Annotated in this window: 58 protein-coding genes; 40 read left to right on the top strand and 18 right to left on the bottom strand. The window is 52.3% G+C overall.

The genetic code is table 11. The features are described from left to right. Positions 1-112: 112 nt before the first annotated feature. From mdtG to WCC56_RS09140, 3 genes are all read right to left on the bottom strand, one after another. Entirely contained in the window at positions 113-1,348 is a 1,236-nt protein-coding gene (gene mdtG, locus WCC56_RS09150; protein WP_424692072.1) for a multidrug efflux MFS transporter MdtG, read from the bottom strand. 156 nt (positions 1,349-1,504) lie between these two features. Further along, positions 1,505-2,425, bottom strand: coding sequence for a Kdo(2)-lipid IV(A) acyltransferase (locus tag WCC56_RS09145; protein WP_424692071.1), 921 nt, complete (start codon positions 2,423-2,425; stop codon positions 1,505-1,507). A 160-nt stretch (positions 2,426-2,585) separates the two neighbouring features. Continuing rightward, positions 2,586-3,680: an NADH:flavin oxidoreductase/NADH oxidase gene (locus WCC56_RS09140; protein WP_424692070.1), complete on the bottom strand. Its 1,095-nt coding sequence runs from the start codon at positions 3,678-3,680 to the stop codon at positions 2,586-2,588. Between the two features lie 216 nt (positions 3,681-3,896). Between WCC56_RS09140 and WCC56_RS09135 the strand changes: the two genes are divergently transcribed. After that, a complete protein-coding gene (locus WCC56_RS09135) occupies positions 3,897-4,946 on the top strand; it encodes a rhodanese-related sulfurtransferase (protein ID WP_424692069.1) in 1,050 nt (349 codons plus the stop codon). Between the two features lie 48 nt (positions 4,947-4,994). Here WCC56_RS09135 and WCC56_RS09130 read toward each other — a convergent pair whose 3' ends face one another. Both WCC56_RS09130 and WCC56_RS09125 read right to left on the bottom strand, forming a co-directional pair. Then, positions 4,995-5,567, bottom strand: a complete 573-nt coding sequence (locus WCC56_RS09130; protein ID WP_424692088.1) for a YceI family protein — start codon at positions 5,565-5,567, stop codon at positions 4,995-4,997. Positions 5,568-5,590: 23 nt separating this feature from the next. Further along, positions 5,591-6,145 (bottom strand): cytochrome b, encoded by a 555-nt coding sequence (locus WCC56_RS09125; RefSeq protein ID WP_424692068.1) that lies wholly within the window; start codon positions 6,143-6,145, stop codon positions 5,591-5,593. A 608-nt stretch (positions 6,146-6,753) separates the two neighbouring features. Here WCC56_RS09125 and proP point away from each other — a divergent pair. After that, positions 6,754-8,232, top strand: coding sequence for a glycine betaine/L-proline transporter ProP (gene proP / locus WCC56_RS09120; protein WP_424692067.1), 1,479 nt, complete (start codon positions 6,754-6,756; stop codon positions 8,230-8,232). Positions 8,233-8,298: 66 nt separating this feature from the next. Here proP and solA read toward each other — a convergent pair whose 3' ends face one another. The 6 genes from solA to grxB form a co-directional block, all read right to left on the bottom strand. Beyond that, positions 8,299-9,411: an N-methyl-L-tryptophan oxidase gene (solA, locus tag WCC56_RS09115; RefSeq protein ID WP_424692066.1), complete on the bottom strand. Its 1,113-nt coding sequence runs from the start codon at positions 9,409-9,411 to the stop codon at positions 8,299-8,301. A 106-nt stretch (positions 9,412-9,517) separates the two neighbouring features. Next, entirely contained in the window at positions 9,518-9,772 is a 255-nt protein-coding gene (gene bssS / locus WCC56_RS09110; RefSeq protein ID WP_424692065.1) for a biofilm formation regulator BssS, read from the bottom strand. Positions 9,773-10,033: 261 nt separating this feature from the next. Next, entirely contained in the window at positions 10,034-10,279 is a 246-nt protein-coding gene (gene dinI / locus WCC56_RS09105; protein ID WP_013201648.1) for a DNA damage-inducible protein I, read from the bottom strand. An 80-nt stretch (positions 10,280-10,359) separates the two neighbouring features. Then, the gene (pyrC, locus tag WCC56_RS09100) at positions 10,360-11,406 is read right to left on the bottom strand and encodes a dihydroorotase (RefSeq protein WP_424692064.1); all 1,047 of its coding nucleotides are present in this window, start codon (positions 11,404-11,406) and stop codon (positions 10,360-10,362) included. Between the two features lie 164 nt (positions 11,407-11,570). After that, a complete protein-coding gene (locus tag WCC56_RS09095; protein ID WP_424692063.1) occupies positions 11,571-12,137 on the bottom strand; it encodes a lipoprotein in 567 nt (188 codons plus the stop codon). A gap of 153 nt (positions 12,138-12,290) precedes the next feature. Further along, a complete protein-coding gene (grxB, locus tag WCC56_RS09090; protein ID WP_424692062.1) occupies positions 12,291-12,938 on the bottom strand; it encodes a glutaredoxin 2 in 648 nt (215 codons plus the stop codon). 284 nt (positions 12,939-13,222) lie between these two features. Between grxB and rimJ the strand changes: the two genes are divergently transcribed. The 4 genes from rimJ to murJ all read left to right on the top strand — a co-directional run bounded on the left by rimJ (position 13,223) and on the right by murJ (position 17,008). Continuing rightward, a complete protein-coding gene (rimJ, locus tag WCC56_RS09085; RefSeq protein ID WP_424692061.1) occupies positions 13,223-13,813 on the top strand; it encodes a ribosomal protein S5-alanine N-acetyltransferase in 591 nt (196 codons plus the stop codon). 4 nt (positions 13,814-13,817) lie between these two features. Continuing rightward, on the top strand, positions 13,818-14,459 hold the full coding sequence (locus tag WCC56_RS09080; protein WP_424692060.1) for a DUF480 domain-containing protein: 642 nt from the start codon (positions 13,818-13,820) through the stop codon (positions 14,457-14,459). A 1-nt stretch (position 14,460) separates the two neighbouring features. Then, positions 14,461-15,384 carry a Gfo/Idh/MocA family protein gene (locus WCC56_RS09075; RefSeq protein WP_424692059.1) on the top strand — a complete coding sequence of 308 codons (924 nt, stop codon included), beginning with the start codon at positions 14,461-14,463 and terminating at the stop codon, positions 15,382-15,384. Positions 15,385-15,469: 85 nt separating this feature from the next. Then, complete coding sequence (murJ, locus tag WCC56_RS09070; protein ID WP_424692058.1) at positions 15,470-17,008, top strand: murein biosynthesis integral membrane protein MurJ; 1,539 nt, start codon at positions 15,470-15,472, stop codon at positions 17,006-17,008. Between the two features lie 71 nt (positions 17,009-17,079). On the opposite strand, the gene flgN is transcribed toward murJ, so the two are convergent. The 3 genes from flgN to flgA form a co-directional block, all read right to left on the bottom strand. Further along, positions 17,080-17,511 carry a flagellar export chaperone FlgN gene (flgN, locus tag WCC56_RS09065; RefSeq protein ID WP_424692057.1) on the bottom strand — a complete coding sequence of 144 codons (432 nt, stop codon included), beginning with the start codon at positions 17,509-17,511 and terminating at the stop codon, positions 17,080-17,082. 13 nt (positions 17,512-17,524) lie between these two features. Continuing rightward, positions 17,525-17,815: a flagellar biosynthesis anti-sigma factor FlgM gene (flgM, locus tag WCC56_RS09060; protein ID WP_424692056.1), complete on the bottom strand. Its 291-nt coding sequence runs from the start codon at positions 17,813-17,815 to the stop codon at positions 17,525-17,527. 100 nt (positions 17,816-17,915) lie between these two features. Then, positions 17,916-18,584, bottom strand: coding sequence for a flagellar basal body P-ring formation chaperone FlgA (gene flgA, locus WCC56_RS09055; protein ID WP_424692055.1), 669 nt, complete (start codon positions 18,582-18,584; stop codon positions 17,916-17,918). A 157-nt stretch (positions 18,585-18,741) separates the two neighbouring features. Here flgA and flgB point away from each other — a divergent pair, with 157 nt between their 5' ends. From flgB to flgL, 11 genes are all read left to right on the top strand, one after another. Further along, positions 18,742-19,155: a flagellar basal body rod protein FlgB gene (gene flgB / locus WCC56_RS09050; RefSeq protein WP_424692054.1), complete on the top strand. Its 414-nt coding sequence runs from the start codon at positions 18,742-18,744 to the stop codon at positions 19,153-19,155. A gap of 3 nt (positions 19,156-19,158) precedes the next feature. Beyond that, the gene (gene flgC, locus WCC56_RS09045) at positions 19,159-19,563 is read left to right on the top strand and encodes a flagellar basal body rod protein FlgC (protein ID WP_424692053.1); all 405 of its coding nucleotides are present in this window, start codon (positions 19,159-19,161) and stop codon (positions 19,561-19,563) included. Positions 19,564-19,574: 11 nt separating this feature from the next. Continuing rightward, positions 19,575-20,246, top strand: a complete 672-nt coding sequence (flgD, locus tag WCC56_RS09040) for a flagellar hook assembly protein FlgD (RefSeq protein WP_424692052.1) — start codon at positions 19,575-19,577, stop codon at positions 20,244-20,246. A 29-nt stretch (positions 20,247-20,275) separates the two neighbouring features. Beyond that, positions 20,276-21,484, top strand: coding sequence for a flagellar hook protein FlgE (gene flgE / locus WCC56_RS09035; protein WP_424692051.1), 1,209 nt, complete (start codon positions 20,276-20,278; stop codon positions 21,482-21,484). Between the two features lie 21 nt (positions 21,485-21,505). Continuing rightward, positions 21,506-22,261, top strand: coding sequence for a flagellar basal body rod protein FlgF (locus tag WCC56_RS09030; RefSeq protein WP_424692050.1), 756 nt, complete (start codon positions 21,506-21,508; stop codon positions 22,259-22,261). A gap of 17 nt (positions 22,262-22,278) precedes the next feature. Continuing rightward, positions 22,279-23,061 (top strand): flagellar basal-body rod protein FlgG, encoded by a 783-nt coding sequence (gene flgG / locus WCC56_RS09025; protein WP_013201665.1) that lies wholly within the window; start codon positions 22,279-22,281, stop codon positions 23,059-23,061. A gap of 66 nt (positions 23,062-23,127) precedes the next feature. Then, positions 23,128-23,826 carry a flagellar basal body L-ring protein FlgH gene (locus WCC56_RS09020; protein ID WP_424692049.1) on the top strand — a complete coding sequence of 233 codons (699 nt, stop codon included), beginning with the start codon at positions 23,128-23,130 and terminating at the stop codon, positions 23,824-23,826. 11 nt (positions 23,827-23,837) lie between these two features. After that, the gene (locus WCC56_RS09015) at positions 23,838-24,944 is read left to right on the top strand and encodes a flagellar basal body P-ring protein FlgI (RefSeq protein WP_424692048.1); all 1,107 of its coding nucleotides are present in this window, start codon (positions 23,838-23,840) and stop codon (positions 24,942-24,944) included. Further along, a complete protein-coding gene (gene flgJ / locus WCC56_RS09010; RefSeq protein WP_424692047.1) occupies positions 24,944-25,882 on the top strand; it encodes a flagellar assembly peptidoglycan hydrolase FlgJ in 939 nt (312 codons plus the stop codon). Before WCC56_RS09015 ends, flgJ begins: the two co-directional genes overlap by 1 nt. A 119-nt stretch (positions 25,883-26,001) precedes the next feature. Further along, the gene (gene flgK, locus WCC56_RS09005) at positions 26,002-27,654 is read left to right on the top strand and encodes a flagellar hook-associated protein FlgK (RefSeq protein WP_424692046.1); all 1,653 of its coding nucleotides are present in this window, start codon (positions 26,002-26,004) and stop codon (positions 27,652-27,654) included. A 21-nt stretch (positions 27,655-27,675) separates the two neighbouring features. Continuing rightward, complete coding sequence (gene flgL / locus WCC56_RS09000; protein ID WP_424692087.1) at positions 27,676-28,635, top strand: flagellar hook-associated protein FlgL; 960 nt, start codon at positions 27,676-27,678, stop codon at positions 28,633-28,635. Between the two features lie 410 nt (positions 28,636-29,045). Here flgL and rne read toward each other — a convergent pair whose 3' ends face one another. After that, positions 29,046-32,660 (bottom strand): ribonuclease E, encoded by a 3,615-nt coding sequence (gene rne, locus WCC56_RS08995; RefSeq protein WP_424692045.1) that lies wholly within the window; start codon positions 32,658-32,660, stop codon positions 29,046-29,048. 571 nt (positions 32,661-33,231) lie between these two features. On the opposite strand from rne, the gene rluC reads away from it, so the two are divergent. Next, complete coding sequence (rluC, locus tag WCC56_RS08990; protein ID WP_424692044.1) at positions 33,232-34,194, top strand: 23S rRNA pseudouridine(955/2504/2580) synthase RluC; 963 nt, start codon at positions 33,232-33,234, stop codon at positions 34,192-34,194. Between the two features lie 410 nt (positions 34,195-34,604). On the opposite strand, the gene WCC56_RS08985 is transcribed toward rluC, so the two are convergent. Beyond that, positions 34,605-35,189: a Maf family protein gene (locus tag WCC56_RS08985; protein WP_424692043.1), complete on the bottom strand. Its 585-nt coding sequence runs from the start codon at positions 35,187-35,189 to the stop codon at positions 34,605-34,607. Between the two features lie 142 nt (positions 35,190-35,331). Here WCC56_RS08985 and yceD point away from each other — a divergent pair, with 142 nt between their 5' ends. The 22 genes from yceD (at position 35,332) to WCC56_RS08875 (ending at position 53,924) form a co-directional block, all read left to right on the top strand. Next, positions 35,332-35,853, top strand: a complete 522-nt coding sequence (gene yceD / locus WCC56_RS08980) for a 23S rRNA accumulation protein YceD (protein ID WP_424692042.1) — start codon at positions 35,332-35,334, stop codon at positions 35,851-35,853. 14 nt (positions 35,854-35,867) lie between these two features. Next, positions 35,868-36,038 carry a 50S ribosomal protein L32 gene (gene rpmF / locus WCC56_RS08975; RefSeq protein ID WP_013201675.1) on the top strand — a complete coding sequence of 57 codons (171 nt, stop codon included), beginning with the start codon at positions 35,868-35,870 and terminating at the stop codon, positions 36,036-36,038. 26 nt (positions 36,039-36,064) lie between these two features. Continuing rightward, positions 36,065-37,099 (top strand): phosphate acyltransferase PlsX, encoded by a 1,035-nt coding sequence (plsX, locus tag WCC56_RS08970; RefSeq protein WP_424692041.1) that lies wholly within the window; start codon positions 36,065-36,067, stop codon positions 37,097-37,099. A gap of 5 nt (positions 37,100-37,104) precedes the next feature. Further along, a complete protein-coding gene (locus WCC56_RS08965; protein ID WP_424692040.1) occupies positions 37,105-38,058 on the top strand; it encodes a beta-ketoacyl-ACP synthase III in 954 nt (317 codons plus the stop codon). Between the two features lie 14 nt (positions 38,059-38,072). Further along, positions 38,073-38,996 (top strand): ACP S-malonyltransferase, encoded by a 924-nt coding sequence (gene fabD, locus WCC56_RS08960; protein WP_424692039.1) that lies wholly within the window; start codon positions 38,073-38,075, stop codon positions 38,994-38,996. Between the two features lie 18 nt (positions 38,997-39,014). Further along, positions 39,015-39,749 carry a 3-oxoacyl-ACP reductase FabG gene (gene fabG, locus WCC56_RS08955; RefSeq protein WP_424692038.1) on the top strand — a complete coding sequence of 245 codons (735 nt, stop codon included), beginning with the start codon at positions 39,015-39,017 and terminating at the stop codon, positions 39,747-39,749. 153 nt (positions 39,750-39,902) lie between these two features. After that, on the top strand, positions 39,903-40,139 hold the full coding sequence (gene acpP / locus WCC56_RS08950) for an acyl carrier protein (RefSeq protein WP_004157115.1): 237 nt from the start codon (positions 39,903-39,905) through the stop codon (positions 40,137-40,139). Positions 40,140-40,233: 94 nt separating this feature from the next. Beyond that, positions 40,234-41,475, top strand: coding sequence for a beta-ketoacyl-ACP synthase II (gene fabF, locus WCC56_RS08945; RefSeq protein ID WP_424692037.1), 1,242 nt, complete (start codon positions 40,234-40,236; stop codon positions 41,473-41,475). 158 nt (positions 41,476-41,633) lie between these two features. Beyond that, positions 41,634-42,434, top strand: a complete 801-nt coding sequence (pabC, locus tag WCC56_RS08940) for an aminodeoxychorismate lyase (RefSeq protein WP_424692036.1) — start codon at positions 41,634-41,636, stop codon at positions 42,432-42,434. 12 nt (positions 42,435-42,446) lie between these two features. After that, positions 42,447-43,466 (top strand): cell division protein YceG, encoded by a 1,020-nt coding sequence (gene yceG, locus WCC56_RS08935; RefSeq protein WP_424692035.1) that lies wholly within the window; start codon positions 42,447-42,449, stop codon positions 43,464-43,466. Next, positions 43,456-44,088, top strand: a complete 633-nt coding sequence (tmk, locus tag WCC56_RS08930) for a dTMP kinase (RefSeq protein ID WP_424692034.1) — start codon at positions 43,456-43,458, stop codon at positions 44,086-44,088. The genes yceG and tmk overlap by 11 nt, the downstream gene beginning before the upstream one ends. After that, the gene (gene holB / locus WCC56_RS08925) at positions 44,085-45,083 is read left to right on the top strand and encodes a DNA polymerase III subunit delta' (protein WP_424692086.1); all 999 of its coding nucleotides are present in this window, start codon (positions 44,085-44,087) and stop codon (positions 45,081-45,083) included. Before tmk ends, holB begins: the two co-directional genes overlap by 4 nt. Before the next feature lie 9 nt (positions 45,084-45,092). Next, positions 45,093-45,887, top strand: coding sequence for a metal-dependent hydrolase (locus WCC56_RS08920; protein ID WP_424692033.1), 795 nt, complete (start codon positions 45,093-45,095; stop codon positions 45,885-45,887). Positions 45,888-46,176: 289 nt separating this feature from the next. Further along, entirely contained in the window at positions 46,177-47,610 is a 1,434-nt protein-coding gene (ptsG, locus tag WCC56_RS08915; protein WP_424692032.1) for a PTS glucose transporter subunit IIBC, read from the top strand. A 169-nt stretch (positions 47,611-47,779) separates the two neighbouring features. Continuing rightward, a complete protein-coding gene (hinT, locus tag WCC56_RS08910; RefSeq protein ID WP_424692031.1) occupies positions 47,780-48,130 on the top strand; it encodes a purine nucleoside phosphoramidase in 351 nt (116 codons plus the stop codon). Between the two features lie 25 nt (positions 48,131-48,155). Next, positions 48,156-48,524, top strand: coding sequence for a YcfL family protein (locus WCC56_RS08905; RefSeq protein ID WP_424692085.1), 369 nt, complete (start codon positions 48,156-48,158; stop codon positions 48,522-48,524). Between the two features lie 43 nt (positions 48,525-48,567). Next, on the top strand, positions 48,568-49,131 hold the full coding sequence (gene lpoB, locus WCC56_RS08900) for a penicillin-binding protein activator LpoB (RefSeq protein WP_424692084.1): 564 nt from the start codon (positions 48,568-48,570) through the stop codon (positions 49,129-49,131). Next, positions 49,091-49,960, top strand: a complete 870-nt coding sequence (thiK, locus tag WCC56_RS08895) for a thiamine kinase (RefSeq protein WP_424692030.1) — start codon at positions 49,091-49,093, stop codon at positions 49,958-49,960. Before lpoB ends, thiK begins: the two co-directional genes overlap by 41 nt. Positions 49,961-49,982: 22 nt before the next feature. Continuing rightward, positions 49,983-50,993 (top strand): beta-N-acetylhexosaminidase, encoded by a 1,011-nt coding sequence (gene nagZ / locus WCC56_RS08890; RefSeq protein WP_424692029.1) that lies wholly within the window; start codon positions 49,983-49,985, stop codon positions 50,991-50,993. Between the two features lie 24 nt (positions 50,994-51,017). Beyond that, positions 51,018-51,560, top strand: coding sequence for an alpha/beta hydrolase YcfP (gene ycfP, locus WCC56_RS08885; RefSeq protein WP_424692028.1), 543 nt, complete (start codon positions 51,018-51,020; stop codon positions 51,558-51,560). 221 nt (positions 51,561-51,781) lie between these two features. Further along, a complete protein-coding gene (locus WCC56_RS08880) occupies positions 51,782-53,086 on the top strand; it encodes an NAD(P)/FAD-dependent oxidoreductase (RefSeq protein ID WP_424692027.1) in 1,305 nt (434 codons plus the stop codon). Between the two features lie 298 nt (positions 53,087-53,384). After that, positions 53,385-53,924, top strand: coding sequence for a glycine zipper 2TM domain-containing protein (locus tag WCC56_RS08875; protein ID WP_424692026.1), 540 nt, complete (start codon positions 53,385-53,387; stop codon positions 53,922-53,924). A 62-nt stretch (positions 53,925-53,986) separates the two neighbouring features. On the opposite strand, the gene WCC56_RS08870 is transcribed toward WCC56_RS08875, so the two are convergent. Then, a complete protein-coding gene (locus WCC56_RS08870; protein WP_424692025.1) occupies positions 53,987-55,759 on the bottom strand; it encodes a response regulator receiver domain in 1,773 nt (590 codons plus the stop codon). A gap of 1 nt (position 55,760) precedes the next feature. After that, on the bottom strand, positions 55,761-56,736 hold a 976-nt coding region (locus WCC56_RS08865), incomplete at its 5' end, for a sensor histidine kinase (RefSeq protein ID WP_424692024.1).

The raw sequence follows: 56,736 nt of genomic DNA, 5'->3' as shown, positions 1-56,736 counted from the left end.
TTTGTATGAGTTGGCTGTTGTACCAGGCGCAGACTGACTCCCTTGGGCATTTCTTCAGGCAGGAGAGAGAGGGTCTTTACCCCAGGAGAGCCTGTTCAGCTTTCTGCCGGAACTACTCTTCAAGCATCGTACTGCGATCTACGCGGCGGCGAAGGGTAATCCACGAGTAAATGGCGTTAAACAAGACCACGCAGGCGGTGACTAAAAATACGGCACGGAATCCCCAGTGTGCGGACACGGCGGCCCCCATCAACGGGCCAGTCACATTGCCAATATCACGGAATGACTGGTTATAACTGAAAATCCGCCCCGCGACCTGATTGCTGGCGTTATAAATCAGCAGAGTTTGCACCGCAGGGAGTAACGCCCCGTCTGCGGCGCCGAGCAGGAAGCGCAAAATCCCCAACTGCAACGGGTTTTGTACCATCGACATGGGGATCAGCAATAGCACCGAAACTAAAAGCATTGCGACAATAATGCGTTCAGAACCAATTCTGTCACCTAACTTTCCAAGTCTTGGCGCACTGATCAGCGCTGCAACGCCTGGCACAGAAGCAATCAGCCCACTCACAAACGCCAGGTTCTGAATATCTCCAGCCAGATCCCGCACGTACAGCGTCAGGATGGGGGCTATTGAGCCGGTCGCGACCTGGATAATTAGCGTAGTGATAAACAGCGTCAGCACCAGCCTGGGATTCTTGAGGGTGGTAAAGACCTGATGCGCATGCAGCATGTCCTTTTTCTGTACCGGAATAAACTCTTCGCGGACGGCGAACAGGGTCATGATAAAGCAGACAAACAGCACGGCAGCAGTAATAAAGAACACTGGCCGCAGGCCGAAACTGTCCGCCAGTAAGCCGCCAATCAACGGACCAATTAACGCCCCGCTAACGGCACCGGTAGAGAGCCAGCCGAGCGCCCAGCCGCTTTTATTCCGCGGCACCTGAGTGGCTATCAGCGCGTTGGCATTGGGGACAAATCCCCCCAACAAGCCCAGCACCGCACGCAGTGCCAGAAATTGCCAGATGGAGGTCGCCATACCCATTAACACCATGACGATGGACATGCCTAAAGCAGAGCGCAGCAGCATGATTTTTCTGCCCTTACGGTCAGCCAGTCCGCCCCAGAAGGGAGAGGCAATCGCCGAAAACAGGAAGGTAATACTGAACACCAGCCCGGACCACATATTCAGAGACTGAGGATCGGAAACGCCAAGCAGTTCGACATAGAGTGGCAGGAAGGGCATGACCAGACTGAAGGCCGTGCCAGTCAGAAAGCAGCCGCACCAGGCGACAAACAAATTCTTTTGCCAGTTGATTGAGGAGGGCGGAACGTCAGCGGTAGCCATAGTGCAGTCGGGGACCTGTAGGGTAAGATTTTATTATTAGCAGGCTAATTATGCGCTTAAAAAAACTGACTGAACAGAGGGGGATAAGTAATCAGCAAAAATGAAAAACGGTTTTAGTATGGTAGCAGGGAGCGAAATACCGGCTACCAACCAGCATCAGTAAAGGGGAGGTTCACCAGCGGGGCGGGTTTTAAAGCGACGATGCAGCCACATATATTGCTCTGGCGCCATCAGCACGCCATGTTCGATAACCTGATTCATTCTCGCGGCCGTGGCGGCTTCATCATCCAGCGGCATGCCTTTTTCTTCCGGCAGGATCACCATTTCGTACCCTTTGCCATCAGGTAAACGGCGGGGGACAAAGGGGATGACCGCAGGTTGGCCAGTGCGAATGAGCAAATAACTGCCTTTGGTTGAGGCGGCTTTATCCACGCCAAAGAAGGGCACAAACACGCTGCTCTTCGGACCGTAATCATGATCCGGCGCGTACCAGATGATATCGCCGTTTTTTAAGGCGCGGATCATGCCTTTCAGATCTTTGCGATCGAGCATGCTTTTGTTGGAACGCATCCGGCCCCAGGTTTGGAGCCAGTCCAGCAGCGCATTGTCATTAGGACGATAGACGCCAATGCCAGGATTGTGCATGCCAAAAATACGCGCCCCCAGTTCCAGCGTTAAGAAGTGCATCCCAATCAGCAGGATCCCTTTGCCTTCCTCATGCGCTTTATCAATGTGCTCAAGCCCGCTGACGTGGAACCACTTGCTGATGCGCCAGTTTGGCCAGAACCAGGCCATGCCGGTTTCAATCAGCCCCATGCCAACCGATTCGAAATTGCGTACCACCATGGCTTCACGTTCTGCTTCCGGCATGGTGGGAAAACAGAGTTCCAGATTACGGTGGGCAATCGCCACGCGTTTGCGAAGAAAATGCATGGAAAGACGGCCAAGACCGCAGCCAATATGGTAGAGCACCGGGTAGGGCAATAGCACAAGCAGGTAAAGGAAGCCAATACCCAGCCAGGTAAGCCAATAACGAGGGTGCAACAATGCGCGCGTAAATTGAGGCAACTGAGTCATGAGTTTCCAGATCGCATAAAAGGGCAATATTATGCTGCCCGAGCACTTTTATTTATGGCCTATTGTGCCATTTGTTAACTGCATATTGAAAGAACCCGCTGTCTTGTCAAAGATAATGGTCGCCAGCAGCATAAACAGGCTGTGGCGACCGCAAACGGAATTATTGTTTAAACAGTCCTTTTACTTCATGAGGCTCGCAACGCCAATATTGTTCAGGTGCCCGAACTTTTGCACCGAGTTTTGCCGCCGCATGCCAAGGCCAGCGTGGGTCGTAGAGCATCCCGCGCGCCAGAGCGACCATATCCGCCTGCTGTTCAACTAATACGGCTTCGGCTTGTTCCGCATCGGTAATCATGCCAACCGCAATGACCGGAATAGTGACGGCTTTCTTGATAGCTTCTGCAAACGGCACCTGATAATTTGGCCCGACCTTAATCTGTTGCTCAGGTGAAAGCCCGCCGCTCGAAACGTGAATATAAGCGCAGCCTTCTGCGGCCAAAGCCTGACTTAATGCTATCGATTGTTCTATATCCCAACCGCCTTCCACCCAGTCCGTTGCGGATATTCTTACGCCGACCGGTTTATTCGCCGGGAACACACGGCGGACTTCGCGGAATATCTCCAGCGTCAGACGCAATCTGTTTTCCAGCGATCCGCCATAGATGTCGTCCCGCTGGTTGGAGAGCGGCGATAAAAACTGATGCAGCAGATACCCATGCGCCGCGTGGACTTCAATCAAATCCAGGCCCAGCCTGTCAGCGCGAAGGGCACTGTCGATAAAGGACTGTTTGATCTCCTCGATGCGCGCTTTGGTTAACGCCTGAGGTGTGCCATCCGTTTTATTGAAGGGCACACCGGAAGGCGCGGATGTCTGCCAGCCACCGCCTTCAGGCTGCAGGAAGCCGCCGCCCTGCCACGGCACATCGGTGGAGGCTTTACGGCCAGCGTGGGCAAGCTGGATGCCCATCGGCATAGCAGAGTACTGGCGGACGTCTTTCAACACCTCGCCCAGAGCCTGCTCCGTTTCATCATTCCACAACCCTAAGTCCTGCGGGGTAATGCGACCAGCCGCTTCGATAGCAGCGGCTTCAATGATCAATAAGCCCGCCCCGGAAAGCGCCAGATGGCCAAGATGGATACGATGCCAGGCTGTGGCTTTACCGTGGTCGGCGGAATACTGGCACATTGGCGCGATGGCAATACGGTTCTCAAGGGTTAACTTACCGAGGGTGATCGGGGTGAAAAGCTGGCTCATGCATGTTCTCCGGTGGGTTAACAATGTCAGGGACAAAGGCTAACTATAGGCGGATTTTTTTGCCGCGTTGAGCAAGGCATGCTTTTAGAAGGTGCGCAGGGAAGGCGGGGAAGTCTGACCTTTTCATCGGTTTTAAGGGAATCAGGTTTGATTTTCCCACTATTCAGGTATGATAGCGCCCGCAAAATTTCTCTCTTGAACGCAGGAACGTACACCATGCCAGTGTTACATAACCTTGTTTCCAATGAAGAGCTGCGTGCGCGGATGTTGGCCGAAACCGAACCGCGTACCACGGTCTCTTTCTATAAATATTTTACCCTTGATGATGCTAAAGCTTTCCGCGATGCGCTGTATGTTGCGCTGACTAAACTGAAGGTTTTCGGCCGTGTTTACGTCGCCAGCGAAGGGATTAACGCCCAGATCAGCGTGCCAGCCAGCCAGTATGAAACGATGAAAGCGATGCTTTATGCTTTCCATCCGGCGCTGGATAATCTGCGCATGAACATCGCGCTGGATGACGATGGAAAATCGTTTTGGGTACTGCGCCTGAAAGTGCGTGAGCGCATCGTGGCCGATGGCATCACCGATGACACCTTTGATGCCAGCGATATTGGCGGCTATCTGAAGGCGAATGATGTCAACGCAATGCTCGACGACCCGGATGCGGTATTCGTGGATATGCGTAACCACTACGAATACGAAGTGGGCCATTTTGATAACGCGATGGAGATCCCGGCAGATACCTTCCGCGATCAGCTGCCGATGGCGGTTGAGATGCTGAAAGACGATAAAGAGAAGAAAATCGTCATGTATTGCACCGGCGGGATCCGTTGTGAAAAAGCCAGTGCGTGGATGCGCCATAACGGTTTTGAAAATGTGTATCACGTTGAAGGGGGGATTATTGAATATGCCCGCCGTGCACGTGAGCAAGGCTTACCGGTTCGCTTCAAAGGTAAAAACTTTGTCTTTGACGAGCGGATGGGCGAACGCATTTCTGACGATGTGATTGCTAACTGCCACCAGTGCGGTGCAGCCTGTGATACGCACGTTAACTGCAAGAACGATGGCTGCCATTTGCTGTTTATTCAGTGCGCCAGTTGCGCAGAGCAATATCAGGCGTGCTGTAGCCCAATCTGTATGGAAGAGTTGGCATTAACACCAGAAGAGCAGCGCGCCCGCCGTGCTGGCCGTGAAAATGGCAACAAGGTGTTTAATAAGTCTCGTGGCAAGCTGACGATGACGCTGAAAATCCCTTCCGCAGAGTAGTCATATCAGGCCGGATAGCAGTCACCCGGCCTGATTTTCACCTGACGGTTACTGGCGAATACCTTCTACCGAGATCATCAGCTCAACGTCCTGAGACGCAGGCCCCAGATCGCTTTTGATATTAAAATCTTTCAGCGCAAGTTTGGTTTTTGCTTCAAAGCCTGCACGATACCCACCCCACGGATCCTTGCCTTCCCCGAGTTTTTTCGCTTCCAGCGTCACTGGTTTAGTCACGCCGTTCAGCGTCAGGTTGCCGGTAATATCCAGCTCATCGCCCTCTTTTTTCACCGCGGTGGAAACAAATGTCGCCTGGGCGAATTTTGCCACGTTGAGGAAATCAGCACTGCGCAAGTGCTTATCGCGTTCAGCATGGTTGGTGTCAATACTGTTAGTATTGATGGTCACATTGACCTTATCTTTGGCTGGATCGGCTTCATCAAAGGTAAAGCTGCCATCAAAATCCTTAAAAGTGCCGTACAGCCAGCTGTAGCCAAGGTGTTGGATACGGAACTGGACAAAGGCATGCTGCCCCTGTTTATCAATTTTATAGTCAGCGGCCGAGGCCGTGGCTGCACTCAGTAACAGAGCAGCAATGCTCAGTCCTGTCAGGCTTTTCTTCAACATTTTTCTGTTCCTTTCAGAGGTTAATCAACGCGGCTACCCAGCATCCGCTTCAACGTACTGTCTCGATCGACAAAATGGTGTTTCACTGCGGCCAGACCATGTAAAACCGAGAGGATAACCACGCACCACGCCAGCCAGAGGTGAATGTCTCCGGCCAGGTCAGCCTGCTCGCCAAACCCTTCCAGCGAAGCCGGTACGGAGAGCAAGCCAAAGACCTCTATCGGTTTTCCATCGGCGGTCGAGATTAAATAGCCGCTGATGAAAATGGCAAACAGGATGCCGTACAGCAAAAGATGAACCGCAACGGCACTGACCCTTGTCAGCGCTGAGTAACTGCTCAACGGTTTTGGCGGAGGGGAGAGGAATCGCCAAATGACGCGTAAGATCATCACTGCGAAGAGGGTCATACCGATGCTTTTGTGTAATTCAGGGGCAGGGTGATACCAGCTGTCGTAGTAGCCTAAAGTGACCATCCACAGGCCCAGCCCAAACATACTGTACAGGGCAATAGCCACTAGCCAGTGCAGCAGCACACTGACATGACCAAAACGAGTAGGGGTGTTTCTCCATTGCATACTTACATCCTGTAATCCATTTTTTGCTAAGACTGACCAACCAGAAACATAAAATCAACTACTAATTACCGCTGCTAAATAAATAGCTATAGTTATTCAAAAATATTGAATTAAATAACGAATGTTTGTCGTTATTTTTGGGTTTTGAGGCATTAATTCTATGCTTTTTGTTGATTTAAATGGATTGACAGTTTTTTTATATTGTCTGTTAATTTGATTATTAATTAAGGTAATGTCAGTTATTTGTCACTTAATGTCAGTATTTCCCTGTTGAATAGGTTATATTCGCTAATTAGTGTGGGCAAGCGGAAAGGTACTGAAAGGAATGAACCCCCTTTAACAACAGTAGGGGTTGGACGGTTAGGCTGAATAATGCCGTGCTGATGGCGTTCTGTTTCGATTTTCAGGGTAATAACAGCGATATCGGTCACAAACTTGAAAAAATCCGGTCTGTCGTATAAAGTCAGTTACCGTAAAGAGATGTTGTTTATGTGTAAATCACCGTCTAATCCTGCTGCTTTATAGCTTTCTTTCCCTTCATCACCCCTTTTATCCCGGCAACGAAAGCTATGACGCTGCGCTCTTCATTCAGTCATTTCGGAGACAGTATGAGCACTGCATCAGATTCAAATAACAAGCTGAAGAAGCTTTTCTCCCGGCATAAGAAGCCAAAAGAACTGACCGTTGACGACATCACCATCGTCGATGGCGATATGCTGAAACGCGCCGTGGGTGCTGCTGCCCTGGGTAATGCCATGGAGTGGTTCGATTTCGGGGTTTACAGCTACCTTGCCGTTACCCTGGGGAAAGTTTTCTTCCCCGGTGGCGATGCTTCCGCACAGTTGCTGGCAACCTTTGGTGCCTTTGCGGCCGCCTTCCTGGTCCGCCCGATTGGTGGCCTGGTCTTCGGGCCGCTGGGCGACAAAATTGGTCGTCAGAAGGTGCTGGCAATCACCATGATCATGATGTCCATCGGCACATTTTGTATTGGCATCATTCCCTCTTATGCCTCGATTGGCATTTTTGCGCCGATTCTGCTGTTGGCTGCCCGTCTGCTTCAGGGCTTCTCAACCGGTGGCGAATACGGCGGGGCCGCCACTTTTATCGCGGAATACTCAACCGACAACCGTCGCGGTTTTATGGGCAGCTTCCTTGAGTTCGGCACCTTAGGGGGGTATCTGCTGGGCGCAGGGCTGGTCACCATTCTGACCGTCGCTATGCCGCAACAAACGTTACTGGACTGGGGCTGGAGAATTCCGTTCTTCATCGCTGCGCCGTTGGGCCTGTTCGGCCTGTATATCCGCCTCAAGCTGGAAGAAACGCCAGCCTTCCAAAAGCATATGGAGAAGCAGGAAGCCCTTGAGCAGAGCAAACCTCGTCTGACACTGTTGCAGATGCTGAGCAAGTACCGTGCTCAGATGCTGAAGTGTATTGGCCTGGTGCTGCTGTTTAACGTGTCGAACTATATGCTGACCTCTTATATGCCAAGCTATCTGACCGGTATTCTGGGCCTGAGCGAAATCAGCAGCCTGTTGCTGATTCTGGTGGTGATGTTTGTGATGATGCCGCTGACGCTGTTCTGGGGACACTGGAATGACCGTCTGGGACGCCGTCCGGTCATCTGGGCTGGAGCAATCGGCCTGATTGTGATGGCCATTCCCTGCATGATGATGATTGGCACGGGAAATCTGTATCTGGTGTTCCTGGGGCTGATTATCCTCGGCGTGATCCATACCTGCTTTAGCGGCTCGATGCCGGCAACCTTACCGGCCTTGTTTGCGACAGATATCCGCTACAGCGCACTGGCAATCGGGTTTAACCTCTCCGTGTCCTTGTTCGGCGGAACCACGCCACTGATCACCACCTGGCTGGTGGAGAAAACGCATAACCTGATGATGCCAGCTTATTATCTGATGGGTGCCGGTGTGATTGGGGTGATCACCGTCTTCACGCTGCGTGAAACGGCCCGTAAACCGTTGTCAGGTTCTGCGCCTGCGGTGGCTACCGAAGCTGAAGCCCACTCGCTGGTGAAGAAGCTGCGCCTGCGTCAGCAGAAGAAAGACGCTGAAGCGAAAAACTCTGTTTAACAGAGAAGTCATAAACGATAAAAAAAACCGGGCAATGCCCGGTTTTTTTATTGCGAAAGGAAAGGATTAAAAGCGGGAAAGTGAGAAGGGGGATAAATCAAATTCCGCTTTTTTCCCTTGCGCAAAATCGGCGGCTATCTCACCTAATACACTGGCAAATTTAAACCCGTGGCCGCTTAATCCGCCAATAATAAGCCGATCTGGCGAACCGGGAAGCGTGTCGATAATAAAGTCTTCATCCGTTGTATTATCATAGGTACAGGCTTCACCATGCAGGCAAACGCCAACACCGGGCAGGAAATGACGAATGAAAGAAAACAGCTCGCTGCCATCTTCATTTACCGTGCCAAAGGGTTTGCGTTGTTCAGGGGAGCTAATGGGCTGGCCTCCATCATGGCGACCAATTTTAAGTGCGTTATTCTCCGCCGGGAAGCCGTAAAAATGGCTGCCGTCTGGCATTTCACAAGTAAATGCCGGGAACTTATTATTTTCACTGTAGCGGCCATCGGCCTGATGCCAGGCGAACACTTTTCTTACCGGCGTGATCGGCAACTCAGGCAGTAAGGACTTCACCCAGGTACCTGCGCTCAGCAGCAGTTTACGGCCACTGTAAGTGCCATCAGCAGTGTGGACCAGCTGCAATCCGTCGCGCTCTTCCAGTGCGTCCACGCCACAATTGAACAGCTGGGCACAGCCCGCCTCTCTTGCCAGCCGGATCAGCTGGCGGACAGCAACCTCAGATTTCAGATAGCCGGATTGCGGCTCAAAAATGCCGGTATAGCCAGCCGGAACCGTTAACTGTGGCCAGCGAGCCATCACCTGCTCACTGCTTAGTGTTTCAACGGTAAGGGAAAATTCTTCAGCGCTCTGGCTGACGTTGCGGATAAATTCCGAGGACTCCGGGGCCAGATTGATGATCCCGCTGCGGTGCATGATGCGTTCACCGCAGGCGGCTTCCAGCTCATCCCACAGCTGCTGGGCACGCAAAACCATCGGGACGTAACGGGCACCTTCACCGTAAGCATGGCGAATCAGACGAGATTCACCATGGTGGCTCCCTTCGCGGTGCGGCGGATGAGCGCGGTCAATCATCAGCACTTTCAGGCCCGCCTGCGTGGCGTACCAGCCAGCGGCAGCCCCAACGGAGCCACTTCCCACCACAATTAAATCGTAAACCATCTGCACCGGCTCCTAAGTTGATCAGGCAATCCGTGCAGGATAGCAAAATGTAGCGGGAATGAAAAAGGCACCCTTTGGGGTGCCTTCGAGAGTAAACCAACAGGATCTAATGCTTTTTATAATCGCGGTCTAAGTAATCTGTTGCTTCAATCTTCGCTATACCAGCTTCGAGAATGGAGATGAATTGCCTGGCAACATCGGTGGTTAACCAGTAAGTCTGACCTACTTCTGCGTCTTCATTCTGCTGTTCATTTGACGTAAGAGAATGGAGACGGATCATCATGGCATCGTAAGAATCTACAGTACTGATATCCCACCCAATGAGGGGATGTGTCTGGATTACGTCTTTGCTTCTGTCCATTATAACCCCCTTATTACTCGTGTTAATGATGACAACGAAGTGATTTATCGAGGTTCAATGCGGCTTTTTTTTCATAGAGCAAAGTAATTATAACAGGCTTTAAAATTCTCGCCGGAGGAAATTTTAGCGGGGAAGGAGAAGAGAGTTTGATTAAAGGTTTTATATAAGCGGACGTACAGTAAAAATGAATGGTTAAAAAAAAAACAAAAAAGCCGGATGGCGAAACCCGGCAAACAACGGCAAAAAAAGGAGAGAAAAGCGCTAGTCGGTAATAAACCAGTCGTCGGCACTTTCCCAGGTTTCCTGCAGAATTTCCGTGATACGGTCTTTGGCTTCTTTGCCGCCGCCCATCACCGTCAGATTATTTCCCCCAGCATAGCGAACGGATACGCTGTTGCTGGATTCGGGGAACTGCTTGTCGATACGTTTAACCAGCTCAGAAGAGAGCGCATCAATAGCGCCAGCAGGGAGCGAAGTGGTTTTTGCTACAGTGACTTCAATACGCATAAAAGCCTCCGGATAAGATACTGTAAATATATACAGTAATATCAGCGGAGGCAATCATTTACTGCACGAAAAGACAGGAATTACAGCTCTACGGTCCAGTTCAGCGTTTCACCGGCCAGGAATGGCACCAGCGAGTTCTCACCCAGTGCGATGCTGTCAGCGACTTTCCAGGGTTTACGAACCAGTGTAATCGTCCCTTCGTTTAGCGGCAGGCCGTAGAAACGCGGGCCGTTTTCAGAGCAGAAGGCTTCAAAATGCTGCAGAGCATCCATCTCTTCAAACACAGTGGCATAAGCGGGCAGTGAAGAAGGGGCGTTGAACACGCCAGCACACCCACAGCTTGCCTCCTTCAGATGACGCAGGTGTGGAGCGGTGTCGGTTCCCAGGAAGAAGCGATCGTTGCCCGTGGCCACGACTTTACGCAGGGCATCCTGGTGCACATTCCTTTTCAGGATTGGCAGGCAGTACAGATGCGGACGCACGCCGCCAACCAGCATATGGTTACGGTTGAACATCAGATGCTGTGGCGTAATGGTGGCGGCGATAAAACGATTGCCTTCTTCTACATAAGCCGCCGCTTCTTTGGTGGTGATGTGTTCAAACACCACTTTCAGCTCCGGGAACTGCTTACGCAGAGGATCCATCACCGTTTCAATAAAACGCGCTTCACGGTCGAAGATGTCAATCTCTGCAGCCGTCACTTCACCGTGGATCAGTAACGGCATGCCAATCTTCTGCATCCGCTCAAGAACGGTAGCGATGCTGGCGATATGGGTGACACCGTGGCTGGAGTTGGTGGTGGCATGGGCCGGATACAGCTTGGCGGCAGTAAACACGCCTTCAGTGAACCCTTTTTCTACTTCATCCGGATCCAGTGAATCGGTCAGGTAGCAGGTCATCAGCGGGGTGAAGTTATGTCCGGCAGGGATCGCTTCAAGAATACGGTTGCGGTATGCAATGGCAGCGGCAACGCTGGTGACCGGGGGAACCAGGTTCGGCATCACAATCGCCCGGCCATTCACCTCGCTGGTAAAGGGCAGCACGGTTTTCAGCATCTCATCGTCACGCAGATGAATATGCCAGTCGTCAGGACGGCGAATGATAAGTTGCTGAGGGTGTGAGGTCATTTTGCTGCTCCGGCAGAAGTGAAATCGGTTTGGCGATTTAGCCGGGTTCTAAGCATAGGGATAAAGAGGGGGGAATGCACCTGCTTTGTTTGCGGCTCGGGGAAATTAGCCTTGCAACACGCTCTTCACCAGCAACGGGCAGAGAGCGTGCTGAAACCAGCGGACTACTGACTAACGAAAGGAATAATCATCTCGCCAGGCTTCACTTCCAGCCCTTTGGCGAAGCGTTTGGCTAACGACTCGGCTTTACTGCGATCGCTGCTCAGCACATAGGCTGGTTTCTGATTGAAGTAATCTTTCAGCGACTGGTTCAGGTAAGGCGTCAGGGTTTTCAGGATCCCCTGCATCTTTTCAGGCTGGACCTGAACATCCACCAGTTCCATATCCTTCAGGAAGATCGCCCCTTGGTCCTTATCAAAGAACGGCTGGGCTTTCATCGTCAGCTTCATATCCGCCTGCTGGGGACCAAAGAGCGAACTGATGTTCACTTTAGCGTTGCCAGAAAGGGTAACTTTGTTCGGCTCTTCGCGGCCAATCTGGCTCTTCAGATCGGTCAGCACAATGTGGGCATCGACCAGGCCAGCCACGCCAATCTGCTTCTCGTAGTTATTGTGTTTTGCCAGCGCCTGATTCACTTCCTGTTCGCTAATGGTGTACTGCGTCAGTTGATTGCAGCCGGTCAGTAACCCGACCAGCAGCAGGGCGCACAGCCCGAAAAATGCTTTGTTCATCGTTTCCTCTGTCTACTTATCGTCAGCAACCCTTCTGACGTGAAGCGATAGAGTGCCCGACAATGGCAACGGAGTCACCAGGGCAAAGGGTAAACGGCAGGAAAATATTGTGTGAAGAAGTGCAGTAGGGCCACCGAAGTGGCCCTGAAAGAATCACGTTGCGATAGAGGACAACAGGGTGACCTGAGTCTGCTTGGCCATGTTGTCACGATAATCCGCCACGCGGCTTGGATACTCGACACCGGCAATCAGCGACAGCGAACGCAGCACCGGGAACAGATGAATGTCATCCATCGACAGCTCACCGCTCACCGCATTGGCTTTAACAATTAGCTTATCCAGCTTACGCAGATCGTCGTTCACGTTCTTAATATAGCCTTCGGCATGCAGCTTGAGCTCATCGAAGCTGCCCATGTTGGCTTCTTTCTTGTCTTTGAAATAGCGGCGGGCTTCCGGCGTGGCGAATTCCGCAAACGGGGCCTCAGCAATGCGTGGCAGCAACAGTTTATTTAGGTAGCCATTAATATGGCGCAGCCAGTTGGTGATGGCCGGGTTGGTTTTGCCGGTCAACAGCGGTTCACGATCCTTGTTATCGATGAAATGCACGATATCGAGGCTCTCTGGCATACAGCTGCCATCTTCTTTCATCAGAATGGGCGCCATCTTCTGCCCAATCAGTTTTTTCGGTGTGGCTTCGTCGTCGCTCAGCATCACCACCAGTTCTACTGGCAGATTTTTTAAGCCAAAAATCATGCGGGCTTTTACACAGAACGGGCAGTGATCGTAAATATAAAGTTTCAAGAACGCCTCCTGACAGCAGTGATGGCAGACTGGCCACCATCAATCATTTGAATGCATTAGGGAAGTATGGAAGAGATCCTACAGGAGGGCAAACTACGACCGGACATTCCTTGAGCAAAAGCGATTTTCGCAATTTTTATGCGCATTATTTTACCGGTCAGGGCCTGGGCGGTTATAGTGGTTTGTAAGCGCAGGAAATGTCGGCCATATGGCGTAAGTTGAGCTGTTGTGCTGGGCTGACTGTGCGCCTTTTTAATCCTTTATCGGCCGGATCAGGAGAGAAGATGTTTGGCTATCGTTCCGCTGCCCCGAAAGTGCGCCTGACTACAGACAGGCTGGTGGTTCGCCTTGTTCATGAACGCGATGCCTGGCGTCTGGCGGATTACTATGCCGAAAACAGAGCTTTTCTTAAACCCTGGGAACCGATCCGTGATGAAAGCCACTGCTATCCTTCTGGCTGGCAGGCACGGTTGGGGCTGATTGCAGAAATGCATAAACAGGGGACTGCCTTCTATTTTGCGGTGATGGATCCTGAAGAGAATGAAGTCCGTGGCGTGGCGAATTTCAGCAACGTGGTGCGCGGCTCTTTTCATGCCTGTTACCTTGGCTATTCTCTGGGCGAGAAGTGGCAAGGGCAGGGAATGATGTTTGAAGCTTTACAGTCAGCCATCCGTTACATGCAGCGGCAGCAACGTATTCACCGTATCATGGCGAACTACATGCCGCATAACCAGCGCAGCGGCGGTCTGCTTGCCCGGTTAGGGTTTGAAAAAGAAGGCTATGCCAAAGAGTATTTACTGATTGATGGACGCTGGCAGGATCATGTGCTGACGGCACTGACCGCCAAAGAATGGACACCCGAACGTCGCGGATAACCCAATGAAAATTCTTCTCTCGGCCTTAGAGGCCCGTACCCTTGGCTGCCTGCTGGAAAAGCAGGTCACCACCCCAGAGCAATATCCGATGTCACTGAACGGCGTGGTGACGGCCTGTAATCAAAAATCCAACCGTGAACCGGTGCTCTCGCTGAGTGAAGCCAGCGTGCAGGATACGCTGGATAGGCTGGTGAAAAAGCATCTGGCTACCCCACAGAGCGGCTTCGGCAATCGGGTGGTGAAGTACGAACACCGCTTTTGTAACACTGAGTTTGGTCAGCTGAAATTTACGCCTGGCGAGCTGGCGTTGATCACCACCTTATTACTGCGCGGCGCACAAACTCCCGGAGAGTTGCGCACTCGCAGCGCTCGCCTGCACGAATTTACGGATATGGCGGAAGTGGAACAGGCGCTTGAGGCACTGGCTTCACGTGAAGACGGTCCGTTTGTCGTCAGGTTAGCGCGTGAACCAGGCAAGCGTGAGAGCCGGTTTATGCACCTTTTCAGTGGAGAGGTTGATGAGGCTTCGCTGGCTACAAACGACCCCTCGCAGGAGAATGACGACCTGCGTGAACGTGTAGCGGAGTTGGAAAGAGAACTGGCAGAGATCAAACAGGTTCTGGCAAGACTAACCGGGGAAGTCTGATATGACGGTACTGAAAGTGGGCATTATTGGTCTTGGGGGCATCGCACAAAAGGCGTGGTTGCCGGTGGTCACACAGACCGCTGGCTGGCAGATTGCCGGCGCTTTCTCACCCAACCAACAAAAAGCCCGGATAGTCTGTGACAGCTATCGCATTCCGCTCTTGGGCAGCGTGGCTGAAGTGGCCGCTGCCAGTGATGCGGTCTTTGTGCACACCTCAACCGCCAGCCATTTTAGCATTGTCAAAGAACTGCTGATGGCGGATGTGGATGTCTGCGTGGATAAACCCCTGGCGGCAAAACTCAGTGAAGCCGAACAGTTGGTTGAACTTGCCCACAAGCGGGGACGAAAGCTGATGGTGGCTTTTAACCGCCGTTTCGCCCCTCGTTATCTGCAGTTAAAAGATCATCTCGCGAGCCTGGCCTCGCTCAGAATGGACAAACACCGCAGTGACAGTGTTGGCCCGCAGGATCTGTTCTTCACGCTGCTGGATGATTATCTGCATGTGGTGGATACCGCGCTGTGGCTGAGCGGCAGCAAAGGAAAGCTGCAAAGCGGCAGTTTGCTGACCACAGATGTCGGTGAAATGCTCTATGCCGAACACCACTTTTCGCAGGGCGACATTCAGATCACCACCAGTATGCACCGCCGGGCAGGGAGCCAGCGTGAGTCGGTTCGCGCCGTGACCGATGGCAGCCTGTTGCTGGTGGATGAGATGCGTGATTTTCAGCAGGAAACGGGCGGTAAGCTGATCGTTGATCCGATCCCTGGCTGGCAATCCACCCTTGAGCAGCGAGGTTTTGCCGGTGCGGCGCACCACTTCATTGCCTGCGCAGAAAATCAGACAATGCCGCAAACGTCCGGAGAGCAGGCGCTGATGGCGCAGCGGGTGGTGGAAAAACTCTGGAGAGAGATTGACCGGGAATAATCAGCTGTAACAAACGAGTGTGGTGATTTGCCGCAACATCAGTACACTGTGCCCGAGATATTTCAAGCAAAATACCCGGAAGAACATGAACCTGTTGAAATCGTTGGCAGCGGTCAGCTCAATGACCCTGTTTTCGCGCGTGCTGGGATTTGCCCGCGATGCCATTGTGGCAAGAGTTTTTGGTGCCGGAATGGCGACAGACGCCTTCTTTGTGGCGTTCAAACTGCCTAACCTGCTGCGGCGTATTTTTGCCGAAGGCGCTTTTTCCCAGGCCTTCGTTCCCATCCTTGCCGAGTACAAAAGCAAGCAGGGTGAAGAAGCCACTAAGGTCTTCGTAGCCTATGTTTCCGGGCTGTTGACGCTGGCGCTGGCGATTATCACTATATTAGGGATGCTGGCGGCACCCTGGGTAATTTTGGTTACCGCGCCTGGCTTTGCGGATACGGCCGATAAATTTGCCTTAACCTCAGCGCTGCTGCGCGTCACTTTCCCCTATATCTTCCTTATTTCTCTCGCCTCGCTGGCGGGAGCGATCCTCAATACCTGGAATCGCTTCTCCGTTCCGGCCTTCGCGCCAACCTTATTGAACGTCAGCATGATTGGGTTTGCCCTGTTTGCCGCCCCGCATTTCCATCCGCCGGTGATGGCGCTGGCCTGGGCCGTGGTGGCTGGCGGCGTGCTGCAATTGGGTTATCAGCTGCCGCACCTGAAAAAGATCGGTATGCTGGTACTGCCCCGTCTTAACCTGAAAGATGCCGGTGTCTGGCGAGTGATGCGCCAGATGGGGCCCGCTATCCTCGGGGTTTCCGTCAGCCAAATCTCGCTGATTATCAACACGATTTTTGCCTCGTTTCTGGTATCCGGTTCCGTTTCCTGGATGTACTATGCAGACCGCCTGATGGAGTTCCCTTCCGGCGTGCTGGGCGTGGCGTTGGGGACCATTCTGCTGCCTTCGCTGGCGAAAAGTTTCTCCAGCGGTAACCACGATGAGTATTCCCGCCTGATGGATTGGGGATTACGGCTCTGTTTCGTGCTGGCGTTGCCTTGTGCCGTGGCGCTGGGCATCCTGGCAAAACCGTTAACGGTCGCGCTGTTCCAGTACGGGAAATTCAGCGCTTTCGATGCGTCCATGACTCAGCGGGCGCTGGTGGCTTATTCCGTAGGCCTGATGGGGATCATTGTGGTTAAGGTGCTGGCTCCGGGCTTTTATTCCCGCCAGAACATCAAAACGCCGGTGAGAATCGCTATCGCGACTTTAATCATGACGCAGTTGATGAACCTGGCGTTTATCGGCCCGCTGAAACATGCCGGCCTGTCGCTGTCGATTGGCCTGGGTGCCTGCCTGAATGCGGCGCTGCTTTACTGGCAGTTACGCAAGCAGAAGATTTTCCATCCGCAGCCCGGCTGGGGGCAGTTCCTTGTGCGGTTGTTTATTGGTGTGGCGGTAATGGCTGCTGCGCTGGTGGGAATGCTGCATGTGATGCCGGAATGGGCGACAGGCAATATGTTGTCGCGATTACTGCGTCTGGCTGGCGTCTGTGCCGTTGGTGGGGCGGTGTTCTTTGCGGTACTGGCAATGCTGGGCTTCCGCGTGAAAGATTTTGCCCGTCAAACTCAGGCCTGATAAAAAGCAAAACCCCGATGCAGGTGACTGCATCGGGGCTGGGCCGGGTTTACTCTACAGTATGGAGCGGCCTACACTTTACGGCTGATAAAACTGCTGGTGGTCGCCTGGCCATCCGGGCCGTAAAACTTCTGAGTCTGGTGCGGCTTTAACACTTCCAGCGCCTGCTCGGTAAATCCAATCTGGTGATTCAGCAGCAATCCATTATGAAGATTGGTATCGCGCAGCTTCACGGTCTGCTCCTGAATGTCCGCCCAGCGGCGAGCCATATCAGGATTGAGGCTGTAAGGCGCATGCAGCCCTGCCTCTTTTTCAGCATCACGGCGCATCTGCTCAATAAAATTGAGCGTGGCCAGCAGAGAACTTTTATCTTCGGTAATGCGTTGCAATAAGCTGCTGTTGATCTGCCCGCCCGAGAGCTGTTGTTGCTCGGCGGTCATTATGTCGCCAAGACTGGTCAGGACTTCCAGCATTTTATCCAGCGCTTTCAGCAGCTTCTGCATTTACTTAGTTACCTTATAAAGAATCTTTTGCCTGCTGAATCAGGGCATCGGCGATTTTGCCGGTATCCATTTTCAGTTCGCCATTGCGAATAGCTGTTTTTAACTCTTCAACACGAGCGGTGTTGATGTCTTGTGAACTGGCCTTGGTCAGCTGGGACTGTGCGCCGCTCAGAACGACCTGAGTGCCGGCTTCAGTGGTTTTGCTGCTTTCTGCCGGACGAGCTTTAGGTGCTGCGGTTTCGCTGGTATCGCGAGGTTGCACGGTTGCTGCCGGTTTCATCGGTTGAGTTCTGTCGATGCTCATTATCTGACTCCTGTATTCTCAGGCGGTATACGGCCTGATAGCTAAGTGTACAATGTCTGTTAATAACACTATCGGCAGAACTGAACCCTACTTTAGTGCTTTATAGCGTTATAAGAATAATCCCATCCGCCCCGACTTTTCCACTGACTATCTGGCCTGAACTCATCCTCACCCGAACCAACTGTGCAGTGGTGGCATTGTTCATTGCGCGCCCCTCGCTGCTGATACTAAACCCGCCGCCATTGGCCGTTACCGTTACGTTCTGACCGGCCTTCACTCGCCACGGTTGCCTGACCATCATCAGCGTCAAAGGCTGGCCTGGAATGATATCGCGCAGCGCTACCGCGTCGGTCACTGCATCGGCAGACATCACCGTTCTGGCTGGCAGGGTATCCAGTCTGCCGCGCTGAATTTTCACATCGTCAGCCGTCAGCGTTCCCCCGCGAATGACCTGGCGAGCCGCAACCAGGTAATCGCCCGTGACCTGCACCTGAACCTGAATATACCGACGGTTCTGATCGCAGTTGGCTGCCACGCTCATATTGCCCCACATCCGGCTGTTGCCTGGCAGGGAGAACTGCGGCGCCGCACAGTCTGGCCACTGAGACTGAGGCGTTTTCACCACCACGCTCAGAGTATCGGCATTCTGGCCGGTTTCCCCATAGCGGGATTTAAAAAATTGATTGAGCTGAGCCGTTAAGTCGCCAGCGCTGGCCGACAGGGTCACCAGACCCAGCAGACTCACTAACAAGGTTGTCATTCCCCGCATTCTCATTTCTCCCATAAATCAAACTGGCACTGATTCTACTCCTGGTGCGTTCAGGTCAAGGCGCAAAATAGCAACATAATTTAGCGCTATTCAGACGATGACTATTGCGGACCCCGTTTATTCTGTCAGCTCTGAATTTTCATTTTGCGGAGGAAGCATGCTCGACAAACTGGACGCGGCACTACGGTTTAACACCGAAGCTTTAAACCTGCGTGCCCAGCGGCAGGAGATCCTGGCATCCAACATCGCCAATGCTGATACGCCAGGCTATCAGGCTCGTGATATCGATTTCGCCAGTCAGATGAATAAGGTGATGGAGCAGGGGCGTGCGTCAGGGTCTGGACTGTCGCTGGCGGTGACGTCAGCACGCCATATTCCCGCAGAAACGCTGCAGCCAGCCTCTATCGATCTGATGTACCGGGTTCCGGACCAGCCATCGATGGATGGCAACACGGTTGATATGGATCGCGAACGTACTCAGTTCGCGGACAACAGCCTTAAATACCAAACCGATTTGACCGTTATCAGTAGTCAAATCAAGGGCATGATGTCCGTGCTACAGGGGCAATAATTAATGGCTTTACTGAATATATTTGATATCGCCGGGTCCGCCATGAACGCCCAGTCACAGCGTCTGAACGTCAGTGCCAGTAACCTGGCTAACGCCGACAGTGTGACCGGGCCGGATGGGCAGCCTTATGTCGCCAAGCAGGTTGTTTTCCAGACCAATGCTGTTCCTGGCTCACCGACCGGTGGCGTACGCGTAGCTCAGGTGATTGACGATCCTACCCCAGCCAAACTGGTGTATGAGCCGGGCAACCCAATGGCCGATGCCAAAGGCTACGTGAAAATGCCTAACGTCGATGTAGTAGGGGAAACGGTCAACACCATGTCCGCGTCGCGCAGCTATCAGGCCAACGTGGAAGTGTTGAACACCGTTAAACAGATGATGATGAAAACCCTGACGATGGGTCAATAAGGAGCAAGCAGATGGGCATAGCAGTAGGCGTCAATGAGAAACTTGATAATTCCTCCATTGCGGCTTCGTCGTCTACGACGGACACCTCGGCAGCGGACCTGCAGAGTAACTTCCTGACGCTGTTGGTCACCCAGTTACAGAACCAGGATCCTACCAATCCAATGGATAACAGCCAGCTGACCACTCAGCTGGCGCAGATCAATACCCTCAGCGGCATTGAAAAACTGAATACCACGCTGGGATCTATCTCCGGCCAGATCAACAGCGGACAGTCTTTACAGGCTACCACGCTGATTGGTCATGGTGTGATGGTAGATGGCTCTCAGGTGCTGGTCGGCAGCGGGCAGACAACGCCGTTTGGCGTCAGCCTTGAGCAGGCTTCAACCTCGACTACCGCAACAATTACTGACGCTTCCGGCAAGGTGGTGCAAACCATCAATCTGGGCGGTCTGAGCGCCGGTGTGCATACCTTCTCATGGGATGGCAGTACCGCAGATGGCACCACCGCAGCAGACGGTAAATACAGCGTTTCACTTAGCGCCAGCAACGCAACCGGGCAACTGGTTACGCAGCCGCTGAATTATGCGCTGGTTAATGGGGTGACTAACGACACTAGCGGTGCCGTTTTAGACCTCGGCACGATGGGTACCACTACCATCGCAAATGTTCGTCAGATTATTTAACAACTTAACCCTCTTTCAGGAGTGAACACATGGCATTTTCACAGGCAGTCAGTGGCTTAAACGCCGCGTCCAGTAACCTTGATGTAATCGGCAACAACATCGCCAACTCCGCTACGGTCGGCTTTAAATCCGCTACCGTTTCTTTTGCCGACATGTTTGCAGATTCTAAAGTGGGCCTGGGCGTTAAAGTGGCTGCGGTAACTCAGGACTTTAACGACGGTACCACCACCTCTACCAGCCGTGGCCTGGACGTGGCTATCAGCCAGTCTGGCTTCTTCCGCATGGCGGATACCAGCGGCGCGGTGTACTACAGCCGTAACGGTCAGTTTACTCTGGATGCTAACCGTAACATCGTTAACGCCGATGGCCTGCAGCTGACGGGCTACCCAGTATCCGGTACGCCGCCAACCGTGCAGACCGGTGCTAACCCCGTTGCGCTGAACGTCCCTACCACCGCGATGTCAGCAAAATCAACCAGCACGGCGGCAATCGTAGCTAACCTGAACTCGACGGACAGCGTACCGACCACCACCCCGCTGGATATCAACAATACCGATAGTTACAACAGCAAAGCGTCGATGACGACTTATGACTCGCTGGGTAACGAACACAACCTGAACCTGTATTTCACCAAAACAGGCGACGGTGCCTGGACTGTTAACGTGAAGGATGGTAGCGCCGCCGATCCAACGGCTGATGTGGGGACCTTCAACATGGCCTTTAACACCAGCGGTCAGATGACCTCCACTACCGATCAGGCGATTACATTGCAGCCTCTGAACGGTTCCGCTGTAACCAACTTTAATCTGAGCGTGCTGAACAGCCAGCAGCAGAACACCGGGACCAGCACCTTTGGTAACCCTACTCAGGATGGTTACAAGCCAGGTGAATTGACCAGCTACCAGATCAACAACGACGGCACCGTAGTCGGCACCTACTCGAATGAGAAGACGCAGACTCTGGGGCAGATTGCGCTGGCTAACTTTGCTAACCCGGAAGGCCTGAAGTCTGAAGGTAACAACGTCTGGTCTGCCACTAACTCTTCTGGCCAGGCGCTGGTGGGGATTGCCGGTACCGGTAACCTCGGCACCCTGACTGCAGGCGCGCTGGAGTCTTCCAACGTTGACCTGAGTAAAGAGCTGGTGAACATGATTGTGGCACAGCGTAACTATCAGTCTAACGCCCAGACCATCAAAACTCAGGACCAGATCCTCAACACCCTGGTCAACTTGCGTTAATCCGGCTAACAGGATCGTCTTATGGATCACGCGATATATACAGCAATGGGGGCTGCCAGTCAGACCCTCGATCAGCAGGCAGTGACGGCGAGCAACCTCGCCAATGCCTCCACACCTGGCTTTCGTGCGCAGCTGAACGCGCTGCGCGCTGTGCCGGTGGAAGGTCTTTCACTGCCAACCCGTACGCTGGTGACGGCTTCAACGCCTGGGGCCGATATGTCCCAGGGCACGCTTGACTACACCGAGCGCCCACTGGATGTTGCGGTTCGTGAGAACGGCTGGCTGGCAGTGCGCGCACCGGATGGGGCTGAAGCCTATACCCGTAACGGGAATATGGAACTTAACCCGGCCGGTCAGCTCACCATCCAGGGCAACCTGGTGATGGGCGACGGCGGACCGATTGCCGTGCCGCAGGGTTCGGAAGTGACCATCGCTGCTGACGGCTCTATTACCGCGCTGAACCCAGGCGATCCGCCAAATGCCACAGTCCAGTTGGGCCGTCTGAAACTGGTGAAGGCTGTCGGTTCAGAGGTGACTCGCGGCGATGACGGTTTATTCCGTCTCAACGCGACCGCTCAGGCACAGCGTGGTGCCGTCCTGCAAACCGATCCCACCATTCAGGTGATGCCCGGTGTGCTGGAAGGCAGCAACGTCAAACCGGTCGAAACCATGGTCGATATGATCGCCAACGCACGCCGCTTCGAGATGCAGATGAAAGTGATCTCAAGCGTCGATGAGAATGAACAACGCGCTAACCAGCTGCTGTCGATGAGCTAAGTGCAGAGGAAATTACTATGATCCGTTCCCTATGGATTGCCAAAACCGGTCTTGACGCTCAGCAAACCAACATGGACGTCATCTCGAACAACCTGGCCAACGTTAGCACCAACGGCTTTAAGCGCCAGCGCGCCGTGTTCGAAGACCTGATGTACCAGACTATTCGCCAGCCAGGCGCTCAGTCCTCAGAGCAGACAACCTTGCCTTCAGGTATGCAGTTAGGTACCGGTGTTCGTCCTGTGGCGACTGAACGTCTGCACACTCAGGGCAACCTGAATAAAACCGACTCGTCTAAAGACGTGGCGATCAGCGGTCAGGGTTATTTCCAGGTACAGATGCCAGACGGCACCCTGGCCTATACCCGTGACGGCTCTTTCCAGACTGACCAGAATGGCCAGCTGGTGACGAACGGCGGTTTCCCGGTTCAGCCAGCGATCACCGTACCGGCAAATGCCCTGAGCATGACCATCGGGCGTGACGGTGTGGTCAGCGTAACGCAGCAGGGGCAGACTCAGCCAGTGCAGGTAGGGCAGTTAACGCTCAGCACCTTTATTAACGATGCGGGCCTGGAAAGTAAGGGTGAGAACCTTTATCAGGAAACGCAGGCTTCCGGTGCCCCAACAGACAGCACGCCAGGTAACAACGGCGCCGGTCTGCTGTACCAGGGCTATGTGGAAACCTCCAACGTGAACGTAGCCGAAGAGCTGGTCAGCATGATCCAGACTCAGCGTGCTTACGAGATCAACAGTAAAGCAATCAGCACATCCGATCAGATGCTGGCCAAACTGACGCAGTTGTAATGCCATTGTGGTCGGGTTCGCCCGACCCTGAATAAAAGAACTCTCATTATTAAAGGTAGTGATTCCATGGCGAAGCAAATCTCAATGCCTGGACGTTTGTTAGTAGCCTCGCTGCTGCTGACACTTAACGGTTGTGCTCTTGTACCCCGTACGCCACTGGTCGAAGGTTCGACAACGGCCCAGCCGCTGCCTGCTTCGCCGCCGGTTGTAAACGGCTCCATTTTTCAGGGTCTGATGCCGATGAACTACGGCTATCAACCGCTGTTTGAAGATCGTCGCCCACGTAACATTGGCGATACGCTGACCATTACCCTGCAAGAGAACGTCAGTGCGAGCAAAAGCTCCACGGCAAGCGCAGGACGTGACGGCAGCACCTCGCTCGGTCTGACCGTGCCAAGTTCACTGACCGGTTTGTTAGGCGGGGATAAAACCAATATTGATGCCTCCGGCAAAACTGATTTCGCTGGCAAAGGCGGCGCAACAGCCAACAACACCTTTACCGGCACCATCACCGTTACGGTTAATCAGGTGCTGCCGAACGGCAACCTGAAAGTCGTGGGTGAAAAACAGATTGAAATTAACCAGGGAACGGAATTTATCCGCTTCTCGGGCGTGGTTAACCCGCGCACCATCAGCGGCAGCAATGCCGTGGTGTCGACTCAGGTTGCGGATGCCCGCATTGAATACGTCGGTAACGGCTATATCAATGAAGCGCAGACGATGGGCTGGCTACAAAGGTTCTTCCTGAACCTGTCACCGTATTAAGAGGTTCCACCATGCGTAAGATGATTTTTCGTTTCACCCTGCTGCTGTTAGCTGGTTTTAGCACTTTCGCCAACGCAGATCGTATCCGCGACCTGACCACCGTCGGCGGCGTGCGTGAAAACCAGCTGATTGGATATGGCCTGGTTGTTGGACTGGATGGCTCTGGTGACCAGACGACCCAGACTCCCTTTACCACTCAGAGTCTGAATAACATGTTGTCTCAGTTAGGCATTACGGTGCCTGCGGGCACTAACATGCAGCTGAAAAACGTGGCGGCGGTGATGGTGACCGGCAAGCTTCCTGCTTTTGGTCGTCAGGGACAGAACATTGATGTCGTGGTTTCCTCAATGGGTAACGCCAAAAGCCTGCGCGGCGGCACACTGCTGATGACCCCCATGAAAGGCGTGGATAATCAAGTTTACGCGCTGGCACAGGGTAACATTCTTGTTGGTGGTGCTGGGGCTTCCGCTGGCGGTAGCAGCGTTACCGTTAACCAGGTCAACGGCGGGCGTATCACCGGTGGGGCGACGATTGAGCGTGAATTGCCGAATAACTTCGGCACGTCCAGCGTGATCAACCTGTTCCTGAATGAAGAAGACTTCAGCATGGCGCAGCGCATCACCGATGCCATCAATGCCCGCAGTGGTTACGGTTCAGCGCAGGCGCTGGACGGACGCACCGTGCAGGTTCAGGTTTCCGCGAACGGCACTTCACAGGTTCGCCTGCTGGCCGATATTCAGAACATTGATGTCTCCGTACCGATTATGGATGCCAAAGTGATCATCAACTCACGTACTGGCTCTGTGGTGATGAACCGCGAAGTTCAGCTAAGCAGTTGTGCCATTGCTCAGGGTAACCTTTCGGTCACCGTGAACCAGTCGCAGAACGTCAGTCAGCCAAATACACCGTTTGGGGGTGGCCAGACAGTCGTTACCCCACAAACACAGATTGATTTACGCCAGAGCGGCGGCGCATTGCAAAGCGTGAATGCCAGCGCCAACCTCAATAGCGTGGTTCGTGCCCTGAATGCGCTGGGTGCCACGCCAATTGACCTGATGTCCATCCTGCAATCCATGCAGAGTGCCGGTTGTCTGCACGCAAAACTGGAAATTATCTGATGAGCGATTCTCAATCTCTGATGGGAGCGGCGTACGACAGCCGCTCACTGAACAACCTTAAGCGCCAGGCCAGCGGCGATCCTAAAGCTCATGCAAAGGAAGTCGCGAAGCAGGTAGAAGGGATGTTTGTGCAGATGATGTTGAAAAGTATGCGCCAGGCACTGCCGCAGGATGGTCTGTTGAGCACGGAACAAACGCGTCTTTATACCTCTATGTACGATCAGCAGATTGGGCAGCAGATTGCCTCAAAAGGATTGGGTCTTGCCGACATGATGGTCAAGCAGATGGAGCAAGCTGCGCCGCTGGATGAAAAAGCGGGTACGGTGCCGATGTTGCTGGATAAAAGCTTTATCAACACCTTACCGCCGCTGGCGATGGAACAGATTGTCCGTAGGGCGGTTCCGCGCCTGCCCTCTTCAGACACGCCGTTGAGCGGTGACAGCAGCGACTTTATTGCCCAGCTTTCTCAACCAGCCAAAATGGCCAGTGCGGAAAGCGGGATCCCTCATCACCTGATCCTCGCTCAGGCCGCGCTTGAATCGGGCTGGGGACAACGGCAGATCATGACCTCTGAGGGCAAGCCAAGCTACAACGTGTTTGGCATTAAAGCCTCGGCAAACTGGCAGGGCAAAACCACCGAAATTACGACCACCGAATATGAGAACGGCGAAGCGAAAAAGGTGAAGGCCAAATTCCGCGTGTACGACTCCTATTTCGATGCGTTAAACGATTACGTCAAACTGATTGGTAATAACCCTCGCTACAGCGCAGTGACCACCGCCGCCACGCCAGAGCAGGGCGCTAAAGCCTTGCAGGAAGCGGGTTACGCCACCGATCCGAAATATGCGCAGAAACTGGTAGGCATGATCCAGCAGTTCAAGAATATGGGCGAAAAAGTGGTGAAAGCGTATACCCAGGATATCGGTGATTTATTCTGATTTTTACTCAAGTTTGTGCTGGTTTTACCGATAACCTTTTCAGGCCGGATTTGCGTTAAAGCATACCGGCGACTTTTTAATGCCGGCCCGTGCTGTGTCAGGGTAAACAAGGAACCGACATGTCTAACTTAATTAATACCGCGTTAAGCGGGATAAACGCGGCTTCGGCAGCGTTGAATACCACCAGTAACAACATCAGTAATTACAGCGTTGCTGGCTATTCACGTCAGACGACTATCCTTGCTCAGGCCAACAGCACGCTAAGCGGGACAAACTATTACGGCAACGGTGTTTCTGTTGCCAGCGTTAACCGTGAATATGATGCGTTCATCACCAATCAGCTGCGCTCGGCCAGCACGCAATCCAGCGCACTGACCACGCAATATAATCAGCTGTCGAACATTGACGATATGTTCTCCAGCACCACCAATACGCTGTCGAGCAATATCCAGGACTTCTTCTCCTCGATTCAGACGCTGGTCAGCAATGCTGATGACGCCTCTGCGCGTCAGGTGGTATTGGGCAAAGCTGATGGTCTTGTCAACCAGTTGCAGGTATCAGATACCTACCTGCGCAACCTCGACAGCAGCCTGAACACCTCCGTTACCTCGACCGTGGATCAGATCAATGGCTATGCCAAGCAGATCGCCAACGTTAACCAGCAGATAGCGAAGCTGAAGGGCGCAGGTGGCGGTAACGAACCTAACGATCTGCTGGATCAGCGTGATCAGCTGGTCAGCAACCTGAACTCACTGGTCGGCGTGACGGTCAGTCAGCAGGATGGCGGTAGCTACAACATTAGTATTGGCAACGGCATCTCTCTGGTCACCGGCAACAGTTACAACTCGCTGGCTGCCGTCCCTTCCAGCAGCGATCCAAGCCGGACCACGATTGCCATGGTCAACCCAGCCACTGGTGTCAAAAGTGAGATTCCAGAAAAACTGGTCACTACCGGCTCGCTCGGGGGGTTGCTTGCGTTTCGTACCGACCTGGATAATACCCGCAACCAGTTAGGCCAGCTGGCTATGGCGCTGGGATCCAGCTTCAACACCCAACACGAAGCGGGTTTTGACAGCAACGGTGATGCCGGTGAAGCTTTCTTCAATCTGGGGAGTCCTTCGGTTATCTCGAATACCAAAAACACCAGCACCACATCAGTGAGTGCTGAATGGACGGATACCAACAAGGTTCAGGCCTCAAATTACAAAGTCAGTTACGACGGCACTAACTGGAACGTCACCCGCAACTCAGATAATGCCAGCATCACGGCAACAATGGGCACCGACACCAATGGCAAGTCAACGCTGAGTTTTGATGGATTACAGCTGACAGTGAGCGGCACGCCGGCCAAAAATGACAGTTTCCTGGTGAAGCCGGTTTCTGATGTCGTCGTGAATATGGACGTCAATATTACCGACGAGTCTAAAGTTGCTGCAGCCGGTGCCGATGATGGTGTAAGTGATAACACTAACGCCCAGTCGTTGCTGGACCTGCAAACGAAAAACGTGATTACCGGTTCTAAAACGCTGACCCAGAGCTACGCCAGCATGGTCGCGGATATCGGTAACAAGGCCAGCAACCTGAAAACGACCAGTACCACTCAAGGTAACGTAGTGACGCAGCTGACCAATCAGCAGCAGTCAATCTCAGGGGTAAACCTGGATGAAGAATACGGCAACCTGACGCGCTATCAGCAGTATTACACTGCGAATGCGCAGGTCATTCAAACCGCCAGCACCATTTTTAACGCGCTGATCGGCGCTGTTAGCTGATGACAGAATAAGGAGTTCATGATGCGACTCAGTACTGCCCAGATCTACGATCAACAGATGCGCGGGATCTCAACTTCTCAGGCCAGCTGGTTGAAAGTAGGCGAGCAACTCTCTTCAGGTAAGCGGGTGGTGAACCCGTCTGATGATCCTGTCGCTGCCGCGCAAGCGGTAGTGCTTTCACAGGCTCAGGCGCAAACCAGCCAGTATTCAACGGCCAGGGGCTTTGCTACCAATAACGTGTCGCAGGAAGAAACTAACCTGGGGCAGGTGACCGATGTGATTGTGGCGGCACAAACGATTGTGGTTGCAGCCGCAAACGGCACCTTATCTGATGATGACCGTGCGTCTTATGCACAGCAGTTGACCGGTATCCGCGACCAGTTACTGAACCTGGCGAACACCACTGACGGCAACGGCCGTTACATGTTTGCCGGTTATCAGACGGATAAAGCCCCGTTCACTCAGGATGCTAACGGTGACGTTAGCTATGTGGGTGGCACTACGCCAATCAGTCAGAAAGTGGATTCCAACCGTACCATGGTCACCAACCACACGGGCGCGCAGGTCTTTACTTCACTGACCAGCAACCCAACGGCTGAGCCGGACGGTAGCGCCAGTGAAAGCAACATCTTCACCACGCTGAACACCGCCATTAACGCGCTGAACACACCGCTGCAAGACGCCGATCAGGCGACTTCAGACGCCGCTTCTGCAGCGTTGGACAAGACCAACCGTGGGTTGAAGAACTCACTGAATAACGTGCTTTCGGTGCGTTCAGTGTTAGGGACTCAGCTGACTGAGCTGGATAACCTGGATTCAAAAGGGGCTGACACCAAGTTGAACCAGTCCACGCAGATGAGCAATCTGGTGGATGTTGACTATACCAGTGCTATTTCCTCTTACACCATGCAGCAGACTGCGTTACAGGCCTCTTATAAAGTTTTCACCGACATGTCCAGCCTGTCACTGTTCAAAATGTAATACCTGTTTCACCATTTTGAGCGTGCTTAAACCGGGTACGTTCAGTTTCTCCCGCTATCAGCGTTAACCTTCTGATAGCGGGTTTTTTTTGTCCGGAATTTGCCGATTTACGGCGGCTGGTACACAAATATTTACGGCGGTATTTTTGCTAACTTGATTCACAGTGTTGCTGTTGCTGTTGCTGTTGCTGTTGCTGTTGTTCTTTATGTTACTGATGCGAGGGGGGCTGGGGATGAAGGCAGGAACAGCGAACGGGCTCAAAAGGCAGGCGTGGAGCGGGTGGAGGAGTGGCTGGTTAAAGGTGAAAAGTGCCAGAGCGGCTGGCATCACGGACAGAGGAGTAAAGCGGGTGGCTTCAGGTAAAAAAAAGCCCCGGTCATAAGACCAGGGCTTTTTCAGTCAGGTTCTACTTACTCTGGGCGGGTTGCCGGAGCAGTAGCCTGATGGGTAGCAGCGTGACCGCCTGCAGACCCTTGACCGTCGAAGTTATAGCCTGGACGCACCCAGTCACTTTGACGGGCTGGTTCTGGCTGATACTCAGGCGCAGGAGCTTTGGTCATCGGCGCAGTTGAATGGTGCTTGTAAGCAGCCTGAGCAGCTTGCGCTTCAGCCGGGGCAGCAACAGGAGCCTGAGCAACTGGCGCTTCAGCCGGAGCAGCTACAGGAGCCTGAGCAGCTTGCGCTTCAACCGGAGTAGCAACAGGAGCCTGAGCAACGGGTTCGTCACGGGCAGGCACTGGTGCATGTGGCTCAGTGGCAATAACCGGCTCTGCAACAGCTTCTGGCGCTGCCAGCACTTCTTGTACCTGCTGTTCAATTGCTGGGGTGACATCTGAGGCAGCTTCAGCAGCCTGGTGGCTGGCTTCTTCTGTCACACGCTGCTCTTCAGCCTGTTTAGCTTCAGCAACAATCTCTTCTACAGCATCAACCGCCTGAACCGCTGGCTGAGTCTCTTCTGCTGCAACCGCTTGTTGCGCTACGGCATCAGCAATCACTTCATCAGCAGCAGAGACAACAGTTGGTTCTTCGTTTACGGCTGTTTCGATAGCGGCAGTTTCATCAGTGTTCACCAGCGTCACTTCCGGGGTGTTTTCCGGCTGTGGCTCTGAGAAATGCACTGGCTGCGCTTCAGCAATCACTTCTGCTGGCTGCGCAACGACTTCTGCAGCAACGGCAACGGCTGCTTCGGTGTCCTGATGACCATACTCAGGCACAACAGACTGCTCGTGTTCGTGCTCATCAGTAGTCTGTGCAACAGGGTAGGTGATCCACACTTTGCCGGAAGCCATTTCTGGAGAAGCTGCAGCGAAGGTCAGCGGCATTGGCGACTGGTTCGGGTAGCGCTCATCACGGTAGCGACGACGGCGTTGACCGCTGACGCGCAGATGACGAGGAGAGCGACGCGAACGACGTGGCATGCTGTTGCTGTCACGATCATCGCCTTCTTCCGTTTCAGTGTGGGTTTCCACAGCAGCAGGGAAGTCCGCAGCCTGTTCCTGTACCGGTGCCTCTTCTTCTGCCGGAGCAAAAGAGCGAGCGGCAGTCTGTTCAGCCGTTTCGATACGCACTTTCTGATCAAGCTGACGCGGCTTACGGCGCGGCATCACCTGAACATGCTCATCGCTTTCAACTGATTCGTCGACCACAGTTTCTGGAAGCTCAACGATTTCCGCTGCTTTCTCTTCCATCACTGGCGCGCGTTTTTCGTCCTGACGACGACGTGGCTGGCGCTCACGACGCGGCTGCTGCTGTGCCTCTTCGGCGGCTACAGCCTGAAGAAGTTCTTCTGCTGCATCTACCGCTGGCGCAGTGCGCTTGTTACGACGGTTCTCTTCACGGCTTTCAGCAGCAGGATCGCGGTCGCGAGTCATGCGCTCATTGCGGTTAGAGTTACGGTCGTTACGAGGGGTGCGCTCGTTACGGTCAGTGCGTTCTGGACGGTCAGAATTCCGCTCATTGCGATCCGCATTACGGTCAACGTTACGATCTGCATTGCGTTCGTTACGATCGCTGCCGTTGCGATCGGTACGGTCATTGCGTTCGTTACGATCGCTTCCGTTACGATCGTTACGGTCATTACCATTACGGTCCGCGTTGCGTTCGTTACGGTCGCCGTAGCGCTCATTGCGATCGCCATTATTATTGCGGTCACGGCGGTTATTCTGGCGACGGTTGTTACGACGCTCACCGCGCGGTGCTGCCGCTTCTGGTTCTTTCTCTTCTACCACTACGGCTGGTTGAGGCTGTTCTGCTGGTTTCTCTTCACCGGCAAACATTTTCTTCAGACCACGGAAGAAGCGACCCATCAAACTGGTTCCAGCTTCAGCAGGCGCTTTCGCAACCGCTGCTGGTGCCTGAGTGACTGGAGCAACCTGTGGCGCTTCAGCAACAACAGGTTCCTGAGGAGCCGGTGGAGCATCAGGCATCACAAACGCAGCCAGAGCCGGTTGCTCAGGACGTTTACGCTCAGCATGTTCTTCTTCAGAAGGCAGCGCCATTTCGGCTTCATGCAGCTTCGGCAAGTGGTAGCTGAGAGTCTGAGTCTCTTCACCCGTACGCACACGCAGAACGGAATAGTGTGGGGTTTCCATCTGATCGTTTGGCACGATGATGGCCCGCACGCCGCCCTGGCGTTTTTCAATCGCGCTTACCGCTTCACGTTTTTCGTTCAACAGGTAAGAGGCAATCTGCACAGGAACGATAGCGTGAACTTCTTTGGTGTTCTCTTTCAGCGCTTCTTCTTCAATCAAACGCAGAATTGAGAGCGACAGCGATTCGTTATCACGGATGGTGCCGGTACCGCTACAGCGCGGGCAGACGTGATGGCTGGACTCACCCAGTGAAGGGCTGAGGCGCTGACGGGACATCTCCAGCAGGCCGAAACGAGAGATATGGCTGATCTGGATGCGGGCGCGGTCCTGACGAACGGCTTCACGCAGACGGTTCTCAACAGCACGCTGGTGGCGAACCGGGGTCATATCGATGTAATCGATAACGATCAGGCCACCAAGGTCACGCAGGCGCAGCTGACGGGCAATTTCGTCTGCCGCTTCAAGGTTGGTGTTGAAAGCCGTTTCTTCGATATCGCCACCGCGAGTTGCGCGAGCGGAGTTGATATCAATCGCAGTCAGCGCTTCGGTAGTGTCGATAACAATCGATCCGCCAGACGGCAGACGCACTTCACGCTGGAAGGCTGATTCGATTTGCGATTCGATCTGATAGTGGCTGAACAGCGGAATTTCACCGGTGTAGAGCTTAATTTTGCTGCTGAAATCCGGGCGGCCCAGCGCAGCGATATGCTGACGAGCGAGCTCCAGAACTTTCGGGTTATCGATAAGGATTTCACCGATATCCTGACGCAGGTAGTCGCGGAAGGCGCGGACAATCACGTTGCTTTCCTGGTGGATCAGGAACGGAGCAGGGCGGCTGTCAGCGGCTTTTTTAATGGCGTCCCAGTGCTTCATGCGGAAGCTTAAGTCCCACTGCAGCGCTTCGGCAGATTTGCCAACGCCTGCGGTACGAACGATCAGACCCATACCTTCTGGCAGCTCAAGTGCGGAGAGCGCTTCTTTCAGCTCGGTACGATCATCCCCTTCGATGCGACGGGAAATACCGCCAGCACGCGGGTTATTAGGCATCAGCACCAGATAGCTGCCGGCCAGACTGATAAAGGTGGTTAAGGCTGCGCCTTTATTGCCACGTTCTTCTTTATCGATCTGAACAATAACTTCCTGACCTTCACGCAGTACGTCCTTGATATTAGGGCGACCATGGGAATTGTAATTACCTGGGAAGTATTCGCGGGAGATTTCTTTCAGAGGGAGAAAACCGTGTCTTTCAGCACCGTAATCGACAAATGCTGCTTCAAGACTGGGTTCAATGCGGGTGATCTTGCCTTTATAGATGTTGGCTTTTTTCTGTTCGTGTCCTGGGCTTTCAATATCCAGGTCGTACAGGCGCTGTCCATCCACCAGGGCGACACGCAACTCCTCCTGCTGAGTCGCGTTTATCAACATTCTTTTCATCGTAACTTACTCATTATTCTTACATTAGTGACAAAGCTACGGGCAATAGTAACGCTGGACGCGAGTAACCGATGGCCCCGAGTCTCATCGCAAAAACGTCAACCTCACGGTTGTGGTCTGCTAAGGGGCGCAAAATCTCGGCAGCCTGTTTTTCATTTGGAAAAACAGCGCTTTTAAAAAGGGGGGAACCGCCAGTGAATAACCAGAGTGAACCAATCCCGTCTTGTCGTCCAGGCTGCAACCCGCAGCCCGCTAAATGCCTGATTGCTCAATACGTCTTACGCCATTGCTGCGTGTATGGGCTATCCGGCAAACTTTCTTATTACGCTTTACGCTTGTTTCACAAGGTTTAGCGAGGAAAAACAGTAGCATTATTCCATTGCTAACCTTGTTATAGCAAGGTGACTTTAGTGGCTCTGTGAAGTTTATTCCGGCTTTTATGGCGATTTGCCTCTCATTTCCACAAATTGCCCAAAAACTGGCCATAAATCATCATCCACGAGGGCCACTGTCAGTTAAGCACAGAAAAAGAGGTGGCGCTATCCTGGCGCTCTATTTAGAATCGCCGACCATGAAAACCAATACTCCAGCAGTACGAATGGTGACAATTTCTGCCGATGAGGCAGGACAGCGCATCGATAACTTTTTACGCACGCAGCTCAAAGGCGTGCCGAAAAGCATGATTTATCGCATTTTGCGTAAAGGCGAAGTGCGGGTCAACAAAGGCCGTATCAAGCCAGAATACAAGCTCGTAGCCGGAGATGAGATACGTATCCCGCCGGTTCGTGTCGCAGAACGAGAGGATGCGGCGATCTCGCCGAAGCTGGACAAAGTGGCTGCCTTAGCCAATGCGATCATTTATGAAGATGATTACATCATGGTGATGAACAAGCCGTCCGGCACTGCGGTGCACGGTGGCAGCGGCTTAAGCTTTGGGGTAATCGAAGGGCTAAGAGCGCTACGACCAGAAGCCCGATTCCTTGAACTGGTGCACCGTCTTGACCGTGATACCTCGGGCATTTTGCTGGTCGCGAAAAAGCGTTCAGCTCTGCGCTCGCTGCATGAGCAGTTAAGAGAGAAGGGGATGCAGAAGGATTATCTGGCACTGGTTCGTGGCGCGTGGCCTTCGCATATCAAAGCCGTGCAGGCTCCTTTGTTGAAAAACATTCTGCAAAGCGGTGAGCGCATTGTCCGGGTAAACAGCGAAGGCAAGCCTTCAGAAACGCGATTCAAGGTTGAAGAGCGTTACGCTCATGCTACGTTGGTCAAAGCCAGCCCGATCACTGGTCGTACTCACCAGATCCGTGTTCACACGCTGCATGCGGGCCATCCGATTGCTTTTGACGATCGCTACGGCGAACGCGATTTCGATGCACAGTTGGCGGGCACAGGGCTGAAAAGGCTGTTCCTGCATGCCGCCGCGTTGAAATTCACCCACCCAAATACGGGGGAAGTGATGCGGGTTGAAGCACCGCTCGACAACGAGCTGAAGCATTGCCTGGAAGTCCTGCGTAAAACAGCACCGGCTAAATAGCTTCAACTTGCTGGCTTGAGGTCAAGGTAAGGTCAACGGCTGCTCCAGTGGTAAGGCTTCAGAAATGATGTTTAGGTTAGTGGGCGCACAGGTCAAATGCGGCCGCTGGTTTGATTTTGAGGCGTGTTGCCCAATTGAGCAGGCAACGCTGAAGTCTACGGGAAGGGAGAGCAGGTTGATAAGCAAAGTATCTGCGACATGGACGTCGCAGTTAAGCCCCCACGTATGGGTTCACAGCGTCTTTGTATTCAACCTGCTCTCCCTGACCTTGCACCAGACCCATCAGACGACTCACTCGACTACAGCAGCAAACATTCCCTGACCTGCCACCAAAGCCTCCAGACGACTTGCAGTACAGCAGCAGCAACAATCCTTCCCTGACCTGCCCCCAGAACATCCTCACGACTTACTCAATCTTTAAGCGGATCAATCCCAGCAGTGCGAAGCATCTCGCAGAGCGCAATCAAGGGAAGCCCCACCAAGGTATTCGGATCCCGACCTGAAAGACGGTCAAACAGTGTGATCCCCAGCCCTTCACTTTTGAAACTTCCTGCGCAGTTCAGGGGCTGCTCTTTCTCCACATAATTAACAATTTCCTCGTCGCTTAACGTCCGGAAATCGACGTTGAACGGCTCACATATCACCTGTAACTGCTGAGAATGGCTGTCATACAAAGCGAGACCGGTATAAAAAATAACGCTATGGCCGCTGGCTCGCTTTAATTGCTGGTGAGCATTCTCGGCGGTGTGCGGTTTTCCGGTTATTTTACCGTCAATCACACAGACCTGATCCGAGCCAATAATCAGATGATTTGGGTAGTTTTCTGCCAGCGCCTGAGCCTTAGCAGCGGCAAGGCGAACAACAAGATCAGTAGCTGATTCATTGAGTTGCGCGGCCTCATCCACCTCGGGCGCGGCAGTGATAAAGGGTATTCCCAGTTTCTCCAGCAAAGATTTTCTAAAGGGGGAAGTGGAAGCTAGCACCAGTCGTGTCATATTTTTTTCCAGAATAGATAGCGAATCAGTTCAAGGCATTTTAAACTGTGCGCCGCATTGGATGCGAATATTGGGTGAAAGATGCTGTGAAACGGCCTTTTTCTTTGACTCTATCTCGTTACAAAGTTAATATGCGCGCCCTATGCAAAAAGTAAAATTACCCCTGACTCTCGATCCGGTTCGTACCGCTCAAAAGCGCCTTGATTATCAGGGCGTTTACACCCCTGAACAGGTGGAGCGAATTACCGAATCGGTAGTGAGTGTGGACAGTGATGTAGAGTGCTCGATGTCGTTCGCCATCGACAATCAGCGGTTAGCAGTACTTAACGGTACTGCGGCGGTCTCCGTTACGCTGTGTTGTCAACGCTGCAACAAGACATTCCCGCATCAGGTCCACGTGACGTATTGTTTTAGCCCGGTCGTCACTGACGAACAGGCTGAAGCACTGCCGGAAGCGTACGAGCCGGTCGAGGTCAACGAGTTTGGCGAAATCGATCTGCTGGCGGTGGTTGAAGATGAAATTATCCTCGCCCTGCCTGTCGTTCCGGTGCATGATTCTGAACACTGTGAAGTGTCCGAGGCGGACATGGTCTTTGGCAAGCTGCCTGCAGAGGCAGAAAAACCAAACCCATTTGCCGTATTAGCCAGTTTAAAGCGTAAGTAATAGGAGTAAGGTCCATGGCCGTACAACAGAATAAACCAACCCGTTCCAAGCGTGGCATGCGTCGTTCACACGATGCCCTGACCACAGCATCTCTTTCCGTAGATAAAGTTTCTGGCGAAACGCATCTGCGTCACCACATCACTGCGGATGGTTACTACCGCGGTCGCAAGGTCATCGTTAAGTAGTTCTTGCAGATACGCAAGGCGATACTTTGCCACGTCTGACCCTGGCGATAGATGCCATGGGCGGGGACTTCGGTCCCTGCGTGACAGTGCCTGCTGCAATGCAGGCACTGGCCTCTAACACACAGCTGCATCTTCTTCTGGTCGGTAATCCCGACAACATCTCGTCATTTCTCGCAAAAGCTGATTCTGCCCTGTTGGCACGTCTGCAGGTGATCCCTGCTGAGTCGGTTATTGCCAGTGATGCCAAACCCTCACAGGCCATTCGCCATAGCCGTGGCTCGTCCATGCGCGTGGCGCTTGAACTGGTGAAAGAAGGGCGGGCGCAGGCCTGTATCAGTGCCGGAAATACCGGTGCGCTGATGGGCCTGGCCAAATTGTTGCTCAAACCGCTGGACGGGATTGAGCGCCCGGCACTGATGACGGTATTACCGAATCAGATCAAGGGCAAAACCGTGGTGTTGGATCTGGGCGCAAACGTCGAGTCCGACAGCGCGATGCTGGTACAATTTGCCGTAATGGGCGCGGTGATGGCGGAAGAAGTTCTGTCAGTGAAATCTCCCCGCGTAGCCTTGCTGAATATTGGTCAGGAAGAGACCAAAGGGTTAAGCAGTATTCGCGATGCCGCAGTAATCCTGCGTGAATCGCCAGATATTAACTATATTGGATACCTCGAAGGCAACGATCTTCTTACCGGGAAAACGGACGTGTTGGTCTGCGATGGTTTTGTGGGCAACGTCACCCTGAAAACCATGGAAGGCGTGGTAAGAATGTTTCTTTCGCTGTTGAAATCACAGGGCGAAGGTAAAAAAAGGGCCTGGTGGATGACGCTTTTGGCGCGTTTAGTCAAAAAACGTCTGGAAAAGCGCTTCGGCCACCTCAATCCCGACCAGTACAATGGCGCCTGTCTGTTAGGATTACGCGGCACCGTGATTAAGAGTCATGGTGCCGCTAATCAACGCGCATTCGCTGCTGCGATCGAACAGGCAGAGCAGGCGGTGGCGCGGCAAGTCCCAGAGCGGATTGCTGCCCGCCTTCAAGCTGTATTACCTAAGAGTGAATGACGTACATGTATACGAAGATTATCGGTACAGGCAGCTATTTGCCTGAACAGGTGCGGACTAACGCCGATCTGGAAAAAATGGTGGATACATCGGACGAGTGGATTGTCACCCGTACCGGTATCCGTGAGCGTCGCATTGCCGGGCCGGATGAAACCGTTGCCTCAATGGGCTTCCATGCCGCAGAACGCGCGCTGGAAATGGCCGGTGTTGATAAAAATGACATCGGGCTGATTGTGGTGGCCACCACCTCATCCAGCCACGCTTTCCCAAGCTCAGCCTGCATGATCCAGCAAATGCTGGAAATTGATGACGCCGCGTCTTTTGACCTTGCAGCAGCCTGTGCAGGCTTCACCTATGCCTTGAGCGTAGCTGACCAGTACATCAAAAACGGCGCGGTTAAAAATGCGCTGGTGATTGGTGCTGACGTGTTGGCTCGTATGCTGGATCCTGAAGATCGCGGCACCATCATCCTGTTTGGTGATGGCGCAGGCGCGGTAGTGTTAGGCGCAAGCGAAGAACCAGGCATCATCTCTACTCATCTCCACGCTGACGGCCGCTTCGGCCAGTTGTTGACCCTGCCTAATCAGGATCGTCAGAACCAGCAGCAGCCTTCCTACGTTACTATGGCTGGTAACGAAGTGTTTAAAGTGGCTGTGACTGAGCTTGCCCATATCGTTGAAGAGACGCTGCAAGCCAATAACCTCGAACGTGAAGCCATTGACTGGCTGGTTCCGCATCAGGCTAACCTGCGCATTATCAGTGCTACCGCCCGCAAACTGGGTATGGGCATGGAAAAAGTGGTGGTAACGCTTGATCGTCACGGCAACACCTCCGCCGCCTCCGTGCCTTGCGCACTGGATGAAGCCGTGCGTGATGGTCGCATTCAGCGTGGTCAGCTCATTCTGCTCGAAGCCTTCGGCGGTGGATTCACCTGGGGCTCGGCGCTGGTTCGTTTTTGATTAAGGATTTCACAATGACGCAATTTGCTATGGTTTTTCCGGGACAGGGATCCCAGACGGTAGGCATGCTGGCTGAGCTGGCTGCTGAAAATCCGCTGATTGAGAAAACCTTTGCTGAAGCCTCAGCGGCACTGGGTTACGACCTTTGGGCGCTGGTGCAGCAAGGTCCTGTTGAAGAACTGAACAAAACCTGGCAGACCCAACCGGCGTTGCTGGCCGCATCTGTTGCTATTTTCCGCGTTTGGCAGGAAAAAGGCGGTAAGATGCCTGCAATGCTGGCGGGACACAGCCTGGGCGAGTATAGTGCGCTGGTTTGTGCAGGCGTGATCGAGTTCAGTGAAGCGATCAAGCTGGTTGAATTGCGTGGCAAACTGATGCAGGAAGCGGTGCCGGAAGGCACAGGCGCTATGCAGGCCATTATTGGCCTGGATGATGCTTCCATCGCGAAAGCTTGTGAAGAGTCGGCCCAGGGACAAGTGGTTTCCCCGGTCAACTTCAACTCGCCTGGTCAGGTTGTGATTGCTGGAAATAAAGAAGCGGTAGAACGCGCTGGCGCAGCTTGTAAAGCTGCCGGTGCCAAACGTGCTCTGCCGTTGCCTGTGAGCGTACCTTCTCACTGTGCACTGATGAAACCAGCAGCCGATAAACTGGCTGTTGCGCTGGAAAAACTGACCTTCAACGCCCCGGTATTCCCGGTGGTTAACAACGTTGATGTGCAGTGCGAAACCTCAGCAGAGGCCATTCGTAGCGCGCTGGTTCGTCAGCTGTACAACCCGGTCCGCTGGACTGAGTGTGTGGAGTTTATGGCGCAGGAAGGCGTAACGTCACTGCTGGAAGTTGGCCCTGGTAAGGTGCTGACTGGCCTGACGAAACGTATTGTTGACACCCTGACCGCGGCTCCGGTGAACGATCCGGCCAGCCTGTCAGCGGCGCTTTAACAGTAGACGAGGATGAACATGAGCTTTGAAGGAAAAATCGCACTGGTTACCGGTGCAAGTCGCGGCATTGGCCGTGCTATCGCAGAAACTCTGGTAGCACGCGGCGCGAAAGTAGTCGGTACAGCGACCAGCCAAAGTGGGGCGGACGCCATCAGTGCTTATCTGGGCACCAATGGCAAAGGCCTGCTGCTGAATGTGACTGACAGCGCGTCAATCGACAGCGTGTTAGAAAATATTCGTGCTGAATTTGGCGAAGTGGACATTTTAGTCAATAATGCTGGCATTACGCGTGATAATCTTCTGATGCGTATGAAGGAGGATGAGTGGCAGGATATCCTGGACACAAACCTGACTTCCGTATTCCGCCTGTCAAAAGCGGTAATGCGCGCTATGATGAAGAAACGCGTAGGCCGAATCATTACCATTGGTTCTGTAGTAGGAACGATGGGTAATGCGGGCCAGGCAAACTACGCAGCAGCAAAAGCGGGTTTGATCGGCTTCAGCAAGTCACTGGCGCGTGAAATCGCGTCACGTGGTATTACCGTTAACGTCGTGGCGCCAGGTTTCATTGAAACCGACATGACGCGCGCGCTGACTGAAGATCAGCGTGCGGGCATTTTAGCGGAAGTCCCAGCGGGTCGCCTCGGCGGCGCGCAGGAAATCGCTAATGCCGTAGCATTTTTAGCCTCCGACGAGGCTGCGTACATCACTGGTGAGACGCTGCACGTCAACGGCGGAATGTATATGGTCTGATAATCACGAAATCATTTGCGTTATTTGCGGTAAAACCCGCAAAATAGCGTAAATTCGTGGTCAGACCAGCCGGGATTTAGTTGCATCTTTTTCACCATTTAATACACTACGAAAACCATCGCGAAAGCGAGTTTTGATAGGAAATTTAATAGTATGAGCACTATCGAAGAACGCGTTAAGAAAATCATTGGCGAGCAGCTGGGCGTTAAGCAGGAAGAAGTTGTTAACACTGCCTCTTTTGTAGAAGATCTGGGCGCTGATTCTCTTGATACCGTTGAGCTGGTAATGGCTCTGGAAGAAGAGTTTGATACCGAGATTCCGGACGAAGAAGCTGAGAAAATCACGACTGTTCAGGCTGCTATTGATTACATCAATGGTCACCAGGCATAAGTGAGCATCTCCAGGCGGTCATTCGACCGCCTGAGTTTTATCTGTACTCCCCACACTGTCTCATTGTCATTTTTTCCCTCCCTGGAGGACGAACGTGTCTAAGCGTCGTGTAGTTGTGACCGGTCTTGGCATGTTGTCTCCTGTCGGCAATACCGTAGAGTCCACCTGGAATGCTCTTGTTGCCGGTCAGAGTGGCATCAGCCTGATCGACCATTTTGATACTAGTGCCTACGCAACGCGTTTTGCTGGCTTAGTAAAAGATTTTAACTGTGAAGAATTTATCTCGCGCAAAGATCAGCGCAAGATGGATGCCTTCATTCAGTACGGCGTTGTCGCTGGCATTCAAGCCATGCAGGATTCTGGTCTGGTCATTACTGATGAAAATGCCGATCGTATTGGTGCCGCTATTGGCTCCGGTATCGGTGGTCTCGGTCTGATTGAAGAAAACCACGATTCGCTGATCAACGGCGGCCCGCGTAAAATCAGTCCTTTCTTCGTTCCCTCCACGATTGTAAACATGATAGCGGGTCACCTGACTATTATGTTCGGCATGAAAGGTCCAAGCATCGCCATTTCCACGGCCTGTACTACCGGTGTGCATAACATTGGTCAGGCTGCGCGTATCATTGCTTACAATGATGCCGATGTGATGCTGGCAGGCGGTGCAGAGAAGGGCAGTACGCCTTTGGGTATGGGAGGTTTTGGCGCAGCTCGCGCGCTTTCAACCCGCAATGACAATCCTCAGGCGGCAAGCCGTCCGTGGGATCGCGATCGTGATGGCTTCGTGCTGGGCGATGGTGCGGGTCTGGTGGTGCTGGAAGAGTATGAACACGCGAAAAAGCGTGGCGCAAAAATTTATGCTGAGCTGGTTGGTTTCGGCATGAGCAGCGATGCTTACCATATGACCTCGCCACCAGAAGATGGTGCCGGTGCCGCTCTGGCAATGAAAAATGCGTTGAAAGATGCACAGTTGTCACCAGAGCAGATTGGCTATATCAACGCGCACGGCACGTCCACGCCTGCCGGTGATAAAGCAGAAACGCAGGCAGTGAAGACTATCTTCGGTGCCAGTGCAGGCAGCGTGATGGTCAGTTCCACGAAATCCATGACCGGTCACCTTTTAGGGGCAGCAGGCGCCGTAGAGTCAATTTTCTCTATTCTTGCCCTGCGTGACCAGGTTATTCCGCCAACCATCAATCTGGATAATCCGGATGTGGGTTGCGACCTGGATTTTGTGCCACACACAGCTCGTCAGGTAAAAGGTCTGGAGTATGCTTTGTGTAACTCCTTCGGCTTCGGTGGAACCAACGGTTCGTTGATTTTCCGCAAAATTTAAGTGACGACCTCCCTTGCAGAAGGCCCGCTATGCGGGCCTTTTTTTGTTTTCAGGGAGGCCAGCGCTCTCTTTATACAATTATGCACAGACAATCGGATGATTCTGCCAGGGCATAAAGGTACTCTTTAGCGCAGTGCGATGTTGACTCAGGGGAAGTAATGGTTTGGATTAACGGTGAGCTTCAGGACAGCCTGCTGGCTCGCGATCGTGCCGTTCAGTTCGGCGATGGTTGTTTCACTACCGCCCGCATTTTGCAGGGCAAAATCGCCGCGCTTGAAGCCCATCTGGAAAGACTCAACGCCGGCTGTGAACGTCTGATGATCCGCAACGTCGACTGGTCAGCGTTGCATGACGAAATGCTTTTCGCAGCATCCACCCGTGCAACTGGCGTGCTGAAAGTGATCCTTTCAAGAGGAGCTGGCGGACGAGGCTACAGTGCCGCAGGCTGCGAACGGCCTTCTCGTTTGATTTTCCTCTCTGACTATCCTGCCCATTATCATCAATGGCGACAAACCGGCGTAAGGCTGGCATTAAGTTCGATCCGCCTGGGGAAAAATCCGCTGCTGGCCGGGATCAAACACCTTAACAGGCTTGAGCAGGTGCTGATCCGTACAGAGCTTGACCAGACTGGTGCAGACGAGGCGCTGGTACTTGACACTGACGGCTGCCTGGTGGAATGCTGTGCGGCAAATTTGTTCTGGCGTAAGGGAGAGCAGGTCTTTACACCCGATCTCAGCCATTCTGGGGTAAACGGGATCCAACGCCAGCGGGTGATCCAGCAATTGCGTGAGCGGGGGACTGAAGTGCAGGAAGTCAGTCAGCCGCCTGAAGCGCTGGCAGACGCGGAAGAAGTGATTATAACCAATGCATTGATGCCGGTCCTGCCGGTTCATCAGATTGAGAACTGGCACTACTCCTCGCGGCAGCTGTTTACTCTGTTACATCCTCAAGACGATTAACATGGATATTTCATGACAGTAAAAAGAAAACTACTCACCGGGATTGTCGTCATCGTCGTGGCGGCCATAGCCTTCAGCTACTGGCAGATTCGCCAGTTTGCCGATTCAGCTCTGACCATTAATAAAGAAACTATTTTCACGCTGCCTGCAGGTTCTGGTCGCGTAGTGCTGGAAGCGGAACTCAATCAGCAGCACATTGTGCCGCAGACCGTCTGGTTTGGCTGGCTGTTGAAGCTGGAACCGCAGCTGGCGACGTTCAAAGCCGGCACCTATCGCTTCACCCAGGGAATGACCGTCAGGCAGATGCTTGAGCTGCTTGCCAGTGGTAAAGAAGCGCAGTTCCCGTTACGCCTGGTTGAAGGGCAGCGCCTGCAAGAGTGGCTGGCACAGATTCGCAGTGCGCCCTACATCAAACACACGCTATCTGACGATAAGCTGGCGACCGTCGCCGCTGCGCTGTCATTACCTGAGCAGGATGTGGAAGGCTGGTTCTACCCGGACACCTATGCTTACACGGCTAACACCACTGACGTGGCGCTGTTAAAGCGTGCCAATGAGCGGATGGTTAAGCTGGTCGACAATCTGTGGCAGGGCAAAATGGATGGCCTGCCTTATAAAGACAAAAACGGTCTGGTGACCATGGCTTCGATTGTCGAAAAAGAGACGGCCCTGAGCGACGAGCGAACAAAAGTCGCCTCAGTGTTTATCAACCGTCTACGGCTGGGCATGCGTTTGCAGACCGATCCGACCGTCATTTATGGCATGGGCGACAGCTACAAAGGCACGCTAACGCGTAAGGATCTGGACACCCCAACACCTTACAATACCTACGTAATTTCCGGGATGCCGCCAGGACCGATTGCCATGCCGAGCAAGGCTTCGCTGGAAGCGGCGGCGCATCCGGTGAAAACAAACTTCCTCTATTTCGTGGCGGATGGAACGGGTGGACACAAGTTCACCACCAACCTGGCCAGTCATAATCGCGCGGTTCAGGCCTGGCGTCAGGCGGTAAAGGAAAAAAATGGACAGTAAATTTATCGTCATCGAAGGGCTGGAAGGGGCAGGCAAAACCACCGCCCGTGACGTGGTCGTTGCCACGCTGCGTGAACAAGGGATCGACGACATTGTCTTTACCCGTGAACCGGGCGGAACACCGTTAGCCGAAAAGCTGCGCGACCTGATCAAACAGGGCATTGAAGGCGAGCAGGTGACCGATAAGGCCGAACTGCTGATGCTGTATGCCGCTCGCGTTCAGCTGGTTGAGAATGTGATCAAACCCGCGCTGGCAAGAGGCGCTTGGGTTGTTGGCGATCGTCATGATCTCTCTTCTCAGGCCTATCAGGGCGGCGGGCGAGGGATGGACACTGCATTAATGAGCCAGCTAAAGCAGAGCGTGCTCGGTGAGTTTTCACCGGATATGACACTATATCTGGATGTGACGCCTGAAATTGGTCTTCAGCGCGCAAGAGCCCGTGGCGAACTGGATCGAATTGAGCAGGAGTCACTGAACTTCTTTATCCGCACCCGTGAACGATACCTGGAACTTGCTGCAAGTGATGACAGGATCCACACCGTAGATGCCACGCAGTCTATTGAACAGGTATCCGCCTCGATTCGTCAGGCTGTTGTCGTATGGCTGAAGGAACAGCGATGATCTGGTATCCGTGGCTGAACCAGCCTTACCGGCAGATCCTTAGCCAGCATCAGGCAGGGCGTGGACATCATGCTCTTTTGCTGCAGGCGTTGCCGGGGATGGGAGATGCCTCTCTGGTTTGGGGGATCAGCCGCTGGTTGATGTGCCAGCGCCGTGAAGGGTTGAAAAGCTGCGGTGAATGCCATGCGTGCCAGCTGATGCAGGCGCACACCCATCCAGACTGGTACAGCCTGGAAGCGGAGAAAGGCAAGAGTTCGATTGGTATTGATGCGGTCCGCAGTATCACGGAAAAGCTCTATCATCATGCTCAGCAAGGTGGCGCGAAGGTCGTTTGGATCCCGGATGCCGCTCAACTGACCGAAGCGGCAGCCAATGCATTGTTAAAAACGCTGGAAGAGCCGCCAAAGAATACCTGGTTCCTGCTGTGCAGCCAGCAACCTGCACAACTGCTGGCAACGCTGCGCAGCCGTTGCCTCAACTTCCATCTTTCCCCACCTGATGAGGGGCAAAGTCTTGGCTGGCTGGTAAAACAGCTTTCGGTGACTGAACAGGACGGGGTCACAGCCTTACGTCTGAGTGGAGGTGCACCTGCTGCGGCTCTTACGTTGTTAGAAGAGAAGCGTTGGGCTACCCGCCAGGCGCTCTGCAGCGCACTGCCCACGGCTTTACGCCAGGATATGCTAAACTTGCTGCCCGCGTTAAACCATGATGATGCGGTACAACGCACCGGCTGGCTTTGTGCCTTACTGGTAGATGCGCTGAAATGGCAGCAGGGCGGCGGGCAATTTATTGCCAATGTTGATCAGCAGGCGCTGATTGCGGATATGGCATTGCAATTGCCAACCAGCGCGCTGCATGAAAGCGTGCGCCAATGGATGACCTGCCGCGATCGACTGCTCAACGTGGTTGCCGTAAATCGTGAATTATTACTGACTGACCAGCTGCTGGGATGGGAGCAAATGCTTCACTCTGCGCCGTCGGGTCAGACTGAATAGAGAGTCATTATGTTTTTAGTAGATTCGCACTGCCATCTTGATGGGCTGGATTATGACGTGCTGCATAAAGATGTCAGCGATGTGCTGGCGAAAGCCGCCGCGCGGGATGTGAAATTCATGCTGGCGGTAGCCACCACGTTGCCTGGTTATAAAGCGATGACCAAACTGATTGGCGATCGTCCCAACGTAGCTTACTCCTGTGGCGTTCATCCGTTGAATCAGGAAGAGCCCTATGACTTTGCGGAACTGCGCCAACTGGCCGCGGATGAGCGAGTGGTAGCGATGGGTGAAACCGGGCTGGATTACTTCTATCAGAAAGAAACGAAAGATCAGCAGCAGGCTTCTTTCCGCGAACATATCCGGATTGGTCGCGACCTGAACAAACCGGTGATTGTGCATACGCGTGATGCCCGTGAAGATACGCTGGCTATTCTGAAAGAAGAGAAGGTTGAAGGCTGTGGCGGCGTGCTGCACTGTTTTACCGAAGACCGTGAAACGGCAGCAAAACTGCTGGATATGGGCTTCTACATTTCTTTCTCTGGTATCGTTACTTTCCGCAATGCTGAAACCATCCGCGAAGCCGCGCGCTATGTGCCGCTGGATCGTATCCTGGTGGAAACAGATTCACCTTATCTGGCGCCTGTTCCCTTCAGGGGGAAAGAGAACCAGCCTGCCTATACTCGTGACGTTGCCGACTATATGGCGGTGGTTAAAGGTGTCAGCATTGAGCAAATGGCTGAGGCTACCACGAAGAACTTTTCTGACCTGTTCCACGTGCCGCTTTCCCGTTTAAGCGAAGGATAAGCACGGCTCATACTCAAGTCTGCCTTTGTGCTCCTCTCTGCCCGCATCGCTCTTCAGGAACGATGCGGTTTTTAATGGGCAAAAATTGACACTTTCTGGTCAGTTGAACCGGTAAAAATACAAAGCTTCGATGAAACGTGACACTCATCAAACAATATTTTAGCGATTTATTTTACTCTTCGTAATAAATCACGAGAACGCTAAGACGTTCCAGTAATAGCGGAGATCTCCCCTCCGTTATCACGCGTAACGCGCGTAAAACAGCACCCATACTCAGGAGTTCCATACTATGTTTAAAAATGCCTTTGCCAACCTGCAAAAGGTCGGTAAATCGCTGATGCTGCCGGTTTCGGTTCTGCCGATAGCCGGCATTCTGCTGGGCGTTGGTTCCGCCAACTTCAGCTGGCTACCCGCCGTGGTGTCACACGTCATGGCGGAAGCCGGTGGATCAGTCTTCGCCAATATGCCGTTAATCTTCGCCATCGGCGTGGCGTTAGGCTTTACCAATAACGACGGTGTTTCTGCTCTGGCAGCCGTTGTCGCTTACGGCATCATGGTGAAAACCATGGCGGTAGTCGCGCCGTTAGTGCTGCATTTACCGCCTGCTGAAATTGAAGCCAAACATTTGGCCGATACCGGCGTACTGGGCGGGATCATTGCCGGTTCGATCGCGGCCTATATGTTTAACCGTTTCTACCGCATCAAGCTGCCTGAATATCTGGGCTTCTTTGCCGGTAAACGCTTTGTACCGATCATCTCCGGTTTTACCGCTATCTTCCTCGGTGTGGCGCTCTCCTTTGTCTGGCCACCTATTGGTACGGCGATTCAGGACTTCTCCCAGTGGGCGGCCTATCAGAATCCGGTTGTTGCCTTCGGCCTGTATGGCCTGATTGAGCGCACGCTGGTGCCGTTTGGTCTGCACCATATCTGGAACGTCCCTTTCCAGATGCAGATAGGTGAATTTACCAATGCTGCTGGTCAGGTGTTCCACGGTGATATCCCTCGCTATATGGCGGGTGATCCTACTGCAGGCAAACTCTCAGGCGGCTTCCTGTTTAAAATGTACGGTCTGCCAGCCGCGGCTATCGCCATCTGGCACTCAGCAAAACCAGAAAATCGTGCCAAAGTGGGCGGCATCATGATCTCCGCTGCTCTGACCTCTTTCCTGACCGGTATCACCGAACCGATTGAGTTCTCCTTCATGTTTGTGGCGCCGGTGCTGTATGCCATCCACATCCTGCTGGCTGGTCTGGCTTTCCCAATCTGTATCCTGTTAGGGATGCGTGACGGCACCAGCTTCTCGCATGGTTTAATCGACTTTGTGGTGCTCAGCGGCAACAGCAGCAAGATCTGGCTGTTCCCGGTTGTCGGCATTATTTACGGCCTGATTTATTACACGGTGTTCCGTTTCGTGATCGCTAAATTCAATCTGAAAACACCGGGTCGTGAAGACACTACGGCGGAGCAATCCGTGGGCAACGCCAGTGAGATGGCTGGTAACCTGGTTGCCGCCTTTGGCGGTAAAGAGAACATCACTAATCTGGATGCCTGCATTACTCGTCTGCGTGTGAGCGTGGCAGATGTCACCAAAGTTGATCAGCCGGGCCTGAAAAAATTGGGCGCAGCGGGCGTGGTGATTGCTGGCTCCGGTGTTCAGGCTATCTTTGGCACCAAATCCGATAACCTGAAAACGGATATGGATGACTTTATGCGTAACAGTTAAGGGAAAGAGCCATGACAAAAGGGGGGCTGAGGCTCCCCTTTTTCATACCAGCGCAAGCTGAATGCTGCCATGTCAGACGATTAGCGCAAGAAAAGTCACGGGAGGGTTGAAAGAAAACGGCTACCTCACTCATACTGCCTGAACTCAACTTTTTATAAGGAAGTGACTGATGGCTGAAGAAACGATTTTCAGTAAAATTATCCGCCGTGAAATCCCGGCAGACATCGTCTATCAGGATGAGCTGGTTACCGCCTTCCGTGATATCTCGCCAAAAGCCCCAACCCATATTCTGATCATCCCTAATATTGTGATCCCAACCGCGAACGATGCGGTGGCAGGGCATGAAGCCGCATTGGGCAGGATGATCACCGTTGCTGCTAAAATTGCGAAAGATCAGGGGATTGCCGAAGACGGCTACCGGTTGATCATGAACTGCAATAAGCACGGTGGACAGGAGGTTTATCATATCCACTTCCATCTCGTTGGCGGTCGTCCTTTAGGCCCAATGCTGGCTAACTAGCCCTCAAATGCGGACACACCTTATTATGCGGGCGATTGCCACAGGCCTAACGTTACTGGCGCTTCTCAGCGGATGCAGTAGCGATCAAACCACCATTAATACATCGCAGTCGCTGGTGATGGAGTCTTCGGTGCTTTCCGCCGGGATCACCACCGATCAGCCCGTGATGTCCGAAAATGAAGGGCAACAGCGGGCCTCCGCCGTGCTTTATAATCAGCAGGTGAAACCGGTGACCGTGCACTACCGTTTCTACTGGTATGATGACAAAGGCCTGGAGATAACCCCGTTTGAGGCCCCGCGCACCACCACAGTGGCCGCTAATGGCAATATTGAAATAGCATCGCAAACCGGTAACCTGACGGCGAGCAAAGTCAGGCTCTATTTGTATCTTTAGGAGTTATTGCGTGGAAAGGAAGTTAATTAAACTCTCGGGTGTCATGTTACTGGCGCTGATCCTGGCAGGCTGTGTAAATGAACAACAGCAGCCACAGAAACCTGCGCCAGTTGAACCGGTTCAACCGACTCAGCCAGTACCACCGCCAGTTGAGCCACCGCCGGTAGATAACGTGCCACAGCCGCCGAAGTTCCAGTCGATCAACTGGGATGCCAGCGTTTCCCCCCTGATTGCTCAAATGCTGAAAGCCGATGGCGTGACAGCAGGCAGCGTTCTGCTGGTGGATGGGGTGAAAAACAGCACTAACGGCAGTCTGCAAACCGGTAAAGCTACCGCTGCGCTGCACTCAGCACTGGACAATAACACCCAGTTCACGTTGGTAACGCCACAACAGCTGGCTACTGCTAAGCAGACGCTTGGCCTGTCGGCAGAAGACAGTTTGGGTTCCCGCAGCAAAGCTGTAGGCCTGGCTCGCTACGTTGGCGCGCAGTATGTGCTGTACAGCAACGTGCAGGGTGATGTGAAAACGCCTGCGCTGCAGATGCAACTGATGCTGGTACAGACCGGTGAAATCATCTGGTCGGGCAACGGTGTCGTTCAGCATTGATCCGGCGCTTGGCAGGCTAATCACCCAACAGTTTCCGGCGGCCCCCTTCGCCGGTTCTTTTATTCCGCTGACCGGGCTCACCGGTCAGACGGGAAAAGTGCAGGTGGGTGAGCTGACCTTGCTGGCCCGCCACCAGCGTAAAGCTGAGCCCATTCCAGGGGTCGATCGCCGTCGCGAGTACCATATCTTACGCAAACTTTCCGGCACCGATCTTGCGCCAGCCGTATATGGTTTTGCGACAGAGTGGTTACTGCTTGGCTGGCAACCGGGCGAAGCGTTAGATCAGCCGGCATTCCTGCACCTGCTTGAGCCTGTGGCCGCACAAGTGGCAGCCTTGCACTCGCAGCCATTGAGCGGCTACCGTTTATCGCTGTTGCGGCTGTTAGAACAATACTGGCTGTTAAGTTGCCCGGCTCGTCGTCATCACGGCTGGCTGCGGGCGCTTAAAGAACTCAGCAAGCAGGGCGAGCCAAAACCCTTGCGGCTGGCGTTACTGCATATGGATATCCATGCTGGAAACGTCATCCGCGATCAAGACCGGTTGCAGCTGATCGACTGGGAATACGCCAGCGATGGCGATGTGGCGCTGGAGCTGGCGGCGATAGTGGCTGGCAACGGCCTCAACCAGCAACAACAACACCAGCTGACGGCTTACTATGCTGAGCAGCAAAAACTTGACGAGCAGGCGTTGAAGCAGCAGATGCAGCGCTGGCAGCCGTGGCTGCGACTGTTGATGGCCAGCTGGTATGAGCTGCGCTGGCAGCAGAGTCAGGAACCGATGTTTTTCTCGCTGGCAGCAGAAGCCTGGCAGCGGGTGTTATCAGATTAAGAGGTGAAGTGTGGGACCGGTAATGTTAGACGTGCTCGGCTACGAGCTGGATGCAGAAGAGCGTGAAATTTTACAGCATCCTCTGGTGGGCGGATTGATTCTGTTCAGCCGCAATTATCACGATCCTGAGCAGCTGGCTGAACTGGTCAGGCAAATACGCCAGGCTTCCCGTAACCGGCTGGTAGTAGCAGTAGATCAGGAAGGCGGACGCGTTCAGCGCTTCCGTGAAGGGTTTACCCGTTTACCCGCCATGCAGTCGTTTTATGCGCTGAACAATGAAACGAAAGCGGAAGAGCTGGCACAGCAGGCAGGTTGGTTGATGGCCTCAGAGATGATCGCCATGGATATCGACATCAGTTTTGCGCCAGTGCTGGATATTGGTCACGGCAGCGCGGCCATTGGCGAGCGTAGCTTCCACGAAGATCCGGCCATTGCTTTGCAGATGGCGCGTCAGTTTATCCGTGGGATGCACGACGCCGGAATGAAAACCACCGGTAAGCACTTCCCTGGCCATGGCGCAGTCAGTGCAGACTCTCATAAAGAGACGCCGCGTGACGATCGCAGCGAGCAGGACATTCGCCAGCATGATATGCAGATTTTCAAACAACTGATTGAAGAGCAGGCGCTGGATGCGATCATGCCTGCGCATGTTATCTATACTCAGATCGATCCCCGTCCGGCCAGCGGATCTTCCCATTGGTTGCAGAAGGTGCTTCGCGGCGAATTGGGCTACGACGGCGTGATCTTCTCAGACGATCTGTCAATGGAAGGCGCGGCGATTATGGGCAGTTACGCCGAGCGCGGCCAGGCCTCGCTGGATGCGGGCTGCGATATGGTTCTGGTCTGCAATAACCGTGAAGGGGCGGTCAGCGTGCTGGATAATCTGTCGCCGATCAAAGCCGAGCGCATCAGTCGGTTGTATCATCGCGGAACATTTACCCGCCAGCAGCTGCTTGATTCGCCTCGCTGGAAAGAAGCGAACAAGGCTCTGACCGCGCTGCAGTCGCGTTGGCTGGAGCACAAAGGCAGCTGACGGCAATTCTCAACGAGGATGGCAATGATCATTTATCTGCATGGTTTTGATTCCACCAGCCCGGGGAACCACGAAAAGGTTCTCCAGCTGCAATTTATTGACCCGGACGTCAGGTTGCTTAGCTACAGCACGCTTCATCCCAAGCATGATATGCAGTATCTGCTGAATGAGACGGATAAATTGCTGCGCAGCACTGAGGACGAAAGGCCGTTAATTTGCGGAGTGGGCTTAGGGGGCTTTTGGGCAGAACGGATTGGCTTTCTCACTGATATCCGCCAGGTGATCTTCAATCCTAACTTATGGCCTGAAGAGAATATGGTGGGTAAAATTAACCGCCCTGAAGAGTATGTTGATCTGGCGACAAAATGCGTCAGCAACTTCCGTGAGAAGAACCGCGACCGCTGTCTGGTGATCCTTTCGCGTGAAGATGAAGCGCTAAACAGCCAGCGTTCGGCAGAGGCTTTGCAAACCAGTTATGAAATTATCTGGGACGCTGAGCAAGGCCATAAATTCAAGAATATCGCGAAACACCTGCAACGCATCAAAGCCTTCAAAACCCTCGGTTAGCCCTAAAAAGGACGCAGACATCAGCCTGCGTCCTCCGCTTTTTCTTCGTACTATTCTGAGATCATTGGCAAAAATTGACCTGCATCAATTTTAAGAGATCTCTGCTTCATCCCCGTGCTATTCTGCCAGCAGATAGCGAATTAAACTCGCCAACCCTATGTTTACTAAGGATATTAATTTAACCTTTAGTTAACGATTGGTTCACATTTTAAGGGGGTCAATTGACTACACCAATGAAGAAAATTGTCATTATCGGCGGAGGAGCAGGCGGACTTGAACTTGCCACTCAGCTGGGTCACAAGTTGGGACGTAAGAAAAAGGCTGAAATCACGCTGGTAGATCGCAACCACAGTCACCTGTGGAAACCGCTGCTGCATGAAGTGGCAACCGGATCGTTGGATGAAGGGATTGATGGGCTGAGCTATCTGGCGCATGCCCGTAATCACGGTTTCCAGTTCCAGCTGGGCACGCTGACCGATATCGATCGTGAAGGCAAACGCCTGCAGCTGTCTGAGATCCGCGATGCGCAGGGTGAGCTGTTGGTCCCTGAACGTGAGCTGGCTTATGACACGCTGGTGATGGCGCTGGGCAGTACGTCTAACGACTTTGGTACGCCAGGCGTGAAAGATAACTGCATCTTCCTGGATAACCCGCATCAGGCACGTCGTTTCCACAATGAAATGCTTAACCTGTTCCTGAAGTTCTCTTCCAGCGAACAGCCGCAGGACAAAGTGAACATCGCCATTGTTGGCGCTGGTGCAACGGGTGTTGAGCTTTCAGCCGAGCTGCATAACGCGGTCAAACAGCTGCACAGCTACGGCTACAAAGGGTTGGACAACCAGGCGCTGAACGTCACGCTGGTGGAAGCGGGTGAGCGTATTCTGCCTGCACTGCCGCCACGTATCTCTACCGCTGCACACCATGAGCTGACCAAGCTTGGTGTTCGTGTGTTAACGCAGACCATGGTAACCAGTGCGGATAAAAAAGGGCTGAACACCAAATCGGGCGAATTTATCGATGCCGATCTGATGGTCTGGGCTGCGGGCATCAAAGCCCCTGATTTTATGAAAGAGATTGGCGGTCTGGAAACTAACCGGATCAATCAGCTGGTGGTGAAGCCCACGCTGCAAACAACGTTGGATGACAGCATCTTCGCGATTGGTGACTGTGCGTCCTGCGCACTGCCTTCAGGCGGATTCGTCCCTCCTCGTGCGCAGTCTGCTCACCAGATGGCTTCACTGGTGCTGAGTAACATTCTGGCGCAGTTAAAAGGCCAGAACCTGAAATCCTACGTTTATAAGGATCACGGGTCGCTGGTGTCGCTTTCGCGTTTCAGTACGGTGGGTAGCCTGATGGGTAATCTGATGCGCGGCTCGATGATGGTGGAAGGGCGTATTGCTCGTTTCGTTTACATCTCGTTATACCGTATGCACCAGGTCGCCTTGCACGGCTATTTCAAAACGGGCCTGATGATGCTGGTTGGCAGCATTAACCGGGTGATCCGCCCGCGACTGAAAATGCACTGATCGCATTTTAGTCGTTGTAGTACCACATAATTTTCCAGCTAAGAGGCTTATAGTGACCCGTTTACTATAAGCCTTTCTTCTTTTACCGCCCCGAATCACCGTCGATCAGAACACTCTTAAAAGCTTTCTCTTATGGTAAGTGGACGTAATTTCGTCCGGTATTCTTATTGTCATAAATGGTCCTGATGCGCAAAATTACCCCAACACCTCATGGCGAGTCGCGCACGCCGGGTAAAGGTCTCTGCCAGGGAATGGGTACAGACATAATTGCGCGGTAACAATTTCAGGAGAACGTCCTGTGAATAAATCAATGTTGGCAGGTATTGGAATTGGTGTGGCAGCTGCGCTGGGCGTTGCTGCTGTAGCAGGCATGAACGTCTTTGATCGCAGCCCGCAGTTTGCGCAGGTGCTCTCCGCAACACCAATCAAAGAAACGACCAAAAACCCACGCCAGGAATGTCGTAACGTTACGCTGACACACCGCCGGGCAGTGCAGGATGAGCACCGGATTGCCGGTTCTGTCCTTGGTGCAGTAGCGGGTGGCGTATTGGGTCACCAGTTTGGCGGCGGTCGCGGTCGCGATGTTGCCACAGTTGCTGGTGCAGTGGCCGGAGGCTACGGCGGTAATCAGGTGCAGGGCGCCATGCAGGATCGTGATACCTACACCACGACAGAGCAGCGCTGCAAAACCGTATACGACAAGCAGGAAAAAATGATGGGGTATGACGTTACCTACAAAATTGGTAACGATCAGGGCAAAATCCGCATGGATAACGACCCAGGCACCCGCATCCCGCTGGACAGCAACGGTCAGCTGGTGCTGAACGATAAAGCTTAATTTTTGAGGGGCTAGTCAGGTGTAGCCCCATATTAAGATACGATAACTCCGGTATTTAAAAGCTATTTAGATATATAATCCAAGCCTATTCTTGATGCATGAATTCCAATTTTAGACAATAAATTTAGAGCATATTCGTATCTTAATTGTTGATGATGTAATGTGAAAGTTATTTCTTCGAACTCTAACCTATTATCAATAGGGTTTTCTTTTTCAGAGAATGCTGTGACAGTGTATTTTTGTTCTGCTTTTGTGAATTCCCCTCTATTTTGAGCTAAAAAAATTTTCTGGGTTAAATATCTTTCGTTGAAGCCTGCTTCTGGTGCGCCATAAATAGAATAACAGGAAATTTCATCATTATTAATGGAGTTCTTCAGAAATATTATATTTCCAGTGTTTGCTTCTTCTCTAACATCTGCAATTTTTCTTTTGTGTAGTTTCGCAGCTGTAAATTTAATGAAATTTGGTGTGGTATTCGATATCTTTTGATTAGGTACCAAATCGCAAGAAGGTGTTACTACAATCCAAATATTATCTCCATGGCACAAAATATTTCCTGGTGTTAAATGTTCGCTTGCATGTGGTTTACAAGAAACAAATGAATTATAATTATCTCTTGCAATCATTATATTCTCAGCTTCAAACTGATACATTTTTTCAAACTTAGAAGGTTGTCCATTATCTTCCTTTGAATCAGTTAACAATATTTTATTTGCGAAGTCTTGTATACCCGAATGTATCAAATCGGAGTATCTTTCCATCTGGCGGTTAAGTTCAGAGGTAACCAAAGAAATTTTGTTTTTAGATTTATCACTGTTGAATGTTTTATAAAATAACCATCCAATATGATCCTGATGAAGGAATTTATCTTCAAACTCTGCTCCTTGAACATGTAAAAGGTTTCTTATTTTTCCAGAGATCATGCGAGAAGGAGTTGGTTGCCAATCAGTAAGCGCAGTAAGCAATACATCAATAAATAATTTATCTGATTTTTTGCTTGTGAATGCAATGAATCCTTTATCCGTTTTTATCCATAAAATCTCACTTGAAGACCATTTTAGACCAGGTGCATTCTCATCACTAAAGTTTTCTTCTGAATTATGAGCTATTTTATTGCAAATTGATGTTAAGAGCATTGCCACTTGTTGGTGGTTCATTTTATATTCATGGACAATTGATGTCAATTCTGAAAATATTGGATATCTTGCTTGCAAAGTTTTATCAAGCAGCCCATTTTTAAAATATTTAAAATCATGAATGCGAATGGTGAGATAGTGCTGCAATGTGAATGCAGAATTGAGACGGTTTTGTATTTCAAATTCATCTATTAATTCATCACCTTGATCAATCAGCTTTGAATTTAATTTTTCAGGCTTTCCCATTAATTTAAGAAGAATATTAGAGAAGGGGGTTAATAAACGATCGTTATCTTCTTGAGTATGTAAGACAATTAAATTAAAGTGAGAGTTTTCAGTGAGAAGTTTTTGGGCGATTTCGATTGATTTTTTTCCATCTCCATTCTGTCCTTCAAGTTGATAGTCCAGAATAACAAGATCTGAGTGATGGTAATAGTTTATTCTTGATTCTTCTTCGTTGCCATCATGTATATCAATTATCAACTTTTGATTGCGAAGCTCATCAATTCTTGACTTTATTTTATCAGGATTTTCCCAAGACTTATTCTGTATTGAATTTAATGTTTGGTCTGTTTTATCTTTAAATGCATAACCTTGCAACCAATCCTCCCATGTTGGGTATTGATCATCAATAATTGTAACTGAACGAAGTGGATTAATGAAGGTTTCGCGTATAAGATCTGTGTATGTAATAGTCATTTTAATTTTTCTCAAACGATGCAGATTTGAAATTCAGTACGAAATTTGCTCCAGACAGAACTTTAAACTCGTCGTCAGTGGCATATGATATTTCATGCCCGGAAGCAGCCAGATTTGCTTTGCATAGATAGAGACCAATTCCTCGTCCACCGGAAGTTTTTCTGGTGAAAAAAAGTGAGAACAGGCGTTTAATATCGAAATCATCAACGCCAGGGCCATTATCAGAAACAATCACGAACTTATCTTTAACACTAAGAATGATATTTTTATTATCGTTATTGTTTCTCGACACCCAATATTGGCTGTTGTTTATCAAGTTAATAAACACAGGGAAAATTCTTGAAGGTTGACCATAAATTGAAAAATATTTGAAATCTTCAGATGCATTGAAGTTAATTTTATTTTTTTTAAATGTTCTACCGAAAAAGTCAACCAGATATTGGAATATCTCGATTCCGGAGATCTTACGTTGAATACGTTCACCTGATAATTGCAAAGGAGATAGGAATTGAATTTGTTGGGTTAGACCATGATAGCCCGTGGTAATTAATTTCCCACTGCTACCATTTCGAAATTCAATTGGTAAAGAATCTAACCCCTTTCCAATCATATCATCGTATGTTTCAAATTCATGGCCTAAAATCTCCACTGCGATGCCAAGTTGCGCTAGTGAATTTAATCTGTCTACTTCAGTTCTGAGTTTAGCATTTTCATCCTCTCCCATTACTGCAATGGTTTGAATGTCGATACTTTCTTTCAAACTCTCTAATGCATAAATATAATTCTCAAAGATATCTTTGTTTTCATTTTCAACAGTTTCCCAAATATCATTCAAAGCTTTATCGAACCCATTTAACTCTAGACTACCAGAGGCAAGATTATCAAGATAAGGTTGTGCTAATGAACTCAAAATTCTGTTTCTTTCAGATAAAAGATGCTGAATTCTTGATGCTTCATCACCTTGCAGCTCTTTGATG

The sequence above is a fragment of the Erwinia sp. genome, assembly GCF_049696395.1.
In the GTDB taxonomy this organism is placed as follows: Bacteria; Pseudomonadota; Gammaproteobacteria; order Enterobacterales; family Enterobacteriaceae; genus Erwinia.
This window is presented reverse-complemented; position numbering and strand designations above follow the sequence as displayed.

What these genes read in the sequence shown, in the direction of transcription:
- mdtG (WP_424692072.1), bottom strand. Translation starts at nt 1,348, where the DNA reads ATGGCTACCGCTGACGTTCCGCCCTCCTCAATCAACTGGCAAAAGAAT.
- WCC56_RS09145 (WP_424692071.1), bottom strand. Translation starts at nt 2,425, where the DNA reads ATGACTCAGTTGCCTCAATTTACGCGCGCATTGTTGCACCCTCGTTAT.
- WCC56_RS09140 (WP_424692070.1), bottom strand. Translation starts at nt 3,680, where the DNA reads ATGAGCCAGCTTTTCACCCCGATCACCCTCGGTAAGTTAACCCTTGAG.
- WCC56_RS09135 (WP_424692069.1), top strand. Translation starts at nt 3,897, where the DNA reads ATGCCAGTGTTACATAACCTTGTTTCCAATGAAGAGCTGCGTGCGCGG.
- WCC56_RS09125 (WP_424692068.1), bottom strand. Translation starts at nt 6,145, where the DNA reads ATGCAATGGAGAAACACCCCTACTCGTTTTGGTCATGTCAGTGTGCTG.
- proP (WP_424692067.1), top strand. Translation starts at nt 6,754, where the DNA reads ATGAGCACTGCATCAGATTCAAATAACAAGCTGAAGAAGCTTTTCTCC.
- solA (WP_424692066.1), bottom strand. Translation starts at nt 9,411, where the DNA reads ATGGTTTACGATTTAATTGTGGTGGGAAGTGGCTCCGTTGGGGCTGCC.
- bssS (WP_424692065.1), bottom strand. Translation starts at nt 9,772, where the DNA reads ATGGACAGAAGCAAAGACGTAATCCAGACACATCCCCTCATTGGGTGG.
- dinI (WP_013201648.1), bottom strand. Translation starts at nt 10,279, where the DNA reads ATGCGTATTGAAGTCACTGTAGCAAAAACCACTTCGCTCCCTGCTGGC.
- pyrC (WP_424692064.1), bottom strand. Translation starts at nt 11,406, where the DNA reads ATGACCTCACACCCTCAGCAACTTATCATTCGCCGTCCTGACGACTGG.
- WCC56_RS09095 (WP_424692063.1), bottom strand. Translation starts at nt 12,137, where the DNA reads ATGAACAAAGCATTTTTCGGGCTGTGCGCCCTGCTGCTGGTCGGGTTA.
- rimJ (WP_424692061.1), top strand. Translation starts at nt 13,223, where the DNA reads ATGTTTGGCTATCGTTCCGCTGCCCCGAAAGTGCGCCTGACTACAGAC.
- WCC56_RS09080 (WP_424692060.1), top strand. Translation starts at nt 13,818, where the DNA reads ATGAAAATTCTTCTCTCGGCCTTAGAGGCCCGTACCCTTGGCTGCCTG.
- WCC56_RS09075 (WP_424692059.1), top strand. Translation starts at nt 14,461, where the DNA reads ATGACGGTACTGAAAGTGGGCATTATTGGTCTTGGGGGCATCGCACAA.
- murJ (WP_424692058.1), top strand. Translation starts at nt 15,470, where the DNA reads ATGAACCTGTTGAAATCGTTGGCAGCGGTCAGCTCAATGACCCTGTTT.
- flgN (WP_424692057.1), bottom strand. Translation starts at nt 17,511, where the DNA reads ATGCAGAAGCTGCTGAAAGCGCTGGATAAAATGCTGGAAGTCCTGACC.
- flgM (WP_424692056.1), bottom strand. Translation starts at nt 17,815, where the DNA reads ATGAGCATCGACAGAACTCAACCGATGAAACCGGCAGCAACCGTGCAA.
- flgA (WP_424692055.1), bottom strand. Translation starts at nt 18,584, where the DNA reads ATGCGGGGAATGACAACCTTGTTAGTGAGTCTGCTGGGTCTGGTGACC.
- flgB (WP_424692054.1), top strand. Translation starts at nt 18,742, where the DNA reads ATGCTCGACAAACTGGACGCGGCACTACGGTTTAACACCGAAGCTTTA.
- flgC (WP_424692053.1), top strand. Translation starts at nt 19,159, where the DNA reads ATGGCTTTACTGAATATATTTGATATCGCCGGGTCCGCCATGAACGCC.
- flgD (WP_424692052.1), top strand. Translation starts at nt 19,575, where the DNA reads ATGGGCATAGCAGTAGGCGTCAATGAGAAACTTGATAATTCCTCCATT.
- flgE (WP_424692051.1), top strand. Translation starts at nt 20,276, where the DNA reads ATGGCATTTTCACAGGCAGTCAGTGGCTTAAACGCCGCGTCCAGTAAC.
- WCC56_RS09030 (WP_424692050.1), top strand. Translation starts at nt 21,506, where the DNA reads ATGGATCACGCGATATATACAGCAATGGGGGCTGCCAGTCAGACCCTC.
- flgG (WP_013201665.1), top strand. Translation starts at nt 22,279, where the DNA reads ATGATCCGTTCCCTATGGATTGCCAAAACCGGTCTTGACGCTCAGCAA.
- WCC56_RS09020 (WP_424692049.1), top strand. Translation starts at nt 23,128, where the DNA reads ATGGCGAAGCAAATCTCAATGCCTGGACGTTTGTTAGTAGCCTCGCTG.
- WCC56_RS09015 (WP_424692048.1), top strand. Translation starts at nt 23,838, where the DNA reads ATGCGTAAGATGATTTTTCGTTTCACCCTGCTGCTGTTAGCTGGTTTT.
- flgJ (WP_424692047.1), top strand. Translation starts at nt 24,944, where the DNA reads ATGAGCGATTCTCAATCTCTGATGGGAGCGGCGTACGACAGCCGCTCA.
- flgK (WP_424692046.1), top strand. Translation starts at nt 26,002, where the DNA reads ATGTCTAACTTAATTAATACCGCGTTAAGCGGGATAAACGCGGCTTCG.
- flgL (WP_424692087.1), top strand. Translation starts at nt 27,676, where the DNA reads ATGCGACTCAGTACTGCCCAGATCTACGATCAACAGATGCGCGGGATC.
- rne (WP_424692045.1), bottom strand. Translation starts at nt 32,660, where the DNA reads ATGAAAAGAATGTTGATAAACGCGACTCAGCAGGAGGAGTTGCGTGTC.
- rluC (WP_424692044.1), top strand. Translation starts at nt 33,232, where the DNA reads ATGAAAACCAATACTCCAGCAGTACGAATGGTGACAATTTCTGCCGAT.
- WCC56_RS08985 (WP_424692043.1), bottom strand. Translation starts at nt 35,189, where the DNA reads ATGACACGACTGGTGCTAGCTTCCACTTCCCCCTTTAGAAAATCTTTG.
- yceD (WP_424692042.1), top strand. Translation starts at nt 35,332, where the DNA reads ATGCAAAAAGTAAAATTACCCCTGACTCTCGATCCGGTTCGTACCGCT.
- rpmF (WP_013201675.1), top strand. Translation starts at nt 35,868, where the DNA reads ATGGCCGTACAACAGAATAAACCAACCCGTTCCAAGCGTGGCATGCGT.
- WCC56_RS08965 (WP_424692040.1), top strand. Translation starts at nt 37,105, where the DNA reads ATGTATACGAAGATTATCGGTACAGGCAGCTATTTGCCTGAACAGGTG.
- fabD (WP_424692039.1), top strand. Translation starts at nt 38,073, where the DNA reads ATGACGCAATTTGCTATGGTTTTTCCGGGACAGGGATCCCAGACGGTA.
- fabG (WP_424692038.1), top strand. Translation starts at nt 39,015, where the DNA reads ATGAGCTTTGAAGGAAAAATCGCACTGGTTACCGGTGCAAGTCGCGGC.
- acpP (WP_004157115.1), top strand. Translation starts at nt 39,903, where the DNA reads ATGAGCACTATCGAAGAACGCGTTAAGAAAATCATTGGCGAGCAGCTG.
- pabC (WP_424692036.1), top strand. Translation starts at nt 41,634, where the DNA reads ATGGTTTGGATTAACGGTGAGCTTCAGGACAGCCTGCTGGCTCGCGAT.
- yceG (WP_424692035.1), top strand. Translation starts at nt 42,447, where the DNA reads ATGACAGTAAAAAGAAAACTACTCACCGGGATTGTCGTCATCGTCGTG.
- tmk (WP_424692034.1), top strand. Translation starts at nt 43,456, where the DNA reads ATGGACAGTAAATTTATCGTCATCGAAGGGCTGGAAGGGGCAGGCAAA.
- holB (WP_424692086.1), top strand. Translation starts at nt 44,085, where the DNA reads ATGATCTGGTATCCGTGGCTGAACCAGCCTTACCGGCAGATCCTTAGC.
- WCC56_RS08920 (WP_424692033.1), top strand. Translation starts at nt 45,093, where the DNA reads ATGTTTTTAGTAGATTCGCACTGCCATCTTGATGGGCTGGATTATGAC.
- ptsG (WP_424692032.1), top strand. Translation starts at nt 46,177, where the DNA reads ATGTTTAAAAATGCCTTTGCCAACCTGCAAAAGGTCGGTAAATCGCTG.
- hinT (WP_424692031.1), top strand. Translation starts at nt 47,780, where the DNA reads ATGGCTGAAGAAACGATTTTCAGTAAAATTATCCGCCGTGAAATCCCG.
- WCC56_RS08905 (WP_424692085.1), top strand. Translation starts at nt 48,156, where the DNA reads ATGCGGGCGATTGCCACAGGCCTAACGTTACTGGCGCTTCTCAGCGGA.
- lpoB (WP_424692084.1), top strand. Translation starts at nt 48,568, where the DNA reads ATGTTACTGGCGCTGATCCTGGCAGGCTGTGTAAATGAACAACAGCAG.
- nagZ (WP_424692029.1), top strand. Translation starts at nt 49,983, where the DNA reads ATGTTAGACGTGCTCGGCTACGAGCTGGATGCAGAAGAGCGTGAAATT.
- ycfP (WP_424692028.1), top strand. Translation starts at nt 51,018, where the DNA reads ATGATCATTTATCTGCATGGTTTTGATTCCACCAGCCCGGGGAACCAC.
- WCC56_RS08870 (WP_424692025.1), bottom strand. Translation starts at nt 55,759, where the DNA reads ATGACTATTACATACACAGATCTTATACGCGAAACCTTCATTAATCCA.